We start from the raw sequence: 57671 nt of genomic DNA on the forward strand, positions 1-57671 counted from the left end.
CTTTTTAGTTATCAGCATGTAGATGTTCTATGCTCGCTTTAATCATTAAGGTGGTATACCCTCAACGACTGCTGCATACCTGAAACATCATCACCTAAATACTCAACCGTCATTGGAACGTTGGTCAACAGAGTAAAACTGGAGTCACTAAACCTTCCATCAACATCACTCTCCAAATGAACAAAAAACGCAGGCTTATCCGCAATCAATGTAATTTGCCTCCCTTCAATAGAGGCACCAATATTTGCCTTCGCTATCGGCAAGGTTTTTAGCTCGTGAGTACTAAACCATGTGTTGCTTATTTTGTCTTGACCGATTTGCGCTTCAACATAGAAGAAGCCTGACGTAAGTTCGTCCTTCTCGATCGATTCATCCAATTGCCACAAAATCGTATTGCTGTCTGCTATGGCCGTTTGTTCTAAGCTCCAACATTGCTTTTCTTCCCCTTGCCAATCTACCCACTTGAGCAGTGCGTTGACGCTTGCGGGCTCTTTGGCATCATTGAGCAAATGCAGGCTCAACTTGCCTGTATGCTCGGAAAATACCAAATACTGCGGCGCAAAAAAGCGTTTTGCATGGTAGTGCAACTGCTTCCAACGACCACTGTATTCCAAGCTAGACCAAGAACTGACAGGCCAGTTGTCGTTGAGTTGCCAGTACAGCATGCCGCGACAAACTGGAGAAATGGCACGCCAATGATCGCACGCAATTTTGATCGCGATTGCCTGCTGAACTTGGCTTAAATACAGCATGTTCTCGAATCCAGAGGGAAAACGGAAATAACGCGTGAACATCTCTGTGATGATACTGTTACCACGAGGATTCTTCTGATGTTGTTCAAAGGTTAGTGACGTTATATTCCAATCTTGCTCCGGGACAAACTGCTTAACTTCTGCAAAAGATGGCCAAGATTGAAAACCAAACTCAGAGCAAAAACGAGGATTCACGTCAAGGTAGGCACTGAATGATTTTCCTGAATGCCAAACGTCCCAAAAGTGCATATCGCCTTTACTATCATCATGCCACGCGTCACCGAAATCCAGTTCACCATTACACGGGGAACTTGGCCAGAAACGACGAGCGCTATCGTGCTCAGTAGTCACCTGCTCAATCATGCGGTTGAGGCGATCGTAGTTAACCGTGTATTTGACTTTGTTGTGCTTGGATTCTTCATACCAACCAATGGCACCAATCACTTCATTGTCACCACACCAAAGTGCTATTGATGGGTGCTCTTTAAGCCTAGGGATTTGGTATCGAAGCTCATCTTCGACCTCTTTTAAGAAGTCATTATCAGATGGGTACAGTGAACATGCGAACATCATGTCTTGCCACACCAACAAGCCAAGTTCATCACAAAGGTTATAAAAGGTTTCACTCTCATACTGACCACCGCCCCATACCCGAATCATGTTCATGCTAGCATCAACCGCACTTTGCAAAAGGTTGCGATAACGTGTTTCGCATTCTCGCCCCGGCATTGCGTCAACAGGGATCCAGTTGGCACCTTTGGCATTAATTGGTACGCCATTGGCGATGAATTCCATCGCAGAGCCATGTTCATCAGCTTGGTTATTTAGGGTTAACTGACGCAAACCAACGTTGCGCGTTAACTTTTGCTCTCTGCAAGAAATGGTAATGGGGTAAAGATAAGCTTCGCCATAACCCGATGGCCACCAGCGTTGAGGGTGCGAAATGTGGAACTGGCAATGATAGTGACCACTTCCTTTTGTTTGAATGCATTGACGCTCGCCATTAAATTCAACCATCATTTCATGGCGTTGACTGTCCGTTTCAACTTCAACTACTACATCAAGAAACACACTCCCATCGGCTTGCCAATGCTGCTCTGTCGAAAAGCCTTTGAGCCAAAGCTCATTCACAATGTCGATTTGAATGGGGTCGTAAATACCCGATACCATCAAGCAAATGCCCCAATCCCATCCGGAATGACATTGCGTTTTTCGGATCAAATTCATATGCGGAATTTGATTATTTCCCATTGCGGAAGGGATTGGGAAAGGCAATTTTTTGGCACGTTCCACACCTTCTATATCGACTCTGGCGAATTGAACAAGAACAGTGTTTATGCCCTGTTTTAAATAAGGTTTGATATCAACTCGTTGTTGAGTAAACATGTTGCTGCAAGTTAGTGCTAACTCACCATTAATATAGAAAGTTGCCAAGGTATCGACACGAGTTAGCGTCATCCAAACTTGCTTGGCAGACAACGTAAACGCGTCGACTTCAAACTCACGCGAGATATGCCACTCACACTCTTCAATCCAACGAACTTTGTTTTCATTATCGGCAAAATAAGGATCCGGAATGCGCTCTGCTTGCAAAAGCGCCGAAATATTATCGCCCGGAATAGACATTGGAATTTCAATATCGGGACGCTGTGGCGAGGTAAGTAACCACTGTCCATTAAGTTCGAAGTGAGCCATTGAGTAAACCTCAGTTTGGAGAAGAAACATGTTTGCTCAATGTAATCCTGAGTAATCCATGCAAAAACAAGGGAAATGTTATTTACATACGAAATGCGGTGCACTTCACGTAAAAACACTTTCCTTTGATCTCTACCCAAAAATCAGCAACTTGGCTAACCTGTTAAAAATTAATCGAAATCTAAGGTTATATTTGCAACTTCGACATGTTAACATCATCGGCTTTTTGAACATCCTCACACTTTTCGTCGAAACGATGTGAGGGGAAATGCACGGCTTCATAGCCCTAAAAAGCGAAGTAATTATGTCAAATATGACGAATGCCGCCTCCCACACAGCGCCTATTCAGGATGCTGACTATTCTGCTATTCATCCCCCATCTCTGCTCAAGCGCCTCGAACTCACCAATCCTGTCTTTTGGTTAAGTGGTAGCTTCCTCACTCTATTCGTTTTACTTGCCCTAACGAATACCGACTCTCTAACCGCAATGGTTAACACCGGCTTCGGCTTTGCTACTAAATATTTCGGAGCTTACTGGCAAGTACTGCTTCTTCTGAATTTCCTTATTGGTTTGGCTCTTGCGTTTGGTCGCACTGGTTATGTGCGTCTAGGTGGTCTAGCGAAACCTGATATTGATAACTTTAAATGGTTGTCAATTGTACTCTGTACCCTACTTGCAGGTGGTGGTGTGTTCTGGGCCGCTGCTGAGCCTATCGCGCACTTTGTGACTGCCCCACCTTTATACGGTGAAGCCTCTCCGAAAACTGCCGCAATCAATGCTCTATCTCAGTCTTTTATGCACTGGGGCTTCTTAGCTTGGGCGATCCTTGGTGGTCTATCTTCCATAGTCTTAATGCACTTGCATTACGATAAAGGCCTGCCTCTTAAGCCGCGTACTCTGCTTTACCCTGTGTTTGGCGATAAAGCCATTAAAGGCTGGATTGGTGATGTTGCTGACGCATGTAGCATTATTGCCGTAGCAGCAGGAACCATCGGCCCTATTGGCTTCTTAGGTTTACAAATTAGCTACGCGCTAAACTCATTGTTTGGCCTGCCAGATACTTTCGTAACGCAAAGCATGGTTATCATGGCAGCGATCCTGATGTATACCCTTTCCGCACTAAGCGGTTTGAGCAAAGGTATTCAAATCGTCAGTCGTTACAACATTATTTTGTCTGTGCTGTTAATTGGTTACATCCTGTTCTTTGGACCGACAAGCTTTATTGTTGATGGCTACGTACAAGGCGTTGGTCGCATGGTAGATAACTTCTTCCCAATGGCGCTATACCGTGGTGATACGGGCTGGCTAAGCTGGTGGACAGTATTCTTCTGGGGTTGGTTTATCGGTTATGGCCCAATGATGGCGATCTTCATTGCTCGTATCTCTCGTGGTCGTACAATTCGCCAACTGATTATGTCTATTAGCATCGCAGCACCGCTGATTACTTGCTTCTGGTTTAGTATCGTTGGTGGCAGTGGCCTTGCGTTTGAACTTGATAACCCTGGTTTGATTTCATCTGCGTTTGAGGGCTTTAACTTGCCTGCAGCACTGCTAGCGATTACCGGTGAATTACCTTACCCAATGATCATTTCGGTTCTGTTCCTGATCTTAACGACAACATTTATCGTGACGACGGGTGACTCAATGACTTACACAATCAGTGTAGTGATGACGGGCTCAACAGAACCAAACGCAGTGATTCGCTCATTCTGGGGTTTGATGATGGGTATTGTCGCTATCGCGCTTATCTCAATGGGCTCTGGTGGTATTTCTGCATTGCAGTCTTTCATTGTAATTACCGCCGTGCCTGTGTCTTTCATTTTGCTGCCAAGCATTTGGAAAGCGCCTGGCATCGCAAGTAAAATGGCAAAAGAGCAAGGACTAGTTTAAACCTCCTCTCTAACCAATATGCGAAAAAGAGCCCTTCATTGGGCTCTTTTTAATTCTGCACTTTATCCTACGCTATCAATGCGAATCATCACTGCATCTGGACGCCAATACTCGAATTCGCAGTCCATTAATTTGCCATCTTGTTTGTAGTTTACTCGACGAATTTTCAGAACCGGCTGTCCTTCAGCCAAGTTCAACGCTTTAGCGACATGAGCAGGTGCTGACGTTGGAATCACATCAAAACGAGAGCGCTTTGTCTCGTAGCCATACTTCTCACGATAAATACCCGTCAGTGACATGATGAGGTTCTCGGACAATATACCTTCAAACAGTGCTGATTTGAGTATATTTTCAACAAACAATACCGCTCGCCCATCAATAAAACGTAACCGTTCAATCACATAAATTGGGGTAATTCTCTCAACCTCTAACGATTTTGCATACTCACCTGCGGCCATTTCACTTCGCACGTTGAGTAACTTGGTTTCTGCAATACGATGCTGCTCTCGAATCATCTGATGGAAGTGAGAACGAGACAACGGGTTGTAACAGATCCGCTCTGGAGATACGTACCAGCCACGACGCTCTTCTCGGTAGATCAGGCCTTCAGTTTCTAAAGACACCAATGCATCTTTGATAGTGATTCGAGTCGTAGAAAATAGCTCACTGAGCTCCCTTTCTGATGGCAGCTTTTGCCCTTCCGACATGATGCCGGAAAGAATCTGCTGCTTTAAGCTGCTTCTAATTTTTCCTAATTGGGTACCAAATTGGCTGGTGCCTGTCGCTCTCATTCTGATCTAGTCCAACGATAATTTGATGAACAACATAAGGCGTGTGCGTAACAAAAATATGACATTAATCAACAGAACACATACCGAGCGTATGAAATATAAGTGCCATAGAAATTAATAAAAACTGTCAAATTACTTGCTCTAAATCGTCACATTCCATCCATAGCATACAAAGCGAACTTACTGACCTAGTCCAGAAGGGTGGAGACAATGAAAACTTTGCTAAGTCGTTCAATTACTGCACCAGCGGCAATCATCGCGGTAACGCTTGCAGCACCAACAGTAGCGAAAGAAGCCGATATTGAGTCATTGGTTACCGCAGCACAAAAAGAAGGGGCGGTTTACAGTGTAGGTATGCCTGACAGTTGGGCGAACTGGAAAGACACTTGGGCTGATTTAAAGTCAAACTACAACCTTAAGCACCAAGACACGGATATGAGCTCGGCTCAAGAAATCGCAAAATTCGAAGCTGAGAAGAAAAACGCGACCGCAGACATTGGTGACGTAGGCTTTGCCTTCGCACGTGTAGCGGTTAAAAAAGGCGTCACTCAGCCATACAAACAAACAACTTGGAATGACATTCCAGATTGGGCAAAAGACGAAGATGGTCATTGGGCACTTGCTTACACTGGCACTATTTCTTTTATCTCCAACAATAACCTCGTAAAAGAAGCGCCAAAAACGTGGGATGACCTATTAAAAGGCGACTACAAAGTGACCGTAGGTGACGTAGGCGTAGCAGCGCAGGCAAACAACGCGGTTCTCGCCGCAGCGTTCGCCAACGGTGGGGACGAATCCAACCTCAAGCCTGCGCTCAAGTTCTTTTCTGAACTCGCGAAGCAAGGTCGTCTTTCATTTACCGATCCGAACATCGCCAACCTAGAAAAAGGCGAAGTGGAAGTGGCGATCATGTGGGACTTCAATGCGTTGAACTATCGCGACAAAATTGACCGCGACCGCTTTACAGTGAGCATTCCTCAAGATGGCTCTGTGATTTCTGGTTATACAACCATAATCAATAAATATGCGAAGAACCCTAATGCAGCAAAGCTTGCTCGTGAGTACATCTTCAGCGATCAAGGGCAAATCAACTTAGCAGAAGGTTATACGCGTCCAATCCGCACCAACATCACACTGCCTCAAGCAGTGCAAGACAAGCTAATTGCTAACGACCAATACAGCAATGTTCACCCAGTGACTGACTTCTCAGCTTGGGAAAAGTCCGCGCGTAAGCTGCCACGTCAATGGCAAGAAAGTGTCTTAATCCACCAGCAATAAGAGTAAGTCGTTATGAGCAATAAGGTCATCCTTGTTGTTCTAGATGGACTGAACTATCAGGTAGCCCGTGATTGCATGGGCTACCTCAATGGTCTTCTAGAACAAAGTCGTTCCCAACAAGAAACTCGCGCAACGCTTTATCCTGTGCAATGTGAGCTGCCCTCTATGTCTCGCCCACTTTATGAGTGCATTTTAACGGGCGTTCGCCCTGTAGAAAGCGGCATCGTAAACAACAATATCGTTCGTCTATCCAAACACGATTCCATTTTCAGTTTGGCAAAAGCCCAAGGCAAAGTGACCGCTGCGGCTGCCTACCACTGGGTAAGTGAGCTTTATAATCGCGCGCCATTTGAACCTGTTCGCGATCGTTTCACGCATGATGAAACTCTGAATATCCAGCACGGCTGCTTTTACCATTGGGATCATTATCCTGATGAAGCCTTGTTCCTGGACGCAGAGTATTTACGTCGAAACTATCAACCTGATTTCTTACTGATCCACCCGATGAATATCGACGATACAGGACATAAGTTTGGCCTAGACTCTCGCCAATACCGCAATTGTGCGCGAGGTGCAGACATTATTCTTTCCAACTACATCGAACAATGGCTTGCTGATGGGTATCAAATCATTGTGACCAGCGATCATGGCATGAACAACGATCTTTCTCACGGTGGGATTTTACCTGAAGAGCGAGAAGTTCCTCTGTTTGTCATTGGCGATAAGTTTACCCATCAGGATTGTCATATTAAGCAAACTGATATTTGTGGCACCGTTTGTCAATTGCTAAACCTTGACCACACGAAGCCATACACTCAGGAATTGTTAGCACTATGAGCAGTTCTGTCCTCTCCCCAAGCTCTAGCGAATCACGCTCAAATTTGGCAAGTACTTGGTTAAAGCGCTTTAAGCCAGCCATTTGGTTAGTGCCTTTCGCGCTGTTTTTCTACCTATTTCAACTCGCACCTATGATTTGGGTACTGTTAAACAGCTTTATCTACGATGGCGAGTTTGCCTTAGATAACTACATTGAAGTGCTCGACTCCGCCTTTATGATGCAGGCGTTTGGCAACAGCTTGTGGTTAGCTGTGTGGTCGAGCATTTTTGGCTTAGCCATTGCGACTTTGTTGGTATCTTCTCTACGCAGAGTCGATTCTAAAGTCCGCGACGGTGTGATTGCGTTTACGAACATGAGCAGCAACTTTGCAGGCGTACCTTTGTCATTCGCTTTTATTATTATTTTAGGCACCAATGGGGCAATTACCCTTTTGCTCAAGCAGTATGGCTTACTCGGTGATTTCGACCTTTATGGTAAATGGGGCCTACTGGCCATTTATATCTACTTCCAAATCCCGCTGGCGGTGTTGTTGCTCTACCCTGCGTTCGACGCGTTGAGTGATGATTGGCAAGCAGCCGCTGCGCTACTAGGTGCCAAAACATCACAGTATTGGGCGAAAGTCGCTCTGCCAGTGCTCTCACCAGCCTTGTTCGGTACCTTTATTATCTTAATAGCCAACGCGATTGGCGCATATGCGAGTGTTTATGCGTTGACCTCCGGTAACTATAACGTCATCACAATTCGAATTGCGAGTCTGGTATCGGGAGACCTGTTCCTTGAACCTAATCTCGCCGCTGCAATTTCGGTGATTCTAATGGCGTTACTTGCCTTTATCACAGTGATTAACCAATGGCTCATTTCGAAAAGCTATGCAGGTAGGAAGTAGTCATGTACAACGTTAATACTCGATTCCATAAAACGGTGGTTTATTCCATTGTTGGGATCATGCTCATCCCGATTTTAGCGACCTTTGTCTATTCGCTTTCATCACGCTGGGGCGCCACGGTGCTTCCGGATGGTTTCACTTTTGATTGGTACGTTAAATTGCTGACCGACCCACGTTTCTTGCAAGCGTTTGGGCATTCGCTGTTTATTTGTATTGCTTCGCTAACCCTCAGTGTCATTCTGGTTCTGCCAGCGATATTCGTGGTGTTTTACTACTTTCCGAAGCTCGATAAGCTCATGAACGTATTGATTTTGCTACCATTCGCTGTACCACCAGTCGTGTCGTCCGTCGGCTTACTTCAACTTTATGCTGACAGTGAAATATCTCTTATCGGTACCCCTTGGATTTTAATAGGCACTTACTTCACCATCGCGTTACCGTTCATGTATCGTGCGATTTCCAATAGCTTCGAAGCAATTAACCTCAATGATTTAATGGACGCGGCACACTTACTAGGGGCAAGCACAACCAAAGCGTTCTTGATGGTCATTTTACCTAACCTCAAAAAAGGACTGATGGCATCGCTTTTCCTTTCATTTTCATTTCTATTGGGAGAGTTTGTGTTCGCCAATATTTTAATCGGCACACGTTATGAAACCCTGCAAATCTACTTGTATAACATGCGTCAGACGAGCGGCCACTTTACGTCTGCCTTAGTGATGACCTACTTCCTATTTATTTTTTTACTGACTTGGTTGGCAAGTCGTTTCAGCCGAGGAGTAAAACAATGAGCTACGTAACAGCGAAAAATCTGACTAAACGTTTTGGTGATAACACCGTATTTGAGGACATTCACTTTAACATCGAGCAAGGTGAATTCATTACGCTTTTGGGCCCTAGCGGTTGTGGTAAATCGACTCTACTTCGCAGCCTTGCAGGGCTTAACCCTGTCGATGGGGGCGAGATTTGGGTTAACGGAGAAGATATCACGCATCAAGTCCCGCAAGAGCGTGGTATTGGGATGGTCTTTCAATCGTATGCGCTGTTTCCCAATATGACCGTCGAAGGCAACATTGCATTTGGCTTAAAAATGAAAAAGCTTGCGAATGATGATATTCGACGTGAAGTGGCTAAAGTCATCAAACTGGTGGATCTGGCAGGTAAAGAAAAACACTATCCACATCAACTTTCTGGCGGTCAGCGCCAGCGTGTCGCACTCGCCCGAGCGTTGGTGGTGAAACCTCGCATATTATTGCTTGATGAGCCACTTTCTGCGCTTGATGCCAAAATCCGCAAACATCTTCGTCAGCAAATCCGAGATATTCAGAAAGAAATGAATCTCACCACTATCTTCGTAACTCATGACCAAGAAGAGGCGATGATTATGTCTGATCGTATCTTCCTAATGAGTAAAGGGGAAATTGTTCAAGCAGGAACACCTGAAGAAATTTATACTCATCCTGCTAACGAGTTTGTGGCCGGTTTCATGGGGCACTACAACCTTGTAGAGGCCAATAAAGCCAAGCAACTCTTCAACATTGATACCGAATGGAAAGTAGCGATTCGCCCAGAGTCTATATATGTAAAAGAGCAAGGTCGTCAATATGATAGCCACATCTCAGCGCCACAAGTAGGTACGATCACCAACCACCAGCTTCTAGGTAATGTTATTCGCTATCAAGTGAACGTTGAAGAGTGTGAGCTCACTGTTGACTTGCTTAACCGCTCTTCAGAACGCTTACTAGCGAATGGCAGCCAACTAGAGCTACTCTTTAACCTAAACGAAATTCAACCAGTGAGAGCCTAAACATGTCCAAACCTTTGTATGTTTTTGATATGGATGAAACCCTAATAAACGCTGACTGCGCAATGATTTGGAACGAGTTTATGGTTGAGAGAGGCATCGCGACTGATCCTTTATTTATTAAGGAAGATCAGCGTCTAATGGCCTTGTACTCTGAAGGCAAAATGGACATGGAAGACTATCTAGCGTTCTCCATGAAGCCACTAGAAAACATGCCGATTGAAGAAGTAAACGCCTTGGTTGAAGAATGTGTTGAAAGCCATATTTTGCCTAAACAGTTTCCTCAAGCCAAAACCCTGATTGAGCAACTGTCTCGTGATGGTATAGATATGGTTATCATCTCTGCCAGCGTCACTTTTTTGGTGGAAGCCGTTGGTCGCCGTCTTAATATTCCAACCGCACTCGGCATCGATTTAATCGAGAAAGACAACCGTTATACTGCTGAAATCGACGGTGTCCCTAGTTATCGTGAAGGTAAAGTCACGCGCTTAAAACAGTGGCTAGAAAATCAGCCTGAGCCTTATTCTGAAATACATTTCTATACCGATTCAATCAACGATTTGCCTTTATGTGAATACGCAGATTACACCTACCTGGTAAATCCATGCCCACGCCTAAAAGAACACGCGAATCGATCAAACTGGATGCTATTACGTTGGAATTAGGCTTCAGTCTTTATAGAAATAAAGGGCAGCTAACTGCTGCTCTTTTCCTTTAATTGTCTGGTTATACGTGAACTCAAATTTGAGACCATCGAAAAACAAACACACCAGTAACAAAATGGCGTAAGCCATGTCGAATTATTAAAAATAATGAAGATTTAGCAGTGTGATATGACAAGATTTATATAACCAAAATGGATAAAGAAAGGGCCATCTATATCTCATGATGTATTCAAATTCGACAGTCAAGCATTCCAGGAACAATAGAACAACATATTCACAATCCAGACTAACGATAATGAAAACATTGATTGAAGAATTAACATTTTAACAATCATTGCAACAATGTTAACTTTAGCTCCGTTGGTCGCGCTGGTGGTAAGCCTCTCACCAAGCCTATTGTCAGTTTTATATGGACGTTCGACCACCTCCAAAATGAATAGACACCCAATTTGGTGCCCTTTATTACGCCCGCAGAGGAAATTCTTTGCGGGCTTTTTTCTTTAAGTTGAAAGTCAGAGCGCACAGGATCAATTCTAATTGGTCAATCTCTCTACCTTGGAGGTAGTATACGAATCAACAAGCGGAGACAATTCTAGTAACTCTAACACCTTTTTCTCAAAGGTTTCATCAGCACTTCTCACCCAATCTAAAAACTTTTTTTGAGCAAACATAGGCTCGATTTCGTATAAAAACTCGATACTAAAGTAAAACTCATTTTTGATATGCAAATTGTAAACTCTTCGATAGTCCTTCTTATACTCCAAGTTACCTTCTACGTATTTTGAGTACGTTTTCTCTCCAACATCAATAGCCTGGCATTTAATTGGGGGGTAGCTGCGAAGAAACTCTCCTACGAGAAACTCTTCTTTCGCTCTCTTTTTTTCTTCGTTTATCGGCTCTAATCCCCAGCGATGATTTGCGTAATCGTTAGCATCATTCATCATCTCTGTATGATCTCCTTTCTTAGATCCTTCAGGAGACTCTAGAGCATGATAAAACTCCACATACTCTTTTTCTATGAATGAAGATAATTGATTGACAGATCTAATATTCTCATTGGCAGACTTGATCCTTAGCCTAATATATAAACCACCTTGTTTATTTATAGGTAATAGAGGGTTTAATATTTTTTTTTGAAATGAGAAATAAATAGAAGCCAATTTTATTAACTTTTCATGCCGTTCTTCTTTTGAGTCAACATCGAATTGTTTTAACTCCACAAGATCTTGGTATACATGCCCTTCATATATATTGTTCGGACACTCAAATGACAATACTAAGTCATCTATCTGGAATACATTATGTAGCAAGTTTGAAAAATCTGGCTTTCCTCGAAAGCCATCTTTACAAGTTTTAATAAGGCCCATATTTCTAACTCTTATTCTTTAAATATGCATCAATATCTTTTAAACGTTTACTAGCCATATTAGTGCCAGACATCATCAGTTGTCGTCGATAGGATTCAACACCAAAATAGGGCAATGTATGTGGGCTCTCTGTGACCTCTCCATTCATCACCAATCCCAAGAATTTACAACAACGAACGAGACTACTTGCCGATAATGGAGTTTGTCTCGCAGCAATATTTGGGACAATATCAAAGGGATTCGTTCGGGTTTTATTGTAGTTTATCTTCAAACCAAGCTGCTGTGCGTTTTTTCCTATCTTCGTTGTATTGGCCCCTCCTGCGTGCACCACAACTTGTTGATTCAATAGTTTTAAGCTCGGATTCTTTTTCCTTACATATTCAAGCGCAGAGTTAAAAATAATGGCACCTTGACTATGTACTGTCCATTTCACTTGTTTACCCTGCTATGCACATTGTTTCATTACTGCTGCTAGGTGTTGAGCATTGTGCGAAGTAAAACGAGTTTTGTCATAAACACATTCAATAAGATCCAGCTTCGCATTATCAGAAGGGTTGTGAAACAACGTATACTCTGTTGGCTTATCTTCTTTATATGCCACCTGCGTATGTACTCCCATCAGTGTCGCCGCTTTCTCATAATCATTCAGCATTCCATTTACCGTAGCATGAAGCGTATTGACTTGATGAGTTACTTGAGCTTTAGTGTGGTCCCACTCAGCCAACAATAACTTTGCTTCGTCATTGTTCTGCACTCCATTATACTCACCATTTTTACCTGTTTCTTTCTTCACATGATACATTTGGGTTCTTTGATGTGAATGCTTAAAAATAGACTTACCATGCAATTGTCGATCAAAAGCTATATCATGAATTACAACTTTCCCGTCTCTAAGGATACAAGTTAATAAATAATGATAATTTTTGAAGGGATACCTAGTTCGAAATATTCGAAGCAATGGATTACGTTTGTGTCTAACTACAGACGGTGTGCTTGGGTTAGATGAAAGAAAATACATTTCTTTGACAACTTGCTTCTGATCATATTCATTCAGAGACGCAAGCATGATGAGGGATTGTCTTGATAAGTATAGTTTTTTATTGCTAAAGAGTGTAGCTGAAAGTCTCACTCTTCCATGTAAGAATTGTTCAATCTCATTAACCGACTTATTACTTAGCCCAATATAATCAAAAGCCTCTTTCCTTTCAATAAACTCCCAAGTCATTACGAATCCCTCTTCAAATAAAAGTGAGGCATATACTAAGGTATTATTAAGGTCAACAAGGAGACTAGATCTTTCTGAATTTCAAATATATAGCATCGCCTCCAATTTAATGAAATCAACAATTTTAAAAATTACATTTATCCCCATCTCGATGATAAATCACTAGATATATACACCTATTAATACGAAGGTTAAGTGCCTTAAGTCACGTTTGAAACAAGAGACATTTAATCATTGAACTACCAATTATTGGGGGAACGTACCCATAGATACTAATTATACAGTATACCTGTAACAAAAAAGCCAGCCTTAAAAGGCTGGCAAGTAGAGCAACAAGGTCAGTGCTTACTGCTAACTAGCACTGAACTCGTATTGGATTCATTTTCGTCTGTTAGTCTCTTTATCGGCGGTTATGACTTGCTTTCTTTCTCTTTGTGGCACGTTACCTTTACTAACTGTTCTTGCTCATCTTTAATGTTTTTCACGATACGCTCATCGCGTGCGTGGATGGCATCCATATTCATTTGCTGAATATCTGCTACAGCTTCATGCTTCATTTCAGAAAAGTCCTGACGTAAATCTGAGCTCCACTCCTCTTTGTCTAAAGTGTTAGCAGCAGCGATTGGTGATGACATTACAACAATAAGACTTAGAGTAGATAGAAATACGCTTTTCATAATAAGCTCCTTGAGGATTAGCAGTTCGTTTTAGTTACAATTTATATATTGCACATACGATGCCAACTTTTATTTTGTTATTTTTCAACAATTTAACCAAATCAATATATTCATCATTATCTCCATCTGGTAAATTTCGCTAACCAAGTGTTAAATTAACCGAGAGAATCAAACGCGCAAAAGTATTCATAAAGGGAATAATTTATCAGGAGATTTTCTCGCTGTTCTTTCATCGAATAAATTACGTAACAACCCACTCTAGAACTGCTTTGAATCAAAATACAGAAATACAAAAGCAGCCCGAAGGCTGCTCCTAATCGTTAACATCAAGCTTGTTAACTCTATATATTTACTTCAACGCTCGACGTCACTGGCGACTTTCTGAAACGATTGATAAAGCGATGAATAAACCCCTTAATCGATCTGAAAATATTTTTAATATCTTCAAGCATTAAATACAAACAAGGCACCAGCACTAAAGTCAGAACCGTTGCGTACAACACCGCAAAGCCCAAAGCTACAGCCATTGGTATGACAAAACGCGCCTGCAAGCTCGTTTCAAACATAATCGGCAATACACCCGCAAACGTCGTTATGGAGGTGAGCGTGATCGCTCGAAAGCGTGCACAGCCCGCTTCAACCACCGCTTGTTTGATGTTCATACCCTTTTCTCTCACTTGGTTTACGTAATCTGTCATAACTAGAGAGTCGTTGATAACCACGCCAGCAGCGGCGATCAAACCAAATGTCGACATCATACTGATATCCAAACCTAGCCAGAAGTGGCCCCAAATCGCCCCCGTCAGACTAAATGGAATGACTGACATTACAATCAAAGGTTGGGTATAACTTTTTAACGGTACGGCTAACAAGATGTAGACGATGATCATGCCTGCAATAAAGAACAGAATCTGTTCATTACGCTGCGCTGCTTGCTCTTCAATATCACCACCCAATTCCGTTTTCACACTCGGGAAGACTTGCTTCATGTCCGGTAAGATATTGTCGTCGATGACCTTCACTACTTCTTGAGGTTCAACCAATTCTTCGTCTATCGAACCATAGACATAAACGGTTTGATACCCGCCTTCACGCCGAATGCTACTCACGCCCGGCTGCTCGTTGATCTTAACCACATCACCCAGCATGACCTTCTTACCTGCTGGCGTGGTAATCACAGCGTAACGTAATGATGAAAATGCTTCACGTGTCAGTTGCGGGTAACGCACCATAACTTTGATTTCTTCACCATCACGAATAAGACGCTGTGCTTCACCACCGTAGAAGCTGCCACCCACTTGCTCTGCGATCATGGTGAGATCCAGTCCGAGATCGTACGCTACAGGCGCAAGAGAAAGGAGCACTTCCTTGCTTCCTGAATCAATAGAAGATGAAATATCGTATAACCCTTCTTCCTGCTGTAAACGCTCTATCAAGTAACGCCCAGCCTCGTTCAATTCATTAATATTAGAACCAAACAGCAAGTAGCCAAACTCATCTCTGTCACCGCCACCCGCGCTCTGCTCGCGGATTTTGATGCTCTTCATTCCAGGAATAACTGGCATAGCTTCACGCCAACGTCGAGCAAGTTCAAATGTATTGAACGGGCGTAATTCCTCATCAACCAATGGCACCAAAACACGGCCTTCGGTACGGCTTCTGTTGTATGAAAGCACATCACGAATCATGCCTTGACCATGTTCTGCGATGGTCTCAGATTCAATTTTTTGCATCACACGTTCGATGGTCTTAAGAGCACTGATTGTTTGCTCGCTTGAAACAGTATCGTTCATTTCAATAGTGATCGCAGGATAGTCAGTAGGCACTTTAGGGTTAGGGATCACCCGAACATAATTCGCGTTGATCAAAGCCGCGCTGATCAGCAGTAAACCGCAAAACACAGCAAACACGGTCCAGCGCCAATGTGTACATGTCGTTACAAAGTTACGATACGTACCGTTTACAAAGCCAAAAAAACGTTGGTTAAATCGGTCACGCCAGCCACCAGGTTTAACTGGCTTAAAGTGAGTATGTGCAAGATGAGCAGGAAGGATTAACTTCGATTCAATCAAACTAAAGATCAAACAAAGAATCACAACACCCGCGATACCATAGAAGAAAGCACTATCAATACCGCTAGACAACAAGAAAGGGGCAAACACGGCAATTGTGGTTAAAACACCAAAAGTAGCTGGCGTTGCAACACGTTTGACGCCGCGAACCACATTTTCTACGCCACCGCCTTTTTCTTCAATTTCGCTGTAGGCGCTCTCTCCCATCACGATGGCGTCATCGACCACAATACCGAGCACCATAATGAAGGCAAAAAGAGATACAATGTTTACCGTGATCCCTAATGCAGGCATCATCATCACCGCGCCAAGAAAACACACTGGTAGCCCAATCATTACCCACATTGCCAAGCGAAAGCGCAAGAAAATGGTCAGCATAATCGCCACTAGAGCAGCGCCTTGCAGCAAGTTTTTCAACATCATGTCGAGACGACCATTTAAATAATAGGTCGTATCCACTAAGACTTTGAGCTTAACGTCCTGCGGCAATGTCTTATTTTTTGCTTCGATATAATTACGAACAGACTCGGCAACAGGGATAATGTTCTGATCACGAGTCGCTTCAACAGACATGTAGATCGCATTTTGCCCTGAGTATTCAAAGTAGCGCTCTTCTTCCGTAAAGCCATCTTTGATCGTGGCGATATCTTGCAGTAAAACCTTCGCACCATTTGCGCCAAGCTTTACAGGAATATTCCTAAACTCATCACCACGGTAGTACTGATTTTCAATCCTTACTGCGATCATCCCTGAGTTTGTTTTGACTTCGCCCGCAGAAAAGTTGGCAGAATAACGACTGATCGCGCTGCTGATATCGCTCAACGTCAAGTCGTATTTACGAAGAACGAGTGGATCAACTTCAATCGCTATCTCTTCCTCTGGTGCACTCAAATACACCAACATGACATTTTTGAGTTGAAGTAATTCATCCTCGACTTGCTTAGCAATGGGTTTGAGCTCTTCAAGCGGTCGGTCCCCAACTAACCCCATTTCTATCACATCTTGACGCCACTCAACTTGGTAGACATTGATCGGTTCCATACCGGCAGGTAAGTTGGATAAAGTATCAATGCGTTGATTTACATCATCCAAGACACGCTTGATATCAGCATTAACGTCTACCTCGATAGAGACATACGCGCTACCTCTAGAGGCCGTTGAGACCGTTTTTTTAATCCCGGTGACATCTTTAATCGATTCCTCAACCTTAACGAGAATGCTTTCTTCAATTTCTTGAGGAGAAGCGCCAGGATAAGTCGCACGAACATCAATGTAGTTCACCTCAATGTTCGGAAACATCTGCCTTTGAATAAAGAGAAAACTCACCACACCCATGATGATGATGAACACCATCAAAAGGTTGGCAGCGACGGGGTTATTCGCAAAATAGGCAATTAAGCCCTTTTGTTTAGTATCTTCCATGACAAACTCCTACTTACTGTACGACGGTTTCGGAGTCGTCACTCTTTTTTGCGATTTGTACCGCCATGCCTTTTTGAGGGTACTCCGGCAAGGTAAGTACCAACTTATCACTTTGCTCTAAGCCTTCCCCCACAAGTAAAAACTCACCTTCTGCTCTCAAGACCGTTACCGTCCGAGGTTGAAGTTGATTCTCACCATTCACTACCCATACCGTGCGATTTTTGACTAATTCCTGTGGCAGGCGATAGATATGCTTTAGCTCCTTACCTGTAAAGCTCACTTCAACGTAGGAGCCAAATTTAATTGGAGGCTGCTGATTATCAATACCATATGGGTCCGCGATTTGAATGACCATGTTAATCATTCGGGTAGCGCTATCAATCATGCCTAAATCACGAACCACTCGACCTTCTCTAGTGGTAGAAAACACACCTTGCTGCGTTACTGTCGCAGTGAGCTCACCAATGGATTCGGGTAAAAATGCACTATCAAAACCGGCAATTGGTACGTGCACCTCCGCCACTTCAATGTTGTTTAGCGTGGCAACTCGAGAGCCAGATGTGACAAATTGACCAACACCAATATCACGCTCAACAACCAGCGCATCGTAAGGTGCAACGACTTTGCAATTTTCTAAATCTCTTTTTGCTCGTTTGAGTGCCGCCTGAGCCGACTTCACTTGCGCTTGCGCGCTCAAAACCTGAGGCTTACGTAAATACAGGTCTGTCACTTGCTTATCGCTCAGTCTCTTGGCCTGGCGTTTTGCCACTTCCGCTTTGGCTTGCTCCTCAATCAAGCTCGCACGTGCGCTAGCTAAATTGGCTTCGGCTTGCAAAACCGACGCTTCGTAGTTGTCACTTTCAATCGTGAACAGCACTTCTCCTCGTTTCACGATCCCACCCGTTACAAAATTAGGGTGCCAACTTATCACTTCACCACTGACTTGCGCGGAAAGGTGTGTTTTTTCAAAAGGGACTAACTCACCATGGCTGGTTATCACCACTTTATGATCGGTAGGAAAAAGAGAAGAAGCCTGAACGGTAGGCTCTGTAATGGCATCTTTGGTTGACTCTTTTTCCGGAGCTGTCGCGGCGATTGCGGCATATCCTGCATAAGAGCCACCAACGACAACGAAAGGTAAAAGCCAACGTAATACGGGTTTTGCTAACATCGAAAATCCTTTTTTATTGTTGTTTTCATCACCATGCTTTTATTAAATCTTTGACTCCCTGTAAGCATGATGGTGAGGGAATTACATTTGAATAGACGTCAAAGCAGCGCGTACCTTGCTTTTTCGGTTGCTAACTACAGAGTTATTGCCAATTCAAAGTTAATAAAATTAACAAAAAATTAACCAACTTCGCAAGTTGCCCTGACTTAACTCTTCTTTTGAACAGCAAGGGGCGTGCCAGGCATTTATTTATTAAAATTCAAATAGTTATTATCACTCAACTATTTTAACCAGTGTGCTATTGGTCATAATCACCAGATATTAGTGATTATGACCAATTCAGACACAATCATAATTAAAATAAATGATTATCTGCGTTCAAAAAGGTGAACTTAATCCCGAGAACATGACAATTCATTGATTAATAGCCCGTTATCAAACCTTGTTGGATGCACGCTGCGGCAACTTAGGTCTATAATTTCCGATAAGTAACACTCTGTAAGACAAGGAAATGTACTTTGTTACATACACTCGCTAAGCTACTCTTCCCTTCTTTATTCACAATTTTATCGGCATGTTCATCCGTGTCATTGAACGATCCCAGTGAAAAATCCACTAGCTTCCAACTTGGGTATCAAGGTGACTCCGTGCTTGCACAGTACTTTGAAGCTTACGGGAAAGACCCAAAGTCAATAACTGGCTTTTCTCCTTTAAATCAAGGACACGATGCCCTTCTTGCTCGCACCTCTTTGATCGAGTCCGCACAAAAAAGCCTTGATCTTCAATACTATATTTACCGTGGTGACGAAACGAGTCAGCTAATAACGTGGCGCTTGTATGAAGCGGCAAAGCGTGGAGTCCGAGTAAGGCTGTTGCTTGACGATATGCAAAAGCGAAACGATGACGTGATGGCTGCACTCAATGCACATCCTAATATCGAAATCCGCTTATTCAATCCGCATCAGTATCGCGATTCCCGCTGGTTCGCACTTGCTAGCGATTTTGAACGTCTTAATCGCCGTATGCACAATAAATCTCTGATTGCAGACAGTGTTTCTGCCATTGTCGGGGGTAGGAATATCGGCAATGAGTACTTTTCTTTTGAATCACAGGTCGAATTTGGTGATTTTGATCTACTGCTCTATGGTGAGGCGGTACAACAAACTGCAGATCAGTTCGACCTCTACTGGAATAGCGCCTATGCGATACCAATGGAATGGATAACACCGGACTCACAGCAAATTACCGACCTGGCGATTCAAAAGCAGGTCGACAAACTCCAGCTAGAGGAAAAGTTCTCAACCGGCCGTTATGACTTCACTAAACTGGATATGTACCAAGCTCTCAAACAAGGCAATCTCAAGCTCTACTGGGGAGAAGCAAAAGTATGGTTTGACTTACCCGATAAAGTTGCGACCCGAGAGAGCCAACTTATTGATAATTTAACGGAGCTGGTTAAAAGTGTTGAACATTCATTTGTTCTTATCTCCCCCTATTTCGTCCCAACCGAAGTCGGCACACAAGCATTGAGTAACGCGGCCAAGCGAGGCGTTGATATCACGATTGTGACCAATAGTCTCGCCTCTAACGACGTGTTTGCCGTGCATGGTTGGTACGCAAAATATCGAACAGACCTACTCGAAGCTGGGGTCAAGCTATGGGAAGTAAAAGCAAGCGCGAAACTCAAAAGCAAGTGGAGCCTCACGGGGAGCAGCAGAGCAAGTTTACACGCAAAAGCAATGACGATTGATGACAAAACTCTGTTTGTTGGCTCGATGAACTGGGATCCACGTTCAGCCGCTTTGAATACCGAAATGGCCGTTGTTATCGAACAGCCAGAATATGTGCAAATGTTTCTAGAACAACTGCCGAATCAATTGTCGAATAACGCCTATGCCTTAACTCTGCGCGACGGAGACATTGTCTGGACCGACATAAAAACAGGCAAAGAATATGATTCTGAACCAGAGGCCGGAGTATGGCGAAAAATGGGCGCTTGGTTCTCCGGCATATTGCCAATTGAAGATCAGCTATAACAATTGTCAATGTTTCAAAACCTCCCCGATAAAGCAAGACAAGAATGGACACTAGATTTGGGGAAACACAATAAATACAAGGAAGTTCAATGTCAGCACAATGGAACGAGTACTATCAGAAAATTTTAAACCAACCTCACCGCCCAAACGTAGAAAATGCCGTAAACTTATTGAAACTCGAGAGCAAAGTCGCTCTTGATATTGGCTGCGGAATAGGTCGAGACAGTCATTTCCTCCTCGAACAGGGGTTTAACGTTCACGCATTTGATAGCCATGAAGATGCAGTAAAAACTTGTTTAACACGCTTTGAAGGCCAGAAGCGTTTCTCAATTTCACAGTGCTGTTTTACTGAGTTTGACTACCCTCAATGCAGCCTGGTTATCGCGAATGCCAGTTTGTTCTTTTGCCCGGACGAAGGCTTTGAGCAAGTTTGGACCAAAATAGACAGAGCCTTACAACCTGGCGGTATCTTTTGCGGTGATTTCTTAGGAGTAAAAGACTCCTGGGTTGCATCAGAAATGCATCCGAACATTACCGCATTAACGAAAAAGGAAGTGGAAAGTTTATTCGCGGATTACGAACTCATTTCATTGAATGAAAGAGATGAAGACGGAACCACAGTAGTCGGAAGCCCAAAACACTGGCACATGTTTAGTGTGACCGCTCGCAAGCGCTAAAAGCGGTCTCTCAAGAAAGCAGCACTTCAAATCAGTGCTGCTATCAGCGATTAATTGACTGGATACACCACTTCAAAACGTTCCAAAACTAGCGTACGTTTCTCATGCCAATCTATGTTCAACTCATCGCATTCAGCTTTAAAAAATGCAGTATGCGCGTCACGCCACCAGTTTAAGGTTCTATCACCTTCACCTTCTGCGTAGGCAAACTCTGCGGTTACATCCTCATATTTGCATGTGCTGACATCAGTAATTCGTATTACACAAACGGGGTCCCCGTTCCAATTCGTGACGACTTGTAAATGGCCGACTTGTGGCATGGTTTCGCCATGCTCTCGATACCAAAGCTCCATGCTGCAAGAGGCGGTTTTCTGTCCAATTCGAACCAAATCGGCGCATACGTTGGCGTTGTATTCATCGGCACAATAATAGTCAGCACTAACTGATGGTACGGCAGTTCTTTGTTCTGGTGATAATAATTTTAGATACTGCTCTAAGTAATCCTTAGCTCGCGCGTCCATGCTCACTCCATTAATCATAAATTCGCAAGGAGGATAAAAGATATCACAACAAATAACCACCAGGAACAAACTGAAAAATAACAAGAATATGACTTCTACGTAGACGACTGTTATTTCTTTTGTAATAACTTTGCTAAACGTTTGTGCTATTTGCTATTGTTGCATGGTCTATCTGTACTCTTCTCGTGAAAGGACGTTATATGCGCTTATTTATTGGTATTTTTTTCTCGCTGATACTTGCCTTGCCAACAATGGCATCGGAGGAAAAGTATTCAGAATCGGATCTGTTAGATAGACCATTAATGGAACGCTATATTTTAGATGAACTAAAAGCGCTGCGTCAGGACTATCAAAGCCTAGAAAAGCGAATGATCACAGAGATCACCGATCGCGAGCTAACGGTCGCAGATAAATCGTTGAACTATGCCAACGTGACCGTTACATACTTCTTCTACATCATTGCTGGTGTCGCATCGCTGATTGCCTTTGTCGGATGGCAATCTCTGCGCGAGTTTAAACACAACACCAAAGAGATGGCTGATAAACGATTGGAGAAGATCGCCCAAGAATACGAGAAAAAGTTTGTCGCCCTTGAGCGAGATTTAAAACGCAAAACTCGCATTATCAGCGAAAACAACAAAGAGATTGAGAAAATCAACGAGATCCATAACTTATGGCTACGTGCACAAAGCTCTCAAACTCCAGAACAACGTATTGAAATCTATGATGAAATCTTATTAATTCGTCCAGGTGATTTAGAAGCGTTGACTTACAAAGCCGACGCAGCGATGGAAATCAACGAATACCACTGGGCACTTAGCATCTGTAACCGCGTACTTGAAGTCGATTACACCAATGGTCCTGCACTGTATCAACGTGCTTGTGCATACTCTCGTCTTGGCATTGAAGAGCAAGCCATTGAAGACTTGGAACGCGCTATTGAATACAGCCCATCTATTCGTGACTTGCTTGCCGAAGAGCGAGACCTCGAATTGCTGCATGGTAACGAGCGCTTTGAAAAGCTCTTACACCTAGCAAACGAATAATGGAATGAGCAGCATGAGTAGTCACTTTAACTTAGAAGACGCCAGCCAAGTGTTGGTTGGCGCTTTTGCCCTCGCCGTACCCATCTCTTTTTCTGAAGAGGCGTGGCGACTGGGTGAAAGCTTGCCAATGGCAAACCTGCTCATGCTGTTAAGCCTTTCTGTCATTTTCCTCAGTTTTTTCGCGTATCAAAGCGTGTTCCAAAGCCACATCAAGAATCGCGTATCCATCTTTATTTTTCGTGTGGTTATCGCGTACCTCATTGCGGCCGTTGTGGTAGCGTTAGTTCTTTTCTGTCTTGATAAGCTGCCACTCATGAATGAGCCTTTGGTTGCGATAAAGCGCGTTATCGTCATCACAATGCCTGCTTCGATGGGCGCGATCGTAGTCGACAGTTTCGACAAAGAATAGAGATAATCGCTACTCTTCTTCTAACGTTAAGTTCGACCCCGAGTGGTCTTTCCCTAATACATCTTCTGGGTTTCGCAGTGCGCAGGTTTCTAACGACAAGCACCCGCAGCCAATGCATCCGCCTAAATCGTTTTGCAACGCTTTAAGTTTTTGAATCTTTTGTTCTAACTGTTCATGCCAATGGCTTGCCATTTCTTCCCATTGCGCTTTGTTAGGGGCTTGGTGTTTCGGCAGTTCATCTAACGCATGTTTAATTTCTTCTAACGACAACCCAACTTGCTGCGCTGCTTTGATCACCGCAACACGGCGCAACACACTGCGATGGTAGCGACGCTGATTACCTTGATTTCTCCAACTCGAAATCAGTCCTTTTTGCTCGTAAAAATGTAGGGCAGATACTTTCACTCCAGAACGTTTTGCCACTTCTCCTACGCTGATTTCCATCCTTGACTTCCCGTGTTTCTATTTTGTTAAAAAAAAGCTTTACCTCAAGTTTACTTGAGGTTCTAAAGTTACACCATCTTAAATAACGCTAAACCCAGACGGTCTCGAAAGATTGCGTTCAGGACGCATAACTTAGTTGACAAACACAGCACCGTTATAAGCCAACATTTTGAAATCCAAAGGGAACTTGAGGCAAACATAATGAAAAATAAAACTCAGCCGTACTTAGCTGGCCGCTTCTTTGACAGTATCTCATCTGGCTTGTTCATGATGGCACTGCCATGGGTCATGCTTTCCGAGCCCAAAATGGGCACATTCGTCGCTTTAGTTTCTCTGAGCTGCACCGCGATTTCTTTTCTGGCAACGCCTTTCTTTTCCACTTTAGTTGACCGAAACTCACGCAAAGCACTCCTCGTGCTCAATCAATGGATTCAATCGGGTATGGCTTTGGTGGTGTTCATTGCTTATTGGTTAGGGTTTGAATCCCACTGGCTGCTGGCTTTTGCACAATTGGTGTATTGGGTTTCGAGTAACTTTGCATGGACGACCAACAACGCCTTCACCCAAGAAAATTATCAGCATCACGAATACGCAAAAATTTCGGGTCAGCAAGAAATTGTAATGCAATCCACGACCCTAGGAGCTGGTGCGTTGGGTATTGTTTTGCTTGCAATGTGGGGAATGAAAGAGTTTGCTTTGTTTGCAGCCAGCGCATCCGCTTTGGCGGCGATGTTTTATATTCTGACGCCGTATACCCAACAATTAAGGGCATCAAAATCTGTCGCTTTCATCGCACAACTCAAAGAAAGCCAACAAATATTCCGTCTCGAACCCCGCTTTTATGGCTTTATTCTGCTCTCTTGTCTCTCTTATCCTGCATTGACGTATTTGAGCAAATTGGTGCCGATTTGGTTTTCTGAACAAGGCATCTCTGGCGATTGGTTTGCAGGGTTCAACATCAGTTTTGGTCTCGGCTCGTTGCTAACTGGCTTCTTTGTCACCAAAGTGCTGAGTCGCGCCTCCCATAGCCACATTATGTTTGCTTCGATGGTCATGGTATCTCTTGCGTTTATCGGGATGAGTTTTGCAATGAGTCCTCTCATAATCTTGTTGTTTACGGCTCTGTTTGGTGTGTTTAACGCGCTAAATCGCATTGCGAGAGTCAACTGGATGCATCACACCGTAGCGGTTCATCAACGTGGTCGTGTTGATGGCGGCATCAGCATGTTTTCCACCACCGTTCAATCTCTCAGTTATGTATTAATCGCGATGTTGAGTCATTACGAGCTAACACAATACGGTTTTGCAATCGCAGCTGTTGTCATGGTATTGGCAGTGGTATTGATGGGATTACTCAGCCGAGACGTCGAGCCGTTTAACGACCTGCCCCTTCATGCAGCGGCAAAGTGAAGCATAGAAATTGAGAAATTGAGAAGTTGAGAAATTGAAAAAGCGAGATAAGAAGACAACCAACATCGTCTTCCTAATTTTCTACACCAGTACTTTTTTCCTCTATCGCTCATCAGCAAGGTTGGGTATTCTGAGGCGACAAACATGAGCAGAAGGAATTCGCAGTGAACTTAAGACAATTGGAAGTCTTTTACGCCATTATGCAAGCAGGAACGGTGTCTGGTGCTGCTCGCTTACTGCACGTTTCCCAACCTAATGTCACTCGAGTTCTCGCCCATACAGAACAACAACTGAGCTTCGCTTTATTTGAGCGTGTAAAGGGGCGTCTCGTTCCCACTCAAGAAGCCAAAGCTTTATTGCCAGAGGCAGAAAAAGTCTATCAACAACTCGGACAATTTCGCTCTCTGACCAACAAAGTCAAACAGGGAACTCAACATTTACGAGTCGGTGCCCCGCCTGTTTTGGCCGCACACTTGTTAGCGCCGACTGTCGCGTTGTTGTCGAAAGAGCACGGCATCTCCTTTGAGCTATTAACGGCCAATCGCGATGAGCTGTGCTCTGGGTTGCTGAAACATGAATTGGATGTCGCTATCGCTTTTGGTGAAGAAACACCACCAGCGATCATGGGGCACGTGTTATTGAAAGAAAACTTAGCACTGATCGCTCCTAAAAGCGCAGCGATACCCGCAGAAAAAGTCGTTATTTTAGAAGAACTCATCAGTCACGATTTACCCATTATCGGTTTAGATAGCCGAGACCCTCTGGGCTTGCTGTTGCATCAAACCTTGTCAGCGCGTGACGAGCATTATCAACATGCCATCACCGTACGCAGCTACTCCGCGGCGGCTGAACTGGTGAAACACCAAGCAGGGTTCGCCATTGTAGACCCATGGACCACAAAACAATATCGCCAAGATGATGCCGTATCCGTGCATGCTTTGGAGCCAAACATGTCCTTCTCTGTCTCTATTTTATTCGCAGAGCACACGCCTCAATCCATTGCGACAAAGCAGTTTATCACCGCCCTAAAACAACAGATGGTTTACAGGTATAACTTGAAGTTATACCTGCCCGACAAATAAGCATTCGGTTTCCTAAATCAGTCTGGCTACATTAATGAGCAATAACGATGACGAAGGGAACCATCATGCAAATTGCTCAACCTTACCTACTCTTTCTTGGCGATGTAGCCGATCCACTCGCAGCAAAAACCGCGCGTGGCATTTACCAATGGCGACCTGAGATTTGTCTTGGCCAAATCCGCCTGACGCCAGAAACCGTATCACTTGGTTTAACCGACATGACACTACAACAAGCGCAGCAGCAAGGAGCAAAAACGCTGGTGCTTGGCACAGCAAATCCGGGGGGAGTCATTCCCGAAGCTTGGCAAGCTACCTTACTTGAAGCGGCAGAAATGGGATTTGAAATTGCATCGGGCATGCACCAACGTTTGGCGGAATTTGCTCCTCTTGCCGCTCTAGAACAACGCGGATTAACCAAACTGTATGATGTTCGCCATTATGATGTCCCGCTCAAGGTCGGTAATGGCAAAGCTCGCGCAGGCAAGCGAGTACTTACTGTAGGGACAGATTGCTCCGTTGGCAAAATGTACTCTGCCTTTGCCATTGAGCATGCATTAAAGCGTAAAAACTGTCGCGCAGAGTTCAAAGCAACGGGTCAAACCGGAATTCTAATCGCAGGCAGTGGCATTTCAATTGATGCCGTAGTTGCCGATTTTATCTCCGGCGCAGTAGAAGCGATCAGCCCCGACTTCACCGACCACGATTGGGACATCATCGAAGGGCAAGGTTCGTTATTTAACCCTTCGTTTGCTGGCGTAAGTTTGGGCTTACTTCACGGCGCACAAGCGGACGCTCTGGTACTGTGCCATGAGATTGGTCGCCCGCACATCCGCAACTTACCACATGCGAGTTTGCCAACCATTGAACAAACGATAGAAGCGAATCTGGCCGCTGCTCGCCTAACAAATCCAAAAGCTCAATTAGTGGGTATTTGCTTAAACACTTCGGCGATCAGCGAAGAAGATGCTACCCAGTTATGCCAGGATTGGAGCGACAAATATCGGGTGCCCGTCACCGACCCTGTGCGTTTTGGCGTTGACGCGGTTGCAGATAAGATCCTTACTATTTAGGAAACATTTACGGTTTAGAAAATAACTGCGGTTTAGGGAAAACTAGTGAGATGAAAATTCATGTAGAACCCGTCACGATTGCTATGGCGACACCATTTCGCATCTCTCGCGGCAGTCGGACAGAGTGCCACGTAGTCCGCGTGACAATTGAACATCTAGGCATGATCGCCCAAGGAGAATGCACGCCATACCCTCGTTATGGTGAATCGGTTGAATCGGTAATTAAGGCGATTTCTCACGCCGCGCATGAACTGCAAAGTTTGTATGCCAAAGGCGAAGCTGATGTCATGGCTCTCAAAAGCCAGCTTCAATCGTTATTGCCCGCAGGGGCGGCAAGAAATGCATTGGATTGCGCGCTTTGGCATCTTCTTGCGCTTTTGAACCACAAGCAGCAGGTTCACGACCTCTTTACGTTACCCGAGGCGATTGTGACGGCGATGACGGTTTCTATCGACACGCCGCAAGCGATGGCAAAACAGGCGCAAGCTTACCTTAGCCAAGGCGCAAAACTGCTTAAGGTAAAGCTGGATGGTGAAAACGTGATTGAGCGCGTTGCAGCAGTACGCGATGCCGCGCCGCACGTACAAATTGTCTTAGATGCGAATGAAGCGTGGCAAAACCTCGACCTCGCGACGGTATTTGATCAACTCGAACCGTTTAATATCATCATGATCGAGCAACCGCTACCACAAGACCGTGATGACGTACTCGCCAGCATTCCGCACCCCATTCCACTTTGCGCCGATGAAAGCTGTCACACCAGAGAGCAATTGCATCAACTGCTTGGCAAATATGAAATGGTGAACATTAAGCTAGATAAAACGGGCGGGCTCAGTGAAGCATTATTGCTGGCCGACGATGCAAAAAAACTCGGTTTTAGCCTCATGTCCGGTTGTATGTTGGGGACGTCGCTGGCGATGCGTGCTGCGTTACCCATTGCTGCTCAGGCGAGCGTTGTCGATCTTGATGGCCCAGTGTTGCTCGGACAAGATATAACGCCGAGCTTAGTTTATCGCGACGGCGAAATCGTTCTTTCCAAATAGCCTAAACAATCCAGAGGTTTTGCTCCAAAAGTCAGAACCTCTGAGTTTATGATCTCGATTAAAAAACAATCAGCCCCATCATGAAATAAGTCACACAAATTATATGGTTATTACGGCATGCTAAGATTACAGTAGTCCAATAAGGTGGTCTTATGCATCGAGTCATCCGGAAAATGACATGGAAGACGAATAGGCGGTAATCCCGCCCTACTCCAATGCAGTGCGTGGGTTTCTCTAACAACCCACTTCCTAGCAATTCGTAGGTTTTTCACGCCATCTTGCAAGGAGGCTCTATGCCTATAAACAAAATACGCAATATCGCTTTCGTCGGCCAAACCGGGACCGGTAAAACCACGCTGATAGAAAAACTGCTCTTCACCTGCGATGCCACTCACCATTTAGGCAGCGTAGAAAAAGGCGATACCGTTACCGACTTCGACCCTCAATCCATCCAATATCAACACAGTATTGAAGCAACGCCAGTCGCACTGCGCTGGAATAAACATCGGCTCAATATCATCGACACTCCGGGACAAAACGAGTTACTTGGCCGTACGATCAGCGTTTTTCCTGCCGTTGAAACATCCGCCCTTGTCATCGACCCTCAAACACCACTAAACCAAACTTCCGATCGCTTATTTACCTTTGCTAAAGAGCAGCAAAAATGTCAGATGATCATCATCAATAAGCTCGATAACCACGGTCATCAGTTAGAGAGATTGATGGAGAACATCGTTGAGCATTTTGGTGACCACTGCTTGCCGATCAACTTACCTTCGGCTGACGGGGAATCTGTAGTTGACTGCTATTTCGAACCAGAATTGGGACGAGAAACCTTACTTGCAACGGTAGATGAAGCTCATGAGACCTTGATTGACCAAGTTATCGAAGTCGATGAAGAACTGATGGAACTGTATCTGGAACAAGGTTCCGAACTCACCGCAGAGCAACTGCATGATCCGTTTGAAGAAGCACTGAGAACTGGACATGTTATTCCGGTCTGTTTTGTCTCAGCACAAACCGGCGCGGGCGTCGAGCTTCTGCTTCGTACCTTGGCGGAGATCATGCCCATGCCAAACGAAGGTAACCCTCCTCTATTGGAAAAGAACGGCAAAAAAATCAAAGTAAATTGCGAAACCTTAGAGCACACCGTCGCACACGTGTACAAAGTCAGCGTCGACCCATATATGGGAAAACTTGCCTACTTACGTGTGTATCAGGGTGAAATCAATGCGGGCAGCCAGCTTTATATTGGCGAAAGCAACAAGGCATTTAAAGTTGGGCACTTATATCAACTGCAGGGCAAAGATAGAACCGAGATCCCTCGCGCGCTTGCCGGCGACTTCTGCGTTTTAGCCAAAGTGGATGATCTCGAATTCGATTCAATCGTTCATGACTCTCACGAAGAAGATGGTGTTCAACTCAAGACATTGGACCTTCCTGACTCCATGTATTCTTTGTGCTTGAAGCCTCTTAAGCGTGGAGATGAGCAAAAATTAGGCGATGTACTGAATAAAATCGCCAGCGAAGATCCTTCGCTGCGCATCGAACATCGCGCTCGCACCAACGAAACCATCATCAGCGGCCAAGGGGAGTTTCACCTCAAAGTCGCATTAGAAAAGATGGCGAACGTGTACAAGCTGGACGTCGAAACCTGCCAACCAAGCGTCGAATACTTTGAAACCATCACTAAACCTGCCGAAGGGCATTATCGACACAAAAAACAAAGTGGCGGTGCAGGCCAGTTTGGTGAAGTGCAATTGAAGGTTCGCCCACTCGAGCGTGGCGCCGGATTTAAGTTCATCAACAAAGTGGTGGGTGGCGCAATTCCAACCGCGCTCATTCCTGCTGTTGAAAAAGGTATTTTGCAAGCGTTAGAGGAAGGTGCGATTTCTGGCAACCCAATTAAGGATGTGGAAGTCACCGTTTATGACGGTAAATATCACTCCGTCGATTCGAAAGAAATTGCGTTTGTCATCGCAGGTAAGAAAGCCTTTTTAGATGCGATCAACAACGCTGATCCTATTGTGCTGGAGCCAATTGTCCAAATGGAGTTACACGTCCCAACCACAAACGTCGGTGACGTGTCTGGGGATTTGTCAGGTAATCGAGGATTAATAGAAGGCACCGAACCGATTGATAGCCAATTCACGTTGTTGAAAGCCAAATCGCCAGTAAACGAGTTGCAAGATTACGCTCGTCGATTGCGAGCTATCACGGGTGGTGAAGGCAGTTTTAGTATGACTTTAAGCCATTACGAGCCCGCGCCACCAGCAGTGCAAAAACAAGTCTGCCAAGGCAGTGCTCAACAAGGTTAATTCCCTACGATTCAAATCAATCAAATAAAAAAGCGCCCTCAAAATGAGGGCGCTTTTAGGTAAATTAAAATTTATTTATCGAGAGACAAACCGATCTGACTGATTTTATTTTCAAACTCTTCGATGCTGTTCGCTTTGTAAGTCGGAGCACCGTTAAAGTAGCGCGGTTTCTCTGGCAGCATCGCATTTTTCAGCTCTTGTTCTTGATCGACATTGTCATGATAAACCGTTACACGATTTGGAATATCCTGCTTTATTACAGCCATATTGGTTCTCCTTGTTTAAATCGAATATTAAGCGTAGAACGTGGTTAACGATGCGTAAAAGCCACTGTGTAAAATTTAGACACTAGCGACAATTTTATACTCAAACCATTGCATTATTTTGTTTCAATGTTCTCTTTAAGTATTCTTGGCGCACACACCTTTCGCGTTTAAGGTAAGTGAAGGTTCCACCATCAAAAGACAGGATGTCTCATGTCAAAGCAAGAGCTTAACCAGATGGGCAGTGCCAAAGTTTATCTGGTAGAAAAACACGGCATTTCATTCATTGAAAAGCAGCAGGTAGAACAGGTTGAGGTCGCTTTTTATCAACACCAGGCTAAACCATTCAATGAACTTGGCATTCTTGTACCTGAGCTCATTGATTACGATCACCAACAAAATACGTTACGAATCGAGTATATCCCGCACTCTGTCAATCAAGAATTCCTGCTTGAAGAGCCGCGCGTGATAGAACAACTAGCTAAAATACATAGACTATCTCCGACATCAGACGGTGTTTATCATCCTCATCAGTGGACACAACCAGCCACTTCCCAAGCTTTAAACACGCTCAAACTAGACGCAAAAACAGAGCGGTTCTTTTATCAGCTACAAGAGCAATCCGGCCCGCTTTTCAACGCCAAAAATTTGATCTCTGGAGACACCAATGCCGGGAACTGGGGGCGACGAGATAATGGCGATTTGGTGCTGTTCGACTGGGAACGTTTTTCGACAGGGCATATCGCGATAGATTTAGCACCACTAGTCAAAGGCATGGGCACATTCGAAGATTATCTTGGTGTGGCGCATACCTATACCAAGACGGCAAAGCAAGGCGATGCGAGTAATTTAGCAAGAACGATTGCAATAGCTAAAACGTGGATGGTGGTAGAAGTGGTGAATATACTGGTCTCGAGACAGAACCCTCAGACCAGTAAATACATTGACTGGTTTAAACAAACCTTACCGAAATGGGCAAAAGACCTTAGCGCTCAGATGACGAATTAGGTTCGGATATTTGATACAAACGTCTTTCAGGCTCGGCACAAGAGGTTTCACAATTGCACACCTTATCAACACCGACATTATTCAATCCGCCACAACTCCCTTGAATACGCTTGTTGTGGAAAATGACGCCAAGCGACATCAACAAAATGATTGCGAGAAAACCAAGAAAGGTAAATAACCAAACCATATTAACCTGCCTTATTAGCCATCGTCTTTAGCCTAAGTATAGCAGGGCGAGATGTCACTTTAAGTAGCCCTGCTGGTGCTTTCGGTCTTGCCAGCAAGGAGGGTTTGGATTTTTTGCCACCACAACCACAGGAACCGCAACCGCCTTTTGGCTTGTGAGCATTTTTCTTATGATTGTTTGAGGGACGACCTTGAGACGGCTCAATGAGAGGCTCTCTTGGAACCGCAAGTACATCTTCCAATGAGCTACGGGTAGAAAGCCTGAATACTTGCGTGCCACTACGAAGTAATTTGGCTAGTGCGCGTTCACCGATATTTCGTACAAGTACAGCCTCCACATTGTACTCTTGCAGAGACTGAATTAACTGAGACTTCGCATTGCAACCTGCTTGTGGCATAGAAGCTATGTTCGCTAAGTTTTTTAGCATACCGTCTGTATCAGAATAAATAGCAATGTATGGTGCCTTAACAAAGTGGTTTGCCACCCGCTCACCATCATTAGGAATAGCATAAATCATAAGTTTGACTCCTCATCCGGAAAAACTAATGCATGACCTTCAACTAAACTTTTTGCGACTTTCAATCTTGCACTTTTTACTGTGTTACCAAAAGTTTGTCTAGAGACGCCCATCTGTTCAGCAGCTTGCTGCTGGCTAAGACCCTCTAAATCGGCCAAACGCAGTGCTTCTAGCTCTTCTGGTAATATGGCGACTTGCTCCAACTGATGAAATGGCACGCCATTGGGTTTGAAACAATGGTGTGCAGCACGTCCGCATATTCGTCTTTCTATCTTTGGTCTTGCCATCATTATCCCTCGAAAACACAGGGTCAAATTACGCCTTAAACTGGCATATGCCAATAACATTTTTAGCATATGCCAATAAACTAAGTTTGCAAAAATCGACACGATAAATACGTAAGACATCAGGATTAATTAGATATCTAAGAATTGACAAACTTTGGTGACAAACGAGCAAAAAGATCAATTCTAATTATCTAGATAATAAAAACGTTAGTTTGCGCAGGCTTTTCATACAAATACGCGCTAATGTATTCATTTTATTGGAGAAGAAAAACTATAATCCGATCAAATCATTCATTTGAACACTAATGATTATTTTATTAAAAGAGTGTCTCCCTAAGTAACTATAAAGTGCAGGTCGACTGCATTGAAATGAGCCTAAAGGGTAAAACAATAGATGGAGGACCTATCGAACCACCAATCATTACTTGGTCTACGATCCCAGCCATTCTTGCTGAATCACGTCTCTTGAGGGCACCTAGATATATCAGAAAAGGAAGTAAATATGTCTGACTCGAATTGGCTCAGCGAATTCCCAGAAATGGATCGCTCTGATCTTAGAGCGATTCGCAAAACACTCGATAGCGCCTACCGAGATTTCTCTCGTGAATATGGTGAACTTATCGAGTCTCTCTTTGATCCGCTCCTTTCATTTCTTGTCTGGTTTGAAAAACTGCTTATTTCAACACCTTGGGTCGTTGTTTTAGGCGTCTGCACCGCCCTCGTTTATGCCGCTAGTCGCTCTTGGAAACTGGCTATCGCATGTTTTGGCTCACTTATCCTGATTGGCTACTTCGGCATGTGGGAAGACACAATGCGCACGCTCAGTATTATCACGGTGTGTACCATGCTGGCAATCACACTCGGGATCCCTATCGGCATCGCCATGGCGCGCTCTAATCGTATTCAGTCTGTTGTGACGCCATTACTCGACGTCATGCAGACCATGCCGGCATTTGTGTACCTCATCCCAGTTGTGATGTTACTCGGGATCGGCAAAATTCCTGGCCTCATCGCAGTAGTAATCTACGCGATTCCACCTGTTATTCGTTTAACTAATTTGGGTATTCGTTTGGTGGATAAAGAAGTGTTGGAAGCCGCAACCGCATTTGGTGCCAGCAGTAAACAGCGGCTTTTTGGGGTCCAACTTCCGCTCGCAATGCCAACCATCATGGCGGGAATCAACCAAACGATAATGATGGCACTTTCGATGGTTGTCATCGCATCGATGATTGGGGTAAAAGGTTTGGGCCAGCCCGTTCTTAAGTCGATTACCAATCAATATTTCACTCTTGGTCTTTTAAATGGTCTAGCCATTGTCGCCCTAGCGATTCTTTTCGACCGCGCTTCACAAGCGTATGCGAAACGCACTCAAGCCCATCTAGGAGATTTAAAGCATGACTAGTCCACTTATCGAAATCAGCGGTCTGTATAAAATCTTCGGACCCAAACCCGACAGCGTGATTGAGCGCGTCAAGTTGGGACATAGTAAAGAACACGTGTTAGCGGAAACGGGCCACACGGTCGGGCTAAAAGACATCAACCTCCAAATTAAAAAGGGCGAGATTTTCGTCATCATGGGTTTATCCGGTTCAGGTAAGTCCACCATGATTCGCCACTTCAATCGCCTAATCGATCCAACCATGGGACAGATTTTGGTGGAAGGGGTAGATGTCATGCAGCTTTCTAACAAGGAGTTAGAGCAGTTTCGTCGTCATAAGATGTCGATGGTGTTTCAACGTTTTGGCTTATTGCCTCATCGCACTGTTATCGACAACATCGCTTACGGTTTGGAAATTCAAGGAATAAGTAAAGAAGCGCGCTTATCAAAAGCAAACGAATGGTTGGATACCGTTGGATTAACGGGTTATGAGAACCAGTATCCCGCTCAGCTATCAGGTGGTCAGCAGCAACGCGTAGGCCTCGCGCGAGCATTGGCAACCAATGCCGAAATACTGTTAATGGACGAGGCATTTTCAGCGCTGGACCCACTGATTCGGAGCGAAATGCAGGATCAGTTAATAGAACTGCAACAGCAGTTACACAAAACGATTGTTTTTATTACTCACGACTTAGATGAAGCATTGCGCCTTGGCGATCGCATTGCGATCCTTAAAGACGGTGAGCTTGTCCAACAAGGTTCACCAGACGAAATATTGCTGCATCCTGCCGATGAGTACGTTGAAGCCTTTGTAAAAGACGTCAATAGAGCGCGAGCATTGACGGTTGAGACTGTGATGCAGCCACCTTCATATCGCATTGCCGCTAAAACCATTGAAGAAGCGCTCAGTGAGATGAAACGTGTAAAACGTGATTATGCTTATCATGTGACCGATTCAGGCTATCAAGGCGTGATAACGCAACAAGGGTTACTAGACGCGACGAAGTTAGCTCACCCCCCAAGCTGGGATGATGATATCTATGAAGAAGTGCCTATCATCTCTCCCCATTCAGCCATTGAGCAAATATTGACTGAAACCATGTCGTGCGAATACTCACTGCCCGTTGTCGATGAGCATGGCCATTTGAAAGGTGAATTAGAGCGTCGTACTGTTGCTGGTTTATTCGCTGATGAAGACAGCACAAAACGAAGCACCTCACGTTCAAACATCGATAAGGCCTCTTAACTGATTTAATAAAACAGCTCACGGCAATGTGGGCTGTTTTCACTATCTCTGCCCCCCTCTAGATATTTATTTGTAGACTCAAGCTTGATATCCCAATCAACATTTACATTGTTCTGATTTTCCTGACAATTTCATGCTCATATTCGGTTTTATTGACATAGATAGATCATTCTATTGCTTTTTGATGACGCAAATACCTGATAAATGTCTACTATTACTCTCATACAAAATCTTGATTTAAAGAGGGATAAAATGAAAAAAACAATGTTGGCACTAACAGGCGCGGTAATCATTCTTGCAGGCTGTCAAGATGAGAAACCTGCCGAAACAAGCGCAGTTGAAGTACCTCAAGCGACGGAAACTGAAGTCACTACTAGCGCAGAAGTTACTACAGAGACAATTGACACGCTGCCAGTAGCAGAAGAACAAGTCATCACTGAAGAAACATTTGTAGACTCTGAGCATAACGCACAAAATGCCCTTGACTGGAACGGCACATACAAAGGTACGCTTCCATGTGCGGATTGTTCAGGTATCGACATGACCATCACACTAAATCAAGATGGCACTTACGTACTTGAAGAAAGCTACCAAGACAAAGCAGACGGTCAGTCAAAATCTGAAGGCCAATTCACTTGGGATGCAAACGGCAGCATCGTAACGTTGACAAACGAAGATGCGCCAAACCAATACTTTGTTGGTGAAAATGTACTTATGAAGCTAGACATGAATGGCGAAAAAGTAACAGGTGACCTAGCACCGTTATACAACTTAACGAAACAACAATAAGTTCGTATCGATACCTGATAAATAATCTAAATCCGAGCTACCCCAGCTCGGATTTTTTCTTTCCATCGACGGCGGTTGCCTTTCTTATCTTCCTCCTCTGATCTTACATTCCGCTTCTTATCCTGATGGTTCATTACATTTCCATACGCTTTGCTGATAGAGGCTTACAACTTCATTTTGTACAGTGTTCAAAACAAATCAGAACAACTCGGAAAAATGATGAAAAAGACATTAATTGCACTACTAACTCTGACTGCTGCTGCTTCAGCGGTTGCTGGTGATACTTATATTCGTAACGGTAACATCTACAACAATGAAGGTGGCTGGAACGCGGAAGTCGGAGTGGCTCATGGCAGCGATCTTTTCAAAGATCAAAAATACAATACAGCTCCAATTCTAAATGGCGGTTACCATGGTGACGACTTTAACGCCGATCTAAGTGGCATTAACTACCGCTTCTTCGGTAACACCAATGAATTAATCAACATGAGTGCTTACCTTGTTGGCAGTGGTGTCATGCGTGACGGTGATATTGCAAAGAGCCTGAAAGGCACGGATAAACGTCGCTTTGCTGTCGATTTAGGTTTGAACACTGACTTTACGTTAGATCAACACAATGTGATTTCAACATACCTTCAACATGATATCAGTGGTGCTTACAAAGGTTACTTAGCGGGCGCGACTTACTTCCACATTATGAACTTCGGTAGTGTTGATTTTGTTCCTTTTGCTAACCTAACTTATCAAAGTGAAGACTACGTAGATTACTACTTTGGCGTAAAACAACGCGAAGCAAATGCAAACCGCAAAGCGTACAAAGGTGATTCAACAGTAAGCTATGGTTTAGGCTACAAGCTAGTCATGCCAATCAACGATAACTGGCAAGTGAGCCAAATGACACAATACACTCGCCTAGGCAGCGGTATCAGCGATTCCTCAATTGTTGATAGTGCAAACCAATGGGTTATTGGTGCGAGTGTGTCGTACAACTTCTAACTCTACATTCCACATAAAGCCATCATTACGATGGCTTTATGTATTCATACTCTGTGCTCACCGTGTCGAAATATGCTAGTTAGAGTGAGCGATCCAGAGACGATGCAAATCGCTATAACCCGTATTTTTCACCTGAACACCGCGCACTTGCTGTGTTTTTGTCACCTCTTCATAGCCAACAAATAAAGGCAAATAAAGATACTGCTCTCGTAACGCTTTTTCTACGCCTAAAAGAGATTGTAAAGATTGAGCATTTGTCATGGCTTCGCGAAGGTTTTCTCGATGGATCAACATCTGGCTTTGATCAAAACTAAAACGCAAACCTGTTGCTATCGATAGCCATTCAAATACTCCATACTCAAACGGCGCTTCCATGACTTCTTCAATTAGGAGCAAGTCCGCTCGATGTGATACGACTTCAGGAAAACTAATGTCATCAATAATGACGATCTCTAGCTCTAATCCCGTCGCCCGAATCACTCGGTGCAACCACTCAGAGTGACGAATTAAACTTGGTATCGTCCAGATTGGCTCAGCTAGCGCTACTTTACCTTGTAGCTTAGGCGTCACAACAGCCTCTGCGATTAGTAAATCTTGCTCTTGAGTCGCTAACTGAATGCTGTCAACGGCACTTTGCGCCTCATAGATTCTCTTTTGCGCATTGATGTAATCGGCGAGTTGATGCCAATCTTCTTTTGCGAGATTAGAGTCCGCGCGTTCACGATAGGTCAAATATGAAAATGCGCTGATTTTTTCCACTTCAACGTGATCAGAGGTTTGGTTAAAACTCAACATATTCAGGGTCTTAACATCACCATGAGACAGCGTAATTTGGTCCAACAATGCGCGCGCTGAAAAATATTCTTTGTGTGCTTGAAGAATCATACTCTCTTGGTTCCAACCACTGATTTTAAATGGTCCGGTGCCTATGTGGTAAGAATAACCAGAACCGAAAGAAACAACATCTCGACAAAGAATAGAAGCGTGAGGAGTGGCTAGCATATATGGAAAAAACATGTTCGGATGTTTCAATGTAATTTTTAAGCAGCTCGATGTTTCGGCAATCACACTGTCAATACATTGCCAGATCTCGTGTACTGGTCCTTTTATTTCCTTAAGTCTTTCTATGCTCCAAACAACATCTTGTATGCTGAGAAGTTCGCCATCGTGACGATATATTCCAGGTCTCAACCATAACGTCATCACATTGCCTTCCATTTTCCACTCATGTGCTAGCGAAGGCTCAATGCCACCATTGGAATTTTGAGTCAGCAAAACATCATAAACACTTTTCGCCACATGCAGTTCAGTATGACGATAAGTGTTCGCAGGATCGACCTTAGACACCCAAGGATAAGAGGAGATCAAAATAGCGTTATTTGACTCATTCAACTGGTTCACTTTTTCAGAGGCAATCGTCAGCGCCCTGACAGCACTTTGGCCGAACCAATCGATAAGTTTTGTTATCGAGTTCATTTTTCCCCGACCAAGCTCCTCAACCAAAAATTCGGTCATCGCTTGTTGAAGGGAAATAGTAATATTCAGACGACTAGCGTTACTTCTGCCAATTGCAGGTTTCCAATCTACCCAACCGTAAGAGGCAAGCTTTTTCATCACAATAGAAACATTGCGCCTTGACGTACAAATTACCACTTCAAGCTCAGACAGCGTAACGAAGTGATATTGATGAGGTTCAAAGTGCTTTAACAGTAGATCCAGATACCTAAGATTGACATCGTTCACAAAGATTCCTAAGAGTTATTCCAAAGCAAAAATAGCACAGGACGCTTAGCAACTAAACTTCCTGTGCTATATCTAAACATATTCAAAGCTTGGACTCAGCTCGACCAACAGAAGTCAAAAACGTGTACTAAGCCAAGAGGTAACTTGAATAAGTATTCTTAGAAACGGTAACTCATACCTACAGAGAACACGTTGATGTCAGCATCAACCGTTACTTTTTCATTACCAAATTTCGCAATGTCTAGCTCAGGCATCATGTATTCCCATTCAACTTGTAGAGCAAAGTTTTCTGTAATAGCGAACTCTGCGCCTAAACCGTACATGCCTGTCACAGTGCTGTCAGAAATGGTGGTATGGCCTGCGCTACCGTCAATCACAGAGTTGCTAATTTTGAATTCAGCATTGAAGTAAGAAAGACCAGCTTTAGCAAAAAGGTTGAAACGATCACCAATAGGTAGAGTCGCCTTTGGTTGAATCGATAAATACTTCATATCACCAACAGTAACAACTTTGCCGTCTAAAGCGTCGTAGCCACCAATGGCTGCTTCTAGAGAAATGTATTCGTTGAACTTGTAACCACCAAATACTTTACCTGAAAGGCTTGAGTCATCTTCAAGTTTAAGCTTAGTGCTAGCGTTGGTACCACCACCATTGATAGAGCCATTAACATCACCAAAAGATGCTTGACCTACCGATGCACCAACGTAAGGAGCTGCGTTTGCAACAGAACATGTTGCTAGAAGGGCTGTCATTAGCCATGTTTTTTTAAACATTGTATTTCACTGCCTGTTAATTATTGAGGTTGTGTTTTGCCCATCCTTAAGCACGTCATGCTATCCATTTCACTCGGTTTCAAAACCAAGTTGATGTTAATGAATAAAAACTCAATAAAACATGAAATATTTAAACACAACTTTGCCACTTTCTTTCTTAATTATGACAATTTAGTCATTTCATAAGCACTGTTGCTTCAACCAATTAGTGAGTTTGATAATTTCCGCCTGCTTGGCTCGGCTCTTTTTATGAATAAAATAAAAGCTGTCCCCCGTCTCTAATCCATGAGAAGGGATATACACCAAATCATGCGCTTTATCTCTTTCATTGAGCATAAAATCATTCGCAAATGCGATGCCTTGGTCATAACGTGCAGCCTCAATTGCCAACAACATATGACTAAAATGTTGAACATCGACATCTTTTGGCAAAGTGTAACCACCCGCTCTGCACCACTCTGCCCAGTCTTTTCCTCTCTCACGATAAATAGAGTCTGTCGACAAAATAGGATATCGCCAAAGCGCTTCTGGAATGGGTTGATCTTGTAACTCTTTCCAAATTTTATGGCTGCATACCGGATACAGCGTTTCCGCGTATAACTTCACCGACATATAGTTGCGCTTTGGCTTCTCTACCGTGATAAAGCAATCACCAACGCTATCTGTCTGCTCAGGATCACCAACGACCATATTGAGTGTCAGATCGATTTCCGGATGTAACCGCTTAAAATCAGACAAACGCGGAATAAGCCACTTTACGGCAAGCGAGCTATAAATCGCTAAACGTATGCTGCCTTTGTCCCCTTCTCTCACCTTTTGGCTGGCCATCGCAATAGAGCTAATTGCCGGGCTAATATCCTCTAAATAACGAACACCAGTATCCGATAAAGAGAGCTTTCTTCCTTGACGAATAAATAATGACTCGCCCAAATAATCTTCCAATAATCGTATCTGATGACTAACGGCACTTTGCGTCACATTGAGCTCTTCAGCCGCAAGCGAAAAGCTAGAGTTTCGAGCGACAGATTCAAAACAGTGAACCGCTCTGAGTGGTGGCAATTTCATTATCTAAAAATCTCATACTTAAACTAATAAATATCACTTCACTTCATCCTATGACATCACCTACTCTTTGGCAAAGAAAGAGGAGAGGAAATAAGTGAAAGTTACATCGGTCGGCGCAGCTATGCTGCTATTAATTGTTGGGAATCTCATTGCGGTGCTTTCGGACTCTTTAATTAAAAGTGTCGGAAATGAAGTGCCTATTTTTCAGTTTGTCTTTTTCCGACAAATTTCCGCAGTGCTTTTTCTACTGCCTGTCTGCTTGCTGACAAAAAAGACTCATTTTCTTGAAGGATTTAAATGGCATGCTGTCCGCGCTCACGTGTGGTTGCTTGGTGCTATATTTATGGTTTTGGCGATTTCATCTTTACCGCTCGCAACTGCGAACGCAATCTTCTACGCCGCGCCATTGATCATGTTGCCGCTTGCAGCAATCTTTTTTGGAGAACAGTTATCTAAGCAATCGGTCGCCGCTGCGATAATGGGCTTTGCCGGTGTATTGGTCATCATTCGTCCAGACCAAATCGATTGGGCAGCGATTTCAGCTTTAGTTGTTGCAATTACTTTAGCAATCAATAACTTGCTCATTCGAAAATTGCCAAAAAATCAGTCTGTGATGCAAACGTTATTGATGACAAACTTGGCAGGTATTCCAGTAGCCTTCTTGCTTGTTCTGATCGAAGCGGAACCTTGGGACTGGAGTGCTTTCCCTGTCGCTGCTGGCTCAAGTTTGTTCATCATGATTTATGCGGCAACATGTGTGATCGCTTACCGCTCGATTGATAGCAACAAAATTGCCAGCGCTGAATACAGTGGTTTAATTGGTGCCGTGTTTGTGGGATTAATCTGGTTTGGAGAAGTGCCAGACATATTTATGGCTATAGGAACAATAATGATTGTTGTGCCGCTGGTTTGGCTTTCTAAACGAGAACGTCGCAAGAAAAAGCTGCAAGCTCAGCAAGAGCGAGAACAAAAAGAGGCGCACGTTACTTAAAATCGCGCTCTATCTCAAGGACTAAAAAACCGAGTCGTAAGTGCTCGGTTTTTTTATGTAGCTCTAATCCATTCTGATGTAAGCGACCACATGAGATAAAAACTGCCTTGCAAAACGATCATTAAACCGGATGCGATATTCATGATCGGCTTCCGATACTAAACGCCAACCTTCAGCAAAGTACTCTTTGATATCATCGACCGCTTCGTCTTCATTTTTGATGTGTTTCGCGTTCCACTGATAAGTGCAAGAGACAACCATCAGCCCGCCAACCTTGGTGGCTTCTTTTAGAGCGTTGATCACGCTAAGTGGCGACTCACATTGATCAACCACGTTCAAACATACGACTAAATCAAAGCTAGACTGGAGAGTATCGTGCTCAAAAGGTTGGTTAATCAGCGTCAAATCAACATGAGCACATTTCTGTACGATATCTCTATTCTCTACCTCTAAAGCGTTTAAGGTGTTCACATCGTGAAGATAAGTTAGCTCGACTCGTTGTTCTTCTATTAATAGTTGCTTCAAGCCATCCATCAACCTATTTGAAGGCTCCACAAGCGTCGCTTCTTTAAGGTTAGGTAAGCGTTGCACTAACTCATAATAGTTTCTTCCCAGCGCCGCGCCAACCTCAAGTAGGGAATACGGCTGAACGCCGCTCTCAAGTGCCATCTGCGCAATAAAATCAGCAACTTGGGAGCAGTGAGGTGATGACAAAAAAGAGAGTGGGACTTGTTTTGAGCGACTGTTTATCGTCTCAATCTGCTTATCTTCGATGAACTTGTCGAACCATTGCGCTTCGAAATAACCAGCTAAACCGCGATCGGTCAGGTAAAAATCTTCCATGTTTTTTCCGTTCGTACTTTTCGAAAAGTGATTGTATCGAACGCTGAAATTAGCTGGTAATTCTGGCTGCACATTCCCGCGGGAAAATAGATGAAAACACCGCTTATGTGAAAAAGCCCTTTCATCTCAAAGATAAAAGGGCTTGTTAATTACTTCGGTTGAGGAGCTAGTTATTGCGGAAGAACAACTTTGCCATCTTGAATTGGGAACGTTTTTGTCGCTGGCTTGCTCGCTAAGCGAACCGTCGTTGGCGCACCTGAAACTTCATAAGTGACATCGTAACCCACTACTTTTTCAGATGTTGTGTATTCTGTGTGGCACTGCTTTTTCGTCGTTGTCACTACATCGCCTTGTTGCACGTTCTCCTGAATCTTACGACCCGTTAATGCACCAGCGATCGTACCAGCTGCAGTTGCAATCACTTTACCTGAGCCGCCACCGATTTGGTTACCCAATGCCGCGCCAGCTGCTGCGCCGCCGACCGTACCAATTATTTTATTATCATCCGTAGGAGCAACTTGCTCCGTTACTACCACGTCTTTACATACTTGGTGTGGATTTTTCACCGTTTCAGTCACCGCTTCAACCAAAGTAATGTTTGCTTGGGTTGGAGCTGGTGGCGTTTTGTCTTTACAGCCTGCTAGTACAGCAACAACTGCCGTTGCAATTGCGATAGATTTCATATTCATGATTTACATCCCAGTATGGTTTGCTTTGATGAGCGGTATAGTAAATCGCAATTAGGAAATCACATCAGGCGAAAACAAACCCTCTGTCATTAACGAGTAAAGAAACACTGTTTTATAAAAGGTACGTCAAGAAACACTCAACAGAATGTCAACTGAGCTAAAACCGTATCATTACTGATTATGATTAGGCTTGATTAACCTATGAGGCTTATTTTTAAGCCAAGCTTAAAAACAGTTCGTCGTCGGTTAAATACTTATGACGGTGACTCAGGTTACGCACGTGCATAAACATAAAGTCAGGAAAACCAGGAGCAATAATGTTGTTTGGTTCCCAGCATACACCGCCAACAAACACATATCGCCCTTGCTTGTCATCTTCATGAAGGGGGTTATTAAGAGGAGAAGAAAACTCTGCGCGACAACCTTCAACCACACAAACAATTTGTCCTTTAAAAAGGCCGATCACGCGCTTAACAAGGTTTGCCTTGATGCCACATTTCCATGCTTGACGAGTGGCCATCTCATAGCCATATTTTCGGATCGCTTTCTTTTGCAAATGTACTACTAGGTTCATTTTGACTCCTGATTCAAGCAATTACGCGAAGCCCAAAGTCATAAAAGCAGATAGACGTCTATACCCGAGTGACCTCATGGTACATGGGAATAAACTACGTGATTAGACTGAGTTTAGTGTCCGATGAAAATACACCTTCCACAATGCTGTAACGTATCGATTTACACCAATCATAGGCACATAGCACATCAAAAAAACAACCTCATTTTCGAGTGCTTTCCTACGCTGTATCTGGTTACTTCTGCGTATTACTATAACGAAATCACCCTCTACGTTTGTCTATATAAATTTGTCGTAACGATAGAGGGCACTTATCAAGAAGGAGGGATAACGCCTACGCGTCGATGAGATAGTTTTGACCTTCAGTTTCTAGACGATCAATCAGTTTACGACACTCATTTAAATCAAGAGGTTGCTCGAAGCGGCGCTTGAGGTTCATCAAAAAGAAGATATCCTCACACATGGCTTTCTCAGGTTCGTCACTGATTTTTGCGACTGGTGAACCATTGCACGTGACCATTTTGATCACGATAGAAAGTGGCTGGTAGGCTTCACCCTCTTTATTGACATAATCACCCATATCGTTCGCAAGAAAAGTACCGATACCAAAACTCACCTGAATACGTCCCTGGAAATACTCGCAAATATCTAACGCTTGTTCGAAGTTAAGTCCGTCTGTAAACACCAGCGTTTTTGTTAACGGGTCTATATTAAGAGACTGATAGTGTGCAATCATTTTTTCACCCCAGCTATAAGGGCAACCACTATCGTGACGTACACCGAAATACGCGTTACTTAGCTCTTCATCAAAGTCTTTAAGGAAGGCATCAATACCAATCGTGTCGGTCAGTGCAATACCTAGTGCACCGTTAAACATTTTTTGCCAACGTTGCAAAGCCACTTTTTGCGAATCTCGCACATTCACCAGAGCTTGATGGCCCATAAACCATTCATGAGCAACGGTACCGATAGGCGTCAAATTCAGTTCTTTTGCTAAGTGGTAGTTGCTTGTTCCTGTCAAACATTCCGGCACTTCCTGGCACAAATACTCCAGCATGGTGCGCTGAGCTTGAAAGGAAAAACGTCGACGCGTCGACATATCAGAAAACTTAAAGTTAGTGATGTTACGACGTTTTAGTTCGGATTTTAGGTACCGAACTTTCTCTTCTAAAACGGTGGTAAATTGCGCTACAGGGATATCTGACCAACGCTGACGGCTACGAACTTCAGACACGATACTCATGATGATCGTTTCGTACAAAATAGTATCTCGCCACAAACCATTGATAGTAATGCGTAACTGGCTTGAGCCATCAGCCATGGCTTTATTGTGGAAAGAGACATCACTTTGTGGATTGAAACGGAAATGGCGCAGTGCATCAACAAAGTCAGGATTCAGGTAAGGCGCGACACGCTTGATGTATTCGATTTCTTCTTGCGTAAATTGAATGTCTTGCAGTTTAAGAACTTCTACTTTTACCTCTGGTAGCAGTTCAGAGAGATCTTCCTCGCTACGCACAATAAATTTGTATGACACCATCGCATCAGGGTAAAGCGCTGTTACTGCGCTCATCATATTGACTTTGTAGACATCAAAATCCAAAGCGCTTTGAATGATGCGGGAAGAAAATAGTTTGGTGGTCATTAGGTGCCCTTCTACACGCCCTTCCTGGGTATATAACTTTTTGTTACTAACTAATTTGCGTAAACAATAAACACCCATCTATAGTTTGTCAACTTTTGTTACTAACCACTCATTTTTATAAGGTTTTTCTGTCTAGAATTCGCACACAGATTGTGAATAAGTCAGATTCATTCGTAGATTTATACTCAAGGCGTACTATGAAGCACTACCGAAAACGTTTCGCACAACTCGTTACTTACCCATTGATTGACCACTTGTTATGCGCTAGATTACTTACAAATCAATATTAGGACCCAACCATGATCGTATCTGTCGACATTATTCCATTCAGGCTATCTGGCTGTGCCGATAAGGGATTGGAAGTGTTGTTGATTAAACGTTCAAATCCAAATCGGCCATACCATGGAGTCTGGGCACTACCGGGCGGATTTGTCTTTGATAAAGACTTAACCAGTGAAGGAGGACGCCCGGCCGATGAAAACTTTGAGGCGGCGCGCCGCCGAATTTGCCGCGAGAAAATCCATACTTACCCTCGTCACTTTAGTGAAGCTTTTATCGACGGCGATCCCAAGCGTGATCCAGAAGACTGGAGCTTAAACATTACTCACTACGCCTTGGTCGATCGTAACAATGTAGAGCAAATCAACAATGCTGGTGTACCAGAGTGCCAACTAAAATGGTTTTCGCTACAAGCTATACTCAATGGAGAAGAAACTCTCGCGTTTGACCATCAAAAAACCATTGAAAAAGCGTGGCAGAAGCTTCGTGCATCCATTGAATACACATCGGTTCTTTTGTTTGCATTAGACAAAGAGTTTTTGGTTGCCGACATCATTTCTGCTTATCAAGAGTTTGGTATTGATATTAGCCGAATGACGATTAAGCGCCGCTTGATAGATTCAGGCGTACTAAAACCCACCAATAAAGTCGCTTCTACCAACAAAGGCAAAGGTGGAAAACCCGCAATGGTGTATACGCTGACTAGCGACGAAGTAACCTTTTTTCAAAACTGTTTGCGTGGATAAACGCAGGCAATAAGACAGACAAGGAGTCTGCCATGACTGTTCGAGTAAACTATCAAACCACGGCGGTGATCGACGTTGATCCAGAGAAAGGCTTTAGCGAGTTATGTCCAAATGAACTGCCCGTTGCAGGTGCGTTGGAAATCGTACCGGAGCTTCTGAGTAATCATGCCAAAGGCCGATTAAAACTGGTCAGTCGTGACTTACACCCACCAAAAGCAAAATGGGATGCCGAAACACCAGCCAACATGCTTGAACCCGTCGGCCTACCCAATGTGGATATAAAATGGAACCGCCATTGTGTGCTTGGCACAACAGGTTCTGAACTTTTAGACGGTTTACCACCTGTTTTGGACTATGATTTTCAAGTTAATAAAGGCATGGATCCTGATGCGCATCCTTACGGTATTTTCTTCCATGATATTGCCGATACTAAAACGACAGGTGCACATGAATTTCTAAAATTCAACGGGATTGATACCATAGTGGTCGGTGGTCTCGCGCTAGATTTTTGTGTGAAGAAATCCGTTATGCAAGCACTGGATCTTGGCTACAATGTGGTGGTCAACCTTGCTTCAACTCGCGCTGTACTGCCTGAGAATGTTGAAAATGTGCTGACAGAGCTCAAGGATCAAGGCGCATTATTTGTCGAAAAAGCGGATGACATCATCGTAGAAAAATTCGCCTAGAGGCATGAAACAAATGGATAGGGATTTCACCATGCATCAACATGAAAAATTGAATTACGTTGAATTTGGTTCCACTAATGTCAGTGCGACCAAACAATTTTTTGAGCGTGCTTTTGACTGGAGCTTTACCGATTATGGTCCTGAATACTCTGCATTTTCAGGACAAGGGTTAGATGGCGGATTCTTCAAATCTGAGTTTGTAAACCAAACCGCAAATGGTGGCGCACTTTTAGTGTTTTATAGCTCAGATATTCAGGCCACGCAGATAAAAGTTGAGCAGCATGGTGGAAAAATTATCCGCCCTATTTTCGAATTTCCCGGCGGCTGCCGATTCCACTTCACCGAACCAAGTGGAAATGAATTCGCAGTATGGTCGGAGAGCCATTAGTACTTACCCCAACAACACTTCCACACCTAGCTTTTTGATTTGCTCAAGGTCGCTTTTCGGAGCGGCTTTGTCAGTTAACAACACCGATATTTCGTTGGTATTGCCAATTGAAGAAGGATAAATCTGTCCAAATTTACTGGAGTCCGTCAGTACGATGTTACGTCTATTCTTTGCCAGAATGGCCTCTGCGATGTCGGCACGCATCATGTCTAGGCTAGTAAAACCAGTGTCTTGGTGAAATCCGTCTATACCCAAGAAAGCCGTGCTGAAGTGAATGTTCTCAATACAGAGTTTGGTGAGCGGGCCAACGAGGCTCTCACCTTGATGCTGATATACACCACCAAGCAAGATGATGTTGGCAGAGGTGTTACGGATGAGATGGGCGATGTACGCCGATGGGGTAATGATGGTCACATCGCCGCGTTCAGCTAAAGTGCGAGCCAAGAGCGCATTAGCACTGCCGCCCTCGATCAATACGGTTTCGTTTGGTGATACCAAGTCCGCCGCTTTATTTGCAAGTGATTGTTTAATATCGAAACGGACTTCTAATCGGGTATCTATATCATCACTTTGCAGTGCGGTAGCAGCGCCGTGAACACGCTTTAAGTAGCCCTGTTGCTCAAGAAAATTCAAATCCTGCCTGATGGTCACGCCCGACACGCCGATGATGTCAGAAAGCTCCGTGACTTGAACGCGTTTACGGTCATTCACTAATTGCAGGATTTCATTTTGTCTTGGGTTCACAGGCTCACTCCTTATTAATGAGCTTGCAGTATACGCCCGAACACTTTCATATGAAAGCAGCCTGTGAACGATAGAAATAAGCGAAGCTGCGTTACACCGTAAGCTCTAGACGGTTGCCATCCGGATCTAATACGTAGCTTTCGTAGTAACCATCACCCGTTTGTCTCGGACCGTCGATCCATTGGTAGCCATCATCTACTAAGGTTTTGGTTAATTGATCCACCGCCTGCTCTGATCCTAAAGCGAAGGCAAAGTGTGCTAATCCTGTTATCTGCATCGCATGAGATTTTTCACAAGCGGTCACACCTTCCATCGACATCAACTCCAATCGTGCACCACTTTCAAACGAAAGAAAGTAAGATGAAAACTGCTTAGTTGGGTTGTGGTATTTATCGTTAGACATCGCGTTAAAATATTTCTCATAGAAGGCTTTTAACTCTTCCAAACGTTCTGTCCAAATCGCGATATGTTCAATTTTCATTGGGATTCCCCTTAGCTCTTAACTGCGCTCAATCTAACGAGGAAAAGCAGCACAAAAAAGAGAGCAAATCATCACCAAGTTGTTCCTTTTTTATGTCCGAACTGCCCATCGATGAGTCATTAACTCTATGGTTGGAGTTGTATTTGAGCGAAAGTGATGTCCATAATGGCGCAAAGTTTTACAGGATAAAATGATGGAAGAGATTTACTTCGCAGGCGGCTGCCTTTGGGGTGTTCAAGAATTTATGCGCCACCTTCCGGGCGTAATTAGCACCGAAGCAGGACGAGCAAATGGCTCAACGGATAACACTCAATCCGAATACGATGGCTACGCCGAATGCGTGAAAACCCAGTTCGACCCTGCACAAGTTTCGGTTGAAACTTTAATCGGGTATCTGTTTGAGATCATCGACCCGCACAGTGTAAACAAGCAAGGTGAAGACGTAGGTGAAAAGTACCGTACAGGTGTTTATAGCCAAAACGAGCAACACCTAACGATTGCTAAAGCGTTTATCGCAGCAAGACCGGATGCCGATAAAATCGCCGTAGAAGTACTGCCACTCACAAACTACGTGCCAAGTGATGATGAGCACCAAGACCGACTCACGCGATTTCCAAACGACTACTGCCATATCCCGTTAGATTTGCTGCATAAATATAAAAATTAATGGCCAGCTTTTATCGCTGTTTCTATTATCTCAAACTAAGAGGCGCAACGCCTCTTTTTGCATCCTAACCGGGGCTATTTGATCCTCCTCCAGTTCATTTTCATGTCTAGTTATTTATTTCAAAATAACTGGAATATAAATCACATAATAAATTTTATAATATTCCGCATTATTAATGACGGCTATCACACTTAAGATTGAGTGATACAAAAGTATAGTTATTGGTTTTTTTTTACTATTTCCGAAAACCACTTCATTAATTAAATTTGACTCATTACTTCAGCACCAATGAGTCACAAAATGATTACAGAACTAACAAACGTCAATTTAATTAAAAGCAACCTTCAAGCAAATAATAAAAAAGAAGTCTTTGAAGAGCTAGCACAAATGCTATTCGAAAATAATCGAATCAGCAGCAAAGAGGCTTTTTTAACCGACATCGAAGCACGTGAAGTATTAAGCGTGACTTCAATGGACGGCATCGCTTACCCACACGCAAAAAGCAAAGCGGTTACAGAGCCTGCAATCGCCGTTGGCGTAAAGCGCGAAGGCATCGAGTATGGCGACGAAGAGGGAGTCAAACCAACCGTATTCTTCATGATTGCTTCACCAGATAACGGTACCGACCACCATATTTATGTTCTTCAAGAATTATTCGGAAAATTTAGCGAAGAGTTTATTGAAGATATTCATAACGCAAAAGACGAAAACCAAATACTAAATATTTTAATTAATTCATAAGGCGTGAAATTATGAGTACAATCACAGCTCAAGCTAGCAATAATAGCGATTTCAAAAAACTCCTAAGTACCATGAAAGGTCACCTTTTATTCGGTACTTCTCACATGCTTCCATTTATCGTTGCGGGTGGTGTACTACTGGCTCTGGCGGTAATGGCATCCGGTAAAGGTGCGGTTCCTGCAGACGGGTTATTGGCTGATATTTCTAATATCGGTATTAAAGGTCTGGTGTTGTTCCCAATTATTCTTGGTGGCTTCATCGGTTACTCAATTGCAGACAAACCAGCACTAGCGCCAGCGATGATCTCTTCTGGCATCATGGCTGACATGGGCGGCGGCTTCCTAGGTTGTATCGTCGCTGGTTTTATCGCTGGTGGTGTAGTTCTACAACTTAAGAAGATCCCTCTTTCTGCTAACATGACTGCGTTGGGCGCTTACTTCATCTACCCACTTGTTGGTACGCTTATCTCTGCAGGTATCGTTCTATGGGGTATCGGTGAGCCAATCAAGCTCTTCATGGCTTCTATGAACGAATTCCTAGCTTCTATGGCTGGCGCTTCTAAAGTGGTTCTAGGTACGATTCTTGGTGGTATGACTGCATTCGATATGGGCGGTCCAATCAACAAAGTAGCAACGCTATTCGCTCAAACTCAAGTTGATACTCAACCATGGCTAATGGGTGGTGTTGGTATCGCAATCTGTACGCCTCCTCTAGGTATGGCACTAGCAACATTCCTATTCAAGAAGAAGTTCACTAAGCAAGAGCAAGAAGCAGGTAAAGCAGCAGCAATCATGGGTTCTATCGGTATCTCTGAAGGTGCTATCCCATTCGCAGCAAACGACCCTGTACGCGTTCTTCCTTCAATCGTTGCTGGTGGTATCGTTGGCTGTGTGTTCGGCTTCCTAACAGACGTACTACTACACGCACCATGGGGCGGTTTAATCACAGCACCTGTATCAAGCAACATCCCAATGTACGTTGTGGGTATCGCACTAGGCTCACTAACAACAGCAGTTATCGTTGGCTTCTGGAAACCAGTCGCTGAAGAAGAAGCAGAAAACGAAATCGCAGAAGCAGCACAAGCTCAAGCGGCTCCAGCAGCAGGCGAAGGCGAGTACGACATCGTAGCAGTAACATGTTGCCCATCTGGCGTAGCACACACATTCATGGCAGCGAAAGCACTAGAGAAAGCAGGTGCGGCAGCGGGTCTGAAAATCAAAGTAGAAACTCAAGGTCAAAACGGTATCCAGAACCGCATCACTGACCTAGATGTAGCAAACGCGAAGCTGGTTATTCTAGCTCACGATATCCAAGTAAAAGACGCTCACCGCTTTGCAAAAGCAAACGTTGTTGAGTGTTCAACGAAAGAAGCGATGCGTAACGCAGCGACTCTTGTGAAAGCTTAAACCTTAAGCTCCTCCCCCTAAGAGCCCTTTCCCCCAAAGGGCTCTATTTATTACGAATAAGTCAATTCCAATCAATCCCTTCCACTAATGATAGTGTCATTTCTGCCGCTGAAACTTCTTTGCAACCCGACGAATTTTGTCCGCACCACAACGGCGTAAATTCATCTCGGTTTTGCTTCTCCATAAGCGCTCTTAACTGAGTCATTTCAATGGATGCATATGGGAATTTCGGCGCAGACTCACAGATGTAACCTAGCTCCGACATCGCGCGATTCACAATACCTCTCGCTGGTCGGCCCGAGAAAACATTGGTCACAGCGGTATGTTGCGCGCGTTCACTAGCAATGGCATATCGATGTAAAGACGATGTTTTCGCCTCATCACACAACAAATAGGCGCTGCCAACTTGAACGGCACTCGCTCCTAATCTCAACGCGGCTTCCACACCGCTTCTATCAGCGATTCCGCCTGCAGCAATAACAGGCAAATTCACCCGTTTGGAGATTTGTGGTAATAACGCCATCAGACTTAATTGAGTAGTTAAATCATCCGATAAAAACATGCCTCGGTGTCCACCAGCCTCCAAGCCTTGGGCGATAATACCGTCAACGCCTTTTGCTTCCAGCCAAAGTGCTTCATCCACCGTGGTTGCTGTCGAAAGGATCTTCCCTCCCCAGCCTCGAATTCGCGCTAATAAGTCATCGGTTGGCAAACCAAAGTGGAAACTGATCACTGGCGGTGCAAATGGTTCAATCGCGTCAGCAATATCATGATTGAAAGGCATTCTTGTCGGAGCGTTTGGCTGCTCCTGTACGGTTGCACCAACTTCAGCAAAATACGGTTGCAGCGTTTTTTGCCACTCTTCGTGCTTGTTGGCGTCGTATTCCGGCATCTCATGGCAAAAGAAGTTGAGGTTGAACGGTCGATTGGTCGCCTGTTGAATAAGTTGAAGTTCTTTAACGATGGCGTCTTTATTCAGCATTCCACAAGGTAACGAGCCAAGCCCGCCAACATTACTGACAGCTATGGTCATTTGGCTGTCTTGCACGCCGGCCATTGGCGCTTGAATAATCGGTAACTCTGTTCCAAAAAGTGTATTAAATGCGTTGTTTTTCATGATCCTTCCTTGAAAACTTAACCTATACCAGTGGTGGCTATGCTCCATAGTTATCCAGGCTAGACTTTCACATGATTAACCACTTATAAAGTTAAAGTGATGCATTTGTGCGCTATGCACTTTTGATAGAAATGACAAAGGGAGCACATGGCTCCCTTGATGTAGTGGCGAACACGAATTGAAATGGCTATCGTGCTACATCTGATTCAAGCTCTAATTCTGCAACAGAAAGCATGGCAAACTCTTCCTCGGCGGTTGCTGCCACCAATTTGTTGCGGCTGTACAACCCATAATAAACACCACCGATAAGAAACAATCCCATTGTCATGAAAAAGGCTGAGGGATCAAAAGCATAAACACCTGTCATTGCGATCAAAGAAAGCACCAGAGAAATACTCGAAGTGATTACCCCGCCAGGCGTTTTATATGGGCGAGCTAACTCCGGCTGTTTAATTCGCAATAAAATATGGCTCAAGGACATTAATGCGTACGATACCGTCGCACCGACAACGGCCATCGCCAAGATTAAGTCCCCCTCCCCCGTAAGAGAAACCAAGAACCCAAAAACGCCCGGAACCAAAAGCGCACGAGAAGGCACTTTTTTGTCACTGGTTAATGACAAAGTTTGCGGCAAATAACCTGCGCGAGAAAGCGCAAACACCAAGCGACTGTAACCATAAATGATAGAGAAGAAAGAAGCGATAAGACCAGCTAACCCGAGTAAGTTCACGGCCATTGCTATCGTTGAGTTGCCCGTAAGCTTCAGTGCGTCAACTAATGGCACAGCGCTATCGCCTATGACCTTTGAACCAACCGCACCAGCCAAAAGAACGACCACCAGAGTTGCGGTTAGCAATAAAAACAGCATCGCACCAATGATGCCTTTGGGAACATCTTTCGCCGGGTTTTTTGCCTCCTCTGCTGCTAAAGGCACACCTTCAACCGCAAGAAATAACCACATCGCAAATGGCAGCGCAGCCCATACGCCATACCACCCAAACGGCAAGATTTCTGTTGCCTGAGCCGTCGCCGGAGCAATATCGAATAAGTTATTAACATCAAAGTGACCAATAAGCACAGCAGCAGTGATTAGAATAGCTAGCACAGCCAAACCGCTGATGACCATCATTACTTTGAGAGCTTCGCCAACCCCTGCCATGTGAATAGCGATAAAGACGGCGTAGAAAAGTGCGTAAACAACAGGGCCATCGATACCAACCAATTCATTCACTGCTGAGCCAATAAAAATCACTATCGCAGCAGGCGCGAGCGCATATTCAATCAAAACTGATAAGCCAGTGAAAAAGCCGCCTGTCGGCCCCATCGCCTGTCTTGCGAAGCTGTAACCACCACCCGCAGCAGGAATAGCCGCAGACATCTCAGCTAAAGACAATACTAGCGTGAAATACATTACTGCCATCGCGATAGCAGCAATAAGAAAGCCTCCCCATCCTGCTTGAGCGATGCCAAAGTTCCAACCGGCGAAGTCACCAGATATAACATACGAGACACCTAAGCCAGCAAGTAAAATCCAACCTGCGGTGCCTCTTTTTAGCTGCCTTTTGGCCAAGTACTCCTGATGTTTAGACATAGTAAATCCTTCTACTTTGATGAAATTAAAAAGTTGTCGCTGTGTTTATCTTCAACGCTTGCGCCACTTGGCTCATTTATATCGGAGCGATCTTTCAGGTTCACTCCTGACAGTTGTAATTTTCGAGCCTCCTTGAGCAAGTAAAATGCGCGTTCACAGGCATCGTCATAGTTGAGCCCGTGAGGACGCACATTGGAAATGCAGTTTCTTTGGGAATCTTTAGAGCCTCGTTTAGCCCCCCAAGTGAGATACATACCCATGCTATCCGGAGAAGTTAGACCGGGCCTCTCTCCAATTAAAACCAGCACGGCCTTGGCGTTAAAACATTCACCAACATCATCCCCTACCGCTACTCTTCCTTGCTTTACGATTGTGATAGGTGCGAATTTCCATTGATGTTCATCATCAGCGCTTAAAAGAGAAATCAATCGAGTAACAACAGGCACGGCATGGTTTTGAATTGCGACGGAAGAAAGTCCATCAGCAATAACAATCGCAAGATCAATGTCAGTGTTATGTTCCTTTGCTATCGAGTTGAGCGTTTGCCAAGAAGGTTCATCGAGCTGCCGTCCTAAATCGGGCCTTTGCAAGTACATAAGCCGATCACTCACTTGACTGCTCACTACCACAGGAGGTTCTAAGGTATTTTCAAGAATCGAGTAAGAGTCAGATAAACCAGCAACGAGAGAGTCAACATTCAAACTACAATGCACTGCATCCATAGCTTGGGCATGATCCAGCTGAAATGAGAGTAACTCGTTGGTTGGTACACTGTTCCCGCTGCGACCCAGAGCGATCCGAGCAGAGGTGAAGTCGCGTAACTTGCCCCAAGGATTGTGTGTGACAACTTCAGACTCGTCTTGTGTGGACTGAGCAATGGTGATCACTTTACCCATGAGAATACCCCTTATTCAGTTGATTAATTGCTCCCGAAAACGAGCGAGAGATTTGCTCACTTAACCGAACGTCTTGCACGCTCTCGAAAATCTGCATCTCCATTAACCATTGTTCAAACTCTGGAGCTGGCTTCAGACCGAGTACTTTTCTTGCGTAAAGGGCATCGTGAAATGAGGTAGTTTGATAGTTGAGCATGATGTCATCAGACCCTGGAATACCCATGATGAAAGAGCACTCGGCAACACCTAATAGTGTCAGCAAGTTATCCATGTCATTCTGATCGGCATAGGCATGATTGGTGTAACAGATGTCGCAACCCATAGGTAAACCAAGCAACTTCCCACAGAAATGATCTTCAAGCCCAGCACGAATGATCTGTTTGCCATCAAACAGATACTCAGGGCCAATAAACCCAACGACAGTATTAACCAACAAAGGATCGAACTGTTTCGCGACAGCATAAGCGCGGGCTTCACAAGTCTGCTGATCTACCCCATGAAACGCATTCGCAGACAGCGCTGTACCTTGTCCGGTCTCAAAATACATCACATTGTTTCCTACACTACCTCGATTCAAAGACAACGCGGCTTCATGGGCCTCTTTCAAAATCGACAAGTCGATTCCGAAGGTATCATTCGTCCCTTGCGTGCCGCCTATCGACTGAAAAACGAGATCGACTGGTGCACCCATTTCAATGGCTTCGATCGTGTTCGTGACATGAGTTAACACACAAGACTGAGTCGGTATTTGATAGTGTTGAATCACCTCATCCATTAAGTTCATTAACTTAATAGCTTGAGGTACATTATCTGTTGCCGGATTGATACCGATAACCGCATCGCCATTTCCGTACATCAGACCATCAAAAATGGTCGCTGCGATACCGTTGAGAGAATCAGTGGGATGATTCGGCTGTAAGCGAGTAGACAGGCGACTCGGCAAACCAATCGTATTCCGAAAAGCCGTGACAACTTGGCATTTTTTAGCAACGAGAATCAAATCCTGGTTGCGCATAATCTTACTGACTGCGGCCACCATTTCTGGTGTTAAACCTTGACGAATTTTAGCCAACGTTTCACCATCGGCTTCTTCACTCAGCAGCCAATTTCGAAAATCTCCGACCGTCAAGTGCTCAATCGGTTTAAAGGCTTCAAGATCATGCGTATCGATAATTAGGCGAGTGATATCGTCGCTTTCGTATGGAATAACCGCCTCGTTAAGAAACGTTTTAAGTGGTAACTCAGACAGCGCCATTTGTGCGACTACACGTTCTGCCGCTGACTGAGCACAAACTCCAGCTAACGCATCGCCTGATCGCTCCGGTGTCGCTTTCGCCATCAAGTCAGCTAATGACTTAAAGGTATAGACTTTACTTCCTTGTTGCCGACGATAAGTTGCCGTCATTGCTCTTCCTCTTCACTATTTGGTTCGCTTTTTGCTGAACTATCAATAAGCTTTAAGAAAGTATTGCCAAATGTGTTCCGTAGCGTTATCAAAAACTGGCAACATTTATAAAACAATAATAAACAATGAGTTACATAAAAATTGCTCCAACATGACTCACAAAAAAGGAATGAGCATCACAAGGATGAGTGACCAAACACCCCAAACCGCACCAATGCTGTGCATCCATCACACAAAGGATGCAAACCAACAAGCTGCAAGCCTAATAAACTGGCAACAGGAATACGATCAACTCAGCGATGGCCGATTTTTAGGTCAAATTCGAGAACGACGATTTCCCAATTTCCATGTATTTCGTGAAGACAGTAACCGCTCACTAAGACAGCAATGCAGGGTTGAACAGGGAGGTATTTGGTTGGGTTTGAGTGCGGAAAATAAGCCGCTACACCTAAATCACAGTCAGTTTAATGCAAGCCAGCTTTTGCTTAGACAAGGCGGTGCAGATTTTGAGTTAATGACACCTGAACAGTTTTCTATCTATGGGATAGTACTCGACAGAAAACTGGTTCAAATCATAGAAAAACAGCTTGAGTTAGACGGTATCGGCTGCAACACACCGCACTTAGCGGGACCAACAGAAAAGCACATTCAACAACTTAAATTCTACTTGGGTACTTTGCTCGGTACCACTGAGTCGCGATGGTCTGACAGCACACATCAGGTGGTTTTAAAAGACATCGTACTCGAACTGTTCTCAATCAGTTCACCAAACTTAATCCACCCGATATCAATCTCTCATCGTCAGCATGTGATGCGCCGCATAAAGCAACAGCTACACGACTTAGACTACCGAACTCCGATCACCGTCAGTGAACTGTGTGACGCTGTGCACGTCAGTCGCCGAACACTGCAGTACACCTTTGAACATTGCTGTAATACT

56 protein-coding genes (1 of these 56 running past the window's edge) are annotated in these 57671 nt (G+C 44.2%); 29 read left to right on the plus strand and 27 right to left on the minus strand.

The window, feature by feature from the left end; genetic code table 11:
- Positions 1-38 precede the first annotated feature (38 nt).
- Positions 39-2447: a glycoside hydrolase family 2 protein gene (locus FKN08_RS11505; RefSeq protein ID WP_170892162.1), complete on the minus strand. Its 2409-nt coding sequence runs from the start codon at positions 2445-2447 to the stop codon at positions 39-41.
- A gap of 304 nt (positions 2448-2751) precedes the next feature.
- Here FKN08_RS11505 and FKN08_RS11510 point away from each other — a divergent pair, with 304 nt between their 5' ends.
- Entirely contained in the window at positions 2752-4338 is a 1587-nt protein-coding gene (locus tag FKN08_RS11510; RefSeq protein WP_005392697.1) for a BCCT family transporter, read from the plus strand.
- A 62-nt stretch (positions 4339-4400) separates the two neighbouring features.
- Here FKN08_RS11510 and FKN08_RS11515 read toward each other — a convergent pair whose 3' ends face one another.
- A complete protein-coding gene (locus FKN08_RS11515; protein ID WP_074189836.1) occupies positions 4401-5129 on the minus strand; it encodes a UTRA domain-containing protein in 729 nt (242 codons plus the stop codon).
- A gap of 210 nt (positions 5130-5339) precedes the next feature.
- Between FKN08_RS11515 and FKN08_RS11520 the strand changes: the two genes are divergently transcribed.
- From FKN08_RS11520 to FKN08_RS11545, 6 genes are read left to right on the plus strand one after another with little or no spacing between them, the layout of a single operon-like run.
- Positions 5340-6407, plus strand: a complete 1068-nt coding sequence (locus FKN08_RS11520) for an ABC transporter substrate-binding protein (protein ID WP_170892163.1) — start codon at positions 5340-5342, stop codon at positions 6405-6407.
- 12 nt (positions 6408-6419) lie between these two features.
- On the plus strand, positions 6420-7244 hold the full coding sequence (locus FKN08_RS11525; RefSeq protein ID WP_046873802.1) for an alkaline phosphatase family protein: 825 nt from the start codon (positions 6420-6422) through the stop codon (positions 7242-7244).
- Positions 7241-8131, plus strand: coding sequence for an ABC transporter permease subunit (locus FKN08_RS11530; RefSeq protein ID WP_145534426.1), 891 nt, complete (start codon positions 7241-7243; stop codon positions 8129-8131). Before FKN08_RS11525 ends, FKN08_RS11530 begins: the two co-directional genes overlap by 4 nt.
- Before the next feature lie 2 nt (positions 8132-8133).
- Positions 8134-8922 carry an ABC transporter permease gene (locus FKN08_RS11535; RefSeq protein WP_170892164.1) on the plus strand — a complete coding sequence of 263 codons (789 nt, stop codon included), beginning with the start codon at positions 8134-8136 and terminating at the stop codon, positions 8920-8922.
- Positions 8919-9938, plus strand: coding sequence for an ABC transporter ATP-binding protein (locus FKN08_RS11540; protein ID WP_005373862.1), 1020 nt, complete (start codon positions 8919-8921; stop codon positions 9936-9938). The genes FKN08_RS11535 and FKN08_RS11540 overlap by 4 nt, the downstream gene beginning before the upstream one ends.
- Before the next feature lie 2 nt (positions 9939-9940).
- The gene (locus FKN08_RS11545; RefSeq protein WP_170892165.1) at positions 9941-10600 is read left to right on the plus strand and encodes an HAD family hydrolase; all 660 of its coding nucleotides are present in this window, start codon (positions 9941-9943) and stop codon (positions 10598-10600) included.
- Positions 10601-11133: 533 nt separating this feature from the next.
- Here FKN08_RS11545 and FKN08_RS11550 read toward each other — a convergent pair.
- The 6 genes from FKN08_RS11550 to FKN08_RS11570 form a co-directional block, all read right to left on the minus strand.
- Positions 11134-11967: a DNAase gene (locus FKN08_RS11550; RefSeq protein WP_170892166.1), complete on the minus strand. Its 834-nt coding sequence runs from the start codon at positions 11965-11967 to the stop codon at positions 11134-11136.
- Positions 11968-11971: 4 nt separating this feature from the next.
- Positions 11972-12400, minus strand: a complete 429-nt coding sequence (locus tag FKN08_RS23830) for a hypothetical protein (protein ID WP_249373418.1) — start codon at positions 12398-12400, stop codon at positions 11972-11974.
- A 12-nt stretch (positions 12401-12412) separates the two neighbouring features.
- On the minus strand, positions 12413-13192 hold the full coding sequence (locus FKN08_RS23835; RefSeq protein ID WP_249370501.1) for a hypothetical protein: 780 nt from the start codon (positions 13190-13192) through the stop codon (positions 12413-12415).
- A gap of 410 nt (positions 13193-13602) precedes the next feature.
- Complete coding sequence (locus tag FKN08_RS11560; RefSeq protein WP_170892167.1) at positions 13603-13869, minus strand: hypothetical protein; 267 nt, start codon at positions 13867-13869, stop codon at positions 13603-13605.
- Positions 13870-14210: 341 nt separating this feature from the next.
- Positions 14211-17363, minus strand: a complete 3153-nt coding sequence (locus tag FKN08_RS11565; protein ID WP_170892168.1) for an efflux RND transporter permease subunit — start codon at positions 17361-17363, stop codon at positions 14211-14213.
- 13 nt (positions 17364-17376) lie between these two features.
- Positions 17377-18534 (minus strand): efflux RND transporter periplasmic adaptor subunit, encoded by a 1158-nt coding sequence (locus tag FKN08_RS11570; protein ID WP_047008042.1) that lies wholly within the window; start codon positions 18532-18534, stop codon positions 17377-17379.
- Between the two features lie 518 nt (positions 18535-19052).
- On the opposite strand from FKN08_RS11570, the gene FKN08_RS11575 reads away from it, so the two are divergent.
- Complete coding sequence (locus tag FKN08_RS11575; RefSeq protein WP_046873810.1) at positions 19053-20570, plus strand: phospholipase D family protein; 1518 nt, start codon at positions 19053-19055, stop codon at positions 20568-20570.
- An 89-nt stretch (positions 20571-20659) separates the two neighbouring features.
- Positions 20660-21247, plus strand: coding sequence for a class I SAM-dependent methyltransferase (locus FKN08_RS11580; RefSeq protein ID WP_065646372.1), 588 nt, complete (start codon positions 20660-20662; stop codon positions 21245-21247).
- Between the two features lie 50 nt (positions 21248-21297).
- Here FKN08_RS11580 and FKN08_RS11585 read toward each other — a convergent pair whose 3' ends face one another.
- Positions 21298-21768, minus strand: coding sequence for an ASCH domain-containing protein (locus tag FKN08_RS11585; protein ID WP_170892169.1), 471 nt, complete (start codon positions 21766-21768; stop codon positions 21298-21300).
- 200 nt (positions 21769-21968) lie between these two features.
- Between FKN08_RS11585 and FKN08_RS11590 the strand changes: the two genes are divergently transcribed.
- Together FKN08_RS11590 and FKN08_RS11595 are read left to right on the plus strand one after the other, a co-directional pair.
- On the plus strand, positions 21969-22814 hold the full coding sequence (locus FKN08_RS11590) for a tetratricopeptide repeat protein (protein WP_170892170.1): 846 nt from the start codon (positions 21969-21971) through the stop codon (positions 22812-22814).
- A 13-nt stretch (positions 22815-22827) separates the two neighbouring features.
- A complete protein-coding gene (locus FKN08_RS11595; protein ID WP_005373896.1) occupies positions 22828-23223 on the plus strand; it encodes a DUF2391 family protein in 396 nt (131 codons plus the stop codon).
- A 9-nt stretch (positions 23224-23232) separates the two neighbouring features.
- Here FKN08_RS11595 and soxR read toward each other — a convergent pair whose 3' ends face one another.
- On the minus strand, positions 23233-23667 hold the full coding sequence (gene soxR, locus FKN08_RS11600) for a redox-sensitive transcriptional activator SoxR (protein ID WP_005373898.1): 435 nt from the start codon (positions 23665-23667) through the stop codon (positions 23233-23235).
- A gap of 201 nt (positions 23668-23868) precedes the next feature.
- Here soxR and FKN08_RS11605 point away from each other — a divergent pair, with 201 nt between their 5' ends.
- The 5 genes from FKN08_RS11605 to fusA all read left to right on the plus strand — a co-directional run bounded on the left by FKN08_RS11605 (position 23869) and on the right by fusA (position 30590).
- Positions 23869-25077 carry an MFS transporter gene (locus FKN08_RS11605; RefSeq protein ID WP_170892171.1) on the plus strand — a complete coding sequence of 403 codons (1209 nt, stop codon included), beginning with the start codon at positions 23869-23871 and terminating at the stop codon, positions 25075-25077.
- Positions 25078-25241: 164 nt separating this feature from the next.
- A complete protein-coding gene (locus tag FKN08_RS11610; RefSeq protein ID WP_170892172.1) occupies positions 25242-26159 on the plus strand; it encodes a LysR family transcriptional regulator in 918 nt (305 codons plus the stop codon).
- Between the two features lie 65 nt (positions 26160-26224).
- Positions 26225-27229: an N-acetyltransferase DgcN gene (gene dgcN, locus FKN08_RS11615; protein ID WP_170892245.1), complete on the plus strand. Its 1005-nt coding sequence runs from the start codon at positions 26225-26227 to the stop codon at positions 27227-27229.
- Positions 27230-27279: 50 nt separating this feature from the next.
- Positions 27280-28272 carry an N-acetyl-D-Glu racemase DgcA gene (gene dgcA / locus FKN08_RS11620; RefSeq protein WP_170892173.1) on the plus strand — a complete coding sequence of 331 codons (993 nt, stop codon included), beginning with the start codon at positions 27280-27282 and terminating at the stop codon, positions 28270-28272.
- A gap of 293 nt (positions 28273-28565) precedes the next feature.
- On the plus strand, positions 28566-30590 hold the full coding sequence (gene fusA, locus FKN08_RS11625) for an elongation factor G (protein ID WP_170892174.1): 2025 nt from the start codon (positions 28566-28568) through the stop codon (positions 30588-30590).
- Positions 30591-30661: 71 nt separating this feature from the next.
- Here fusA and FKN08_RS11630 read toward each other — a convergent pair whose 3' ends face one another.
- Positions 30662-30856, minus strand: a complete 195-nt coding sequence (locus tag FKN08_RS11630) for a hypothetical protein (RefSeq protein WP_005392673.1) — start codon at positions 30854-30856, stop codon at positions 30662-30664.
- Between the two features lie 210 nt (positions 30857-31066).
- On the opposite strand from FKN08_RS11630, the gene FKN08_RS11635 reads away from it, so the two are divergent.
- Positions 31067-31861: a phosphotransferase gene (locus FKN08_RS11635; RefSeq protein ID WP_005392672.1), complete on the plus strand. Its 795-nt coding sequence runs from the start codon at positions 31067-31069 to the stop codon at positions 31859-31861.
- Here FKN08_RS11635 and nqrM read toward each other — a convergent pair.
- Genes nqrM through FKN08_RS11650 form a run of 3 tightly spaced genes read right to left on the minus strand, consistent with a single transcriptional unit; the run spans position 31839 to position 32852 of the window.
- Positions 31839-32048, minus strand: coding sequence for a (Na+)-NQR maturation NqrM (gene nqrM / locus FKN08_RS11640; RefSeq protein ID WP_005392671.1), 210 nt, complete (start codon positions 32046-32048; stop codon positions 31839-31841). The genes FKN08_RS11635 and nqrM overlap by 23 nt on opposite strands.
- A 1-nt stretch (position 32049) precedes the next feature.
- On the minus strand, positions 32050-32565 hold the full coding sequence (locus tag FKN08_RS11645) for a NifB/NifX family molybdenum-iron cluster-binding protein (RefSeq protein WP_170892175.1): 516 nt from the start codon (positions 32563-32565) through the stop codon (positions 32050-32052).
- Positions 32562-32852, minus strand: coding sequence for a DUF134 domain-containing protein (locus tag FKN08_RS11650; protein ID WP_005392669.1), 291 nt, complete (start codon positions 32850-32852; stop codon positions 32562-32564). The genes FKN08_RS11645 and FKN08_RS11650 overlap by 4 nt, the downstream gene beginning before the upstream one ends.
- Positions 32853-33354: 502 nt before the next feature.
- On the opposite strand from FKN08_RS11650, the gene FKN08_RS11655 reads away from it, so the two are divergent.
- The 4 genes from FKN08_RS11655 to ompV all read left to right on the plus strand — a co-directional run bounded on the left by FKN08_RS11655 (position 33355) and on the right by ompV (position 37261).
- Positions 33355-34254: a proline/glycine betaine ABC transporter permease gene (locus FKN08_RS11655; protein WP_170892176.1), complete on the plus strand. Its 900-nt coding sequence runs from the start codon at positions 33355-33357 to the stop codon at positions 34252-34254.
- A complete protein-coding gene (locus FKN08_RS11660; RefSeq protein WP_170892177.1) occupies positions 34247-35476 on the plus strand; it encodes a glycine betaine/L-proline ABC transporter ATP-binding protein in 1230 nt (409 codons plus the stop codon). The genes FKN08_RS11655 and FKN08_RS11660 overlap by 8 nt, the downstream gene beginning before the upstream one ends.
- A 252-nt stretch (positions 35477-35728) precedes the next feature.
- A complete protein-coding gene (locus FKN08_RS11665) occupies positions 35729-36265 on the plus strand; it encodes a copper resistance protein NlpE (protein ID WP_104970236.1) in 537 nt (178 codons plus the stop codon).
- A gap of 219 nt (positions 36266-36484) precedes the next feature.
- Entirely contained in the window at positions 36485-37261 is a 777-nt protein-coding gene (ompV, locus tag FKN08_RS11670; RefSeq protein ID WP_046873822.1) for an outer membrane protein OmpV, read from the plus strand.
- A gap of 75 nt (positions 37262-37336) precedes the next feature.
- On the opposite strand, the gene FKN08_RS11675 is transcribed toward ompV, so the two are convergent.
- From FKN08_RS11675 to FKN08_RS11685, 3 genes are all read right to left on the minus strand, one after another.
- Positions 37337-39004 (minus strand): ABC transporter substrate-binding protein, encoded by a 1668-nt coding sequence (locus tag FKN08_RS11675; RefSeq protein WP_170892178.1) that lies wholly within the window; start codon positions 39002-39004, stop codon positions 37337-37339.
- 158 nt (positions 39005-39162) lie between these two features.
- Positions 39163-39777: an outer membrane beta-barrel protein gene (locus tag FKN08_RS11680; RefSeq protein WP_005373936.1), complete on the minus strand. Its 615-nt coding sequence runs from the start codon at positions 39775-39777 to the stop codon at positions 39163-39165.
- 180 nt (positions 39778-39957) lie between these two features.
- Complete coding sequence (locus FKN08_RS11685; RefSeq protein ID WP_170892179.1) at positions 39958-40842, minus strand: LysR family transcriptional regulator; 885 nt, start codon at positions 40840-40842, stop codon at positions 39958-39960.
- Positions 40843-40936: 94 nt separating this feature from the next.
- On the opposite strand from FKN08_RS11685, the gene FKN08_RS11690 reads away from it, so the two are divergent.
- On the plus strand, positions 40937-41833 hold the full coding sequence (locus FKN08_RS11690) for a DMT family transporter (protein ID WP_046873824.1): 897 nt from the start codon (positions 40937-40939) through the stop codon (positions 41831-41833).
- 63 nt (positions 41834-41896) lie between these two features.
- On the opposite strand, the gene FKN08_RS11695 is transcribed toward FKN08_RS11690, so the two are convergent.
- The 4 genes from FKN08_RS11695 to pncB form a co-directional block, all read right to left on the minus strand.
- A complete protein-coding gene (locus tag FKN08_RS11695) occupies positions 41897-42676 on the minus strand; it encodes a methyltransferase domain-containing protein (RefSeq protein WP_170892180.1) in 780 nt (259 codons plus the stop codon).
- A gap of 170 nt (positions 42677-42846) precedes the next feature.
- Entirely contained in the window at positions 42847-43365 is a 519-nt protein-coding gene (locus FKN08_RS11700; protein WP_005392659.1) for a glycine zipper 2TM domain-containing protein, read from the minus strand.
- A gap of 214 nt (positions 43366-43579) precedes the next feature.
- Entirely contained in the window at positions 43580-43939 is a 360-nt protein-coding gene (locus FKN08_RS11705; RefSeq protein ID WP_005373947.1) for a hypothetical protein, read from the minus strand.
- 334 nt (positions 43940-44273) lie between these two features.
- A complete protein-coding gene (gene pncB / locus FKN08_RS11710) occupies positions 44274-45584 on the minus strand; it encodes a nicotinate phosphoribosyltransferase (RefSeq protein WP_170892181.1) in 1311 nt (436 codons plus the stop codon).
- A 299-nt stretch (positions 45585-45883) separates the two neighbouring features.
- On the opposite strand from pncB, the gene FKN08_RS11715 reads away from it, so the two are divergent.
- From FKN08_RS11715 to FKN08_RS11725, 3 genes are read left to right on the plus strand one after another with little or no spacing between them, the layout of a single operon-like run.
- Complete coding sequence (locus FKN08_RS11715) at positions 45884-46609, plus strand: NUDIX domain-containing protein (RefSeq protein ID WP_005373953.1); 726 nt, start codon at positions 45884-45886, stop codon at positions 46607-46609.
- A gap of 32 nt (positions 46610-46641) precedes the next feature.
- A complete protein-coding gene (locus FKN08_RS11720) occupies positions 46642-47295 on the plus strand; it encodes an isochorismatase family protein (protein ID WP_170892182.1) in 654 nt (217 codons plus the stop codon).
- 31 nt (positions 47296-47326) lie between these two features.
- Positions 47327-47683 (plus strand): VOC family protein, encoded by a 357-nt coding sequence (locus FKN08_RS11725; RefSeq protein WP_170892183.1) that lies wholly within the window; start codon positions 47327-47329, stop codon positions 47681-47683.
- A gap of 3 nt (positions 47684-47686) precedes the next feature.
- Here FKN08_RS11725 and FKN08_RS11730 read toward each other — a convergent pair whose 3' ends face one another.
- Together FKN08_RS11730 and FKN08_RS11735 are read right to left on the minus strand one after the other, a co-directional pair.
- Positions 47687-48427 (minus strand): DNA-binding transcriptional regulator YciT, encoded by a 741-nt coding sequence (locus tag FKN08_RS11730; protein ID WP_170892184.1) that lies wholly within the window; start codon positions 48425-48427, stop codon positions 47687-47689.
- Between the two features lie 91 nt (positions 48428-48518).
- Positions 48519-48908, minus strand: coding sequence for a VOC family protein (locus tag FKN08_RS11735; protein WP_170892185.1), 390 nt, complete (start codon positions 48906-48908; stop codon positions 48519-48521).
- A gap of 193 nt (positions 48909-49101) precedes the next feature.
- On the opposite strand from FKN08_RS11735, the gene FKN08_RS11740 reads away from it, so the two are divergent.
- The 3 genes from FKN08_RS11740 (at position 49102) to FKN08_RS11750 (ending at position 51722) form a co-directional block, all read left to right on the plus strand.
- On the plus strand, positions 49102-49575 hold the full coding sequence (locus tag FKN08_RS11740) for a peptide-methionine (S)-S-oxide reductase (protein ID WP_170892186.1): 474 nt from the start codon (positions 49102-49104) through the stop codon (positions 49573-49575).
- Positions 49576-49875: 300 nt separating this feature from the next.
- Positions 49876-50316: a PTS sugar transporter subunit IIA gene (locus FKN08_RS11745; RefSeq protein ID WP_170892187.1), complete on the plus strand. Its 441-nt coding sequence runs from the start codon at positions 49876-49878 to the stop codon at positions 50314-50316.
- Positions 50317-50327: 11 nt separating this feature from the next.
- Positions 50328-51722: a fructose-specific PTS transporter subunit EIIC gene (locus FKN08_RS11750; RefSeq protein WP_170892188.1), complete on the plus strand. Its 1395-nt coding sequence runs from the start codon at positions 50328-50330 to the stop codon at positions 51720-51722.
- Positions 51723-51783: 61 nt separating this feature from the next.
- Here the strand turns inward: FKN08_RS11750 and FKN08_RS11755 are convergent, their stop codons facing one another.
- The 4 genes from FKN08_RS11755 to FKN08_RS11770 form a co-directional block, all read right to left on the minus strand.
- Positions 51784-52839, minus strand: coding sequence for a nitronate monooxygenase (locus FKN08_RS11755; protein WP_047008023.1), 1056 nt, complete (start codon positions 52837-52839; stop codon positions 51784-51786).
- A gap of 187 nt (positions 52840-53026) precedes the next feature.
- On the minus strand, positions 53027-54430 hold the full coding sequence (eat, locus tag FKN08_RS11760; RefSeq protein WP_006741326.1) for an ethanolamine permease: 1404 nt from the start codon (positions 54428-54430) through the stop codon (positions 53027-53029).
- A gap of 11 nt (positions 54431-54441) precedes the next feature.
- A complete protein-coding gene (gene eutC / locus FKN08_RS11765; protein ID WP_170892189.1) occupies positions 54442-55326 on the minus strand; it encodes an ethanolamine ammonia-lyase subunit EutC in 885 nt (294 codons plus the stop codon).
- Positions 55319-56731, minus strand: coding sequence for an ethanolamine ammonia-lyase subunit EutB (locus FKN08_RS11770; RefSeq protein ID WP_005388715.1), 1413 nt, complete (start codon positions 56729-56731; stop codon positions 55319-55321). The genes eutC and FKN08_RS11770 overlap by 8 nt, the downstream gene beginning before the upstream one ends.
- A gap of 184 nt (positions 56732-56915) precedes the next feature.
- Here FKN08_RS11770 and FKN08_RS11775 point away from each other — a divergent pair, with 184 nt between their 5' ends.
- Positions 56916-57671 carry the 5' portion of a helix-turn-helix domain-containing protein gene (locus FKN08_RS11775; RefSeq protein ID WP_170892190.1) on the plus strand. Its footprint extends 195 nt past the window's final position, so 756 of the gene's 951 nt are visible here — the first part of the coding sequence; its start codon is at positions 56916-56918; the stop codon falls past the right edge of the window.

Source organism: Vibrio sp. 1-2 (7-a), from assembly GCF_013048515.1.
GTDB classification, from domain to species: Bacteria; Pseudomonadota; Gammaproteobacteria; order Enterobacterales; family Vibrionaceae; genus Vibrio; species Vibrio diabolicus.

Excerpts from the sequence above, each read along its gene's own strand:
- FKN08_RS11505 (WP_170892162.1), bottom strand. The coding sequence starts at position 2,447 with ATGGCTCACTTCGAACTTAATGGACAGTGGTTACTTACCTCGCCACAG.
- FKN08_RS11510 (WP_005392697.1), top strand. The coding sequence starts at position 2,752 with ATGTCAAATATGACGAATGCCGCCTCCCACACAGCGCCTATTCAGGAT.
- FKN08_RS11515 (WP_074189836.1), bottom strand. The coding sequence starts at position 5,129 with ATGAGAGCGACAGGCACCAGCCAATTTGGTACCCAATTAGGAAAAATT.
- FKN08_RS11520 (WP_170892163.1), top strand. The coding sequence starts at position 5,340 with ATGAAAACTTTGCTAAGTCGTTCAATTACTGCACCAGCGGCAATCATC.
- FKN08_RS11525 (WP_046873802.1), top strand. The coding sequence starts at position 6,420 with ATGAGCAATAAGGTCATCCTTGTTGTTCTAGATGGACTGAACTATCAG.
- FKN08_RS11530 (WP_145534426.1), top strand. The coding sequence starts at position 7,241 with ATGAGCAGTTCTGTCCTCTCCCCAAGCTCTAGCGAATCACGCTCAAAT.
- FKN08_RS11535 (WP_170892164.1), top strand. The coding sequence starts at position 8,134 with ATGTACAACGTTAATACTCGATTCCATAAAACGGTGGTTTATTCCATT.
- FKN08_RS11540 (WP_005373862.1), top strand. The coding sequence starts at position 8,919 with ATGAGCTACGTAACAGCGAAAAATCTGACTAAACGTTTTGGTGATAAC.
- FKN08_RS11545 (WP_170892165.1), top strand. The coding sequence starts at position 9,941 with ATGTCCAAACCTTTGTATGTTTTTGATATGGATGAAACCCTAATAAAC.
- FKN08_RS11550 (WP_170892166.1), bottom strand. The coding sequence starts at position 11,967 with ATGGGCCTTATTAAAACTTGTAAAGATGGCTTTCGAGGAAAGCCAGAT.
- FKN08_RS23835 (WP_249370501.1), bottom strand. The coding sequence starts at position 13,192 with ATGACTTGGGAGTTTATTGAAAGGAAAGAGGCTTTTGATTATATTGGG.
- FKN08_RS11560 (WP_170892167.1), bottom strand. The coding sequence starts at position 13,869 with ATGAAAAGCGTATTTCTATCTACTCTAAGTCTTATTGTTGTAATGTCA.
- FKN08_RS11565 (WP_170892168.1), bottom strand. The coding sequence starts at position 17,363 with ATGGAAGATACTAAACAAAAGGGCTTAATTGCCTATTTTGCGAATAAC.
- FKN08_RS11570 (WP_047008042.1), bottom strand. The coding sequence starts at position 18,534 with ATGTTAGCAAAACCCGTATTACGTTGGCTTTTACCTTTCGTTGTCGTT.
- FKN08_RS11580 (WP_065646372.1), top strand. The coding sequence starts at position 20,660 with ATGTCAGCACAATGGAACGAGTACTATCAGAAAATTTTAAACCAACCT.
- FKN08_RS11585 (WP_170892169.1), bottom strand. The coding sequence starts at position 21,768 with ATGGACGCGCGAGCTAAGGATTACTTAGAGCAGTATCTAAAATTATTA.
- FKN08_RS11590 (WP_170892170.1), top strand. The coding sequence starts at position 21,969 with ATGCGCTTATTTATTGGTATTTTTTTCTCGCTGATACTTGCCTTGCCA.
- FKN08_RS11595 (WP_005373896.1), top strand. The coding sequence starts at position 22,828 with ATGAGTAGTCACTTTAACTTAGAAGACGCCAGCCAAGTGTTGGTTGGC.
- soxR (WP_005373898.1), bottom strand. The coding sequence starts at position 23,667 with ATGGAAATCAGCGTAGGAGAAGTGGCAAAACGTTCTGGAGTGAAAGTA.
- FKN08_RS11605 (WP_170892171.1), top strand. The coding sequence starts at position 23,869 with ATGAAAAATAAAACTCAGCCGTACTTAGCTGGCCGCTTCTTTGACAGT.
- dgcN (WP_170892245.1), top strand. The coding sequence starts at position 26,225 with ATGCAAATTGCTCAACCTTACCTACTCTTTCTTGGCGATGTAGCCGAT.
- dgcA (WP_170892173.1), top strand. The coding sequence starts at position 27,280 with ATGAAAATTCATGTAGAACCCGTCACGATTGCTATGGCGACACCATTT.
- fusA (WP_170892174.1), top strand. The coding sequence starts at position 28,566 with ATGCCTATAAACAAAATACGCAATATCGCTTTCGTCGGCCAAACCGGG.
- FKN08_RS11630 (WP_005392673.1), bottom strand. The coding sequence starts at position 30,856 with ATGGCTGTAATAAAGCAGGATATTCCAAATCGTGTAACGGTTTATCAT.
- FKN08_RS11635 (WP_005392672.1), top strand. The coding sequence starts at position 31,067 with ATGTCAAAGCAAGAGCTTAACCAGATGGGCAGTGCCAAAGTTTATCTG.
- nqrM (WP_005392671.1), bottom strand. The coding sequence starts at position 32,048 with ATGGTTTGGTTATTTACCTTTCTTGGTTTTCTCGCAATCATTTTGTTG.
- FKN08_RS11645 (WP_170892175.1), bottom strand. The coding sequence starts at position 32,565 with ATGATTTATGCTATTCCTAATGATGGTGAGCGGGTGGCAAACCACTTT.
- FKN08_RS11650 (WP_005392669.1), bottom strand. The coding sequence starts at position 32,852 with ATGGCAAGACCAAAGATAGAAAGACGAATATGCGGACGTGCTGCACAC.
- FKN08_RS11655 (WP_170892176.1), top strand. The coding sequence starts at position 33,355 with ATGTCTGACTCGAATTGGCTCAGCGAATTCCCAGAAATGGATCGCTCT.
- FKN08_RS11660 (WP_170892177.1), top strand. The coding sequence starts at position 34,247 with ATGACTAGTCCACTTATCGAAATCAGCGGTCTGTATAAAATCTTCGGA.
- FKN08_RS11665 (WP_104970236.1), top strand. The coding sequence starts at position 35,729 with ATGAAAAAAACAATGTTGGCACTAACAGGCGCGGTAATCATTCTTGCA.
- ompV (WP_046873822.1), top strand. The coding sequence starts at position 36,485 with ATGAAAAAGACATTAATTGCACTACTAACTCTGACTGCTGCTGCTTCA.
- FKN08_RS11680 (WP_005373936.1), bottom strand. The coding sequence starts at position 39,777 with ATGTTTAAAAAAACATGGCTAATGACAGCCCTTCTAGCAACATGTTCT.
- FKN08_RS11685 (WP_170892179.1), bottom strand. The coding sequence starts at position 40,842 with ATGAAATTGCCACCACTCAGAGCGGTTCACTGTTTTGAATCTGTCGCT.
- FKN08_RS11695 (WP_170892180.1), bottom strand. The coding sequence starts at position 42,676 with ATGGAAGATTTTTACCTGACCGATCGCGGTTTAGCTGGTTATTTCGAA.
- FKN08_RS11700 (WP_005392659.1), bottom strand. The coding sequence starts at position 43,365 with ATGAATATGAAATCTATCGCAATTGCAACGGCAGTTGTTGCTGTACTA.
- FKN08_RS11705 (WP_005373947.1), bottom strand. The coding sequence starts at position 43,939 with ATGAACCTAGTAGTACATTTGCAAAAGAAAGCGATCCGAAAATATGGC.
- pncB (WP_170892181.1), bottom strand. The coding sequence starts at position 45,584 with ATGACCACCAAACTATTTTCTTCCCGCATCATTCAAAGCGCTTTGGAT.
- FKN08_RS11715 (WP_005373953.1), top strand. The coding sequence starts at position 45,884 with ATGATCGTATCTGTCGACATTATTCCATTCAGGCTATCTGGCTGTGCC.
- FKN08_RS11720 (WP_170892182.1), top strand. The coding sequence starts at position 46,642 with ATGACTGTTCGAGTAAACTATCAAACCACGGCGGTGATCGACGTTGAT.
- FKN08_RS11725 (WP_170892183.1), top strand. The coding sequence starts at position 47,327 with ATGCATCAACATGAAAAATTGAATTACGTTGAATTTGGTTCCACTAAT.
- FKN08_RS11735 (WP_170892185.1), bottom strand. The coding sequence starts at position 48,908 with ATGAAAATTGAACATATCGCGATTTGGACAGAACGTTTGGAAGAGTTA.
- FKN08_RS11740 (WP_170892186.1), top strand. The coding sequence starts at position 49,102 with ATGGAAGAGATTTACTTCGCAGGCGGCTGCCTTTGGGGTGTTCAAGAA.
- FKN08_RS11745 (WP_170892187.1), top strand. The coding sequence starts at position 49,876 with ATGATTACAGAACTAACAAACGTCAATTTAATTAAAAGCAACCTTCAA.
- FKN08_RS11750 (WP_170892188.1), top strand. The coding sequence starts at position 50,328 with ATGAGTACAATCACAGCTCAAGCTAGCAATAATAGCGATTTCAAAAAA.
- FKN08_RS11755 (WP_047008023.1), bottom strand. The coding sequence starts at position 52,839 with ATGAAAAACAACGCATTTAATACACTTTTTGGAACAGAGTTACCGATT.
- eat (WP_006741326.1), bottom strand. The coding sequence starts at position 54,430 with ATGTCTAAACATCAGGAGTACTTGGCCAAAAGGCAGCTAAAAAGAGGC.
- eutC (WP_170892189.1), bottom strand. The coding sequence starts at position 55,326 with ATGGGTAAAGTGATCACCATTGCTCAGTCCACACAAGACGAGTCTGAA.
- FKN08_RS11770 (WP_005388715.1), bottom strand. The coding sequence starts at position 56,731 with ATGACGGCAACTTATCGTCGGCAACAAGGAAGTAAAGTCTATACCTTT.